The sequence below is a fragment of the Pseudomonas sp. HY7a-MNA-CIBAN-0227 genome (assembly GCF_040310325.1).
Lineage (GTDB): Bacteria > Pseudomonadota > Gammaproteobacteria > Pseudomonadales > Pseudomonadaceae > Aquipseudomonas.
Window position 1 is genome coordinate 55,244 of sequence record NZ_JBEOPT010000017.1, and the last position, 56,297, is coordinate 111,540.

The 56,297-nt window shown below is 59.0% G+C and carries 53 protein-coding genes (2 of these 53 running past the window's edge); 28 read left to right on the top strand and 25 right to left on the bottom strand.

What is annotated here, in order from left to right:
• Positions 1-803, top strand: partial view of a hypothetical protein gene (locus AAEZ06_RS22880; protein ID WP_350616385.1) — the 3' portion only. The gene continues 436 nt to the left of window position 1, outside the view; only the last 803 of its 1,239 coding nucleotides appear in the window; its start codon lies off the left edge, out of view; its stop codon occupies positions 801-803.
• Between the two features lie 126 nt (positions 804-929).
• On the opposite strand, the gene AAEZ06_RS22885 is transcribed toward AAEZ06_RS22880, so the two are convergent.
• From AAEZ06_RS22885 to AAEZ06_RS22895, 3 genes are all read right to left on the bottom strand, one after another.
• Positions 930-1,277 carry a YgaP family membrane protein gene (locus AAEZ06_RS22885; protein ID WP_149412178.1) on the bottom strand — a complete coding sequence of 116 codons (348 nt, stop codon included), beginning with the start codon at positions 1,275-1,277 and terminating at the stop codon, positions 930-932.
• Positions 1,278-1,346: 69 nt separating this feature from the next.
• Positions 1,347-1,814, bottom strand: coding sequence for an RNA methyltransferase (locus AAEZ06_RS22890; RefSeq protein WP_149412177.1), 468 nt, complete (start codon positions 1,812-1,814; stop codon positions 1,347-1,349).
• A gap of 94 nt (positions 1,815-1,908) precedes the next feature.
• A complete protein-coding gene (locus AAEZ06_RS22895) occupies positions 1,909-2,283 on the bottom strand; it encodes a YajD family HNH nuclease (protein ID WP_133101846.1) in 375 nt (124 codons plus the stop codon).
• A gap of 906 nt (positions 2,284-3,189) precedes the next feature.
• On the opposite strand from AAEZ06_RS22895, the gene rarD reads away from it, so the two are divergent.
• A complete protein-coding gene (gene rarD, locus AAEZ06_RS22900) occupies positions 3,190-4,074 on the top strand; it encodes an EamA family transporter RarD (protein ID WP_149412176.1) in 885 nt (294 codons plus the stop codon).
• Positions 4,075-4,107: 33 nt separating this feature from the next.
• Here the strand turns inward: rarD and AAEZ06_RS22905 are convergent, their stop codons facing one another.
• The gene (locus tag AAEZ06_RS22905) at positions 4,108-4,794 is read right to left on the bottom strand and encodes a spermidine synthase (protein ID WP_149412175.1); all 687 of its coding nucleotides are present in this window, start codon (positions 4,792-4,794) and stop codon (positions 4,108-4,110) included.
• A 78-nt stretch (positions 4,795-4,872) separates the two neighbouring features.
• Here AAEZ06_RS22905 and AAEZ06_RS22910 point away from each other — a divergent pair, with 78 nt between their 5' ends.
• Positions 4,873-5,160 carry a hypothetical protein gene (locus AAEZ06_RS22910; RefSeq protein WP_149412174.1) on the top strand — a complete coding sequence of 96 codons (288 nt, stop codon included), beginning with the start codon at positions 4,873-4,875 and terminating at the stop codon, positions 5,158-5,160.
• Positions 5,161-5,251: 91 nt separating this feature from the next.
• On the opposite strand, the gene AAEZ06_RS22915 is transcribed toward AAEZ06_RS22910, so the two are convergent.
• Positions 5,252-7,306, bottom strand: coding sequence for a S9 family peptidase (locus AAEZ06_RS22915; protein ID WP_149412173.1), 2,055 nt, complete (start codon positions 7,304-7,306; stop codon positions 5,252-5,254).
• 91 nt (positions 7,307-7,397) lie between these two features.
• Between AAEZ06_RS22915 and AAEZ06_RS22920 the strand changes: the two genes are divergently transcribed.
• The 3 genes from AAEZ06_RS22920 to AAEZ06_RS22930 are packed head-to-tail and all read left to right on the top strand — an operon-like array spanning position 7,398 to position 9,238.
• Complete coding sequence (locus tag AAEZ06_RS22920) at positions 7,398-7,877, top strand: MFS transporter (protein WP_256666161.1); 480 nt, start codon at positions 7,398-7,400, stop codon at positions 7,875-7,877.
• 30 nt (positions 7,878-7,907) lie between these two features.
• On the top strand, positions 7,908-8,684 hold the full coding sequence (locus AAEZ06_RS22925; protein ID WP_149412171.1) for a class II glutamine amidotransferase: 777 nt from the start codon (positions 7,908-7,910) through the stop codon (positions 8,682-8,684).
• Positions 8,685-8,695: 11 nt separating this feature from the next.
• Entirely contained in the window at positions 8,696-9,238 is a 543-nt protein-coding gene (locus AAEZ06_RS22930) for a DUF2937 family protein (RefSeq protein ID WP_133101838.1), read from the top strand.
• Positions 9,239-9,295: 57 nt separating this feature from the next.
• Here AAEZ06_RS22930 and AAEZ06_RS22935 read toward each other — a convergent pair whose 3' ends face one another.
• Complete coding sequence (locus tag AAEZ06_RS22935) at positions 9,296-10,225, bottom strand: LysR family transcriptional regulator (RefSeq protein ID WP_149412170.1); 930 nt, start codon at positions 10,223-10,225, stop codon at positions 9,296-9,298.
• Positions 10,226-10,403: 178 nt separating this feature from the next.
• On the opposite strand from AAEZ06_RS22935, the gene AAEZ06_RS22940 reads away from it, so the two are divergent.
• Genes AAEZ06_RS22940 through AAEZ06_RS22950 form a run of 3 tightly spaced genes read left to right on the top strand, consistent with a single transcriptional unit; the run spans position 10,404 to position 12,768 of the window.
• Entirely contained in the window at positions 10,404-11,147 is a 744-nt protein-coding gene (locus AAEZ06_RS22940; RefSeq protein ID WP_149412169.1) for a 5-oxoprolinase subunit PxpA, read from the top strand.
• A complete protein-coding gene (pxpB, locus tag AAEZ06_RS22945; protein ID WP_149412168.1) occupies positions 11,144-11,848 on the top strand; it encodes a 5-oxoprolinase subunit PxpB in 705 nt (234 codons plus the stop codon). The genes AAEZ06_RS22940 and pxpB overlap by 4 nt, the downstream gene beginning before the upstream one ends.
• Complete coding sequence (locus AAEZ06_RS22950; RefSeq protein WP_149412167.1) at positions 11,845-12,768, top strand: 5-oxoprolinase subunit C family protein; 924 nt, start codon at positions 11,845-11,847, stop codon at positions 12,766-12,768. The genes pxpB and AAEZ06_RS22950 overlap by 4 nt, the downstream gene beginning before the upstream one ends.
• 27 nt (positions 12,769-12,795) lie before the next feature.
• Here AAEZ06_RS22950 and AAEZ06_RS22955 read toward each other — a convergent pair whose 3' ends face one another.
• From AAEZ06_RS22955 to AAEZ06_RS22965, 3 genes are all read right to left on the bottom strand, one after another.
• The gene (locus tag AAEZ06_RS22955) at positions 12,796-13,974 is read right to left on the bottom strand and encodes a vWA domain-containing protein (RefSeq protein ID WP_133101833.1); all 1,179 of its coding nucleotides are present in this window, start codon (positions 13,972-13,974) and stop codon (positions 12,796-12,798) included.
• 18 nt (positions 13,975-13,992) lie between these two features.
• Positions 13,993-14,838 (bottom strand): AAA family ATPase, encoded by an 846-nt coding sequence (locus AAEZ06_RS22960; protein ID WP_133101832.1) that lies wholly within the window; start codon positions 14,836-14,838, stop codon positions 13,993-13,995.
• Between the two features lie 142 nt (positions 14,839-14,980).
• The gene (locus tag AAEZ06_RS22965; protein WP_149412166.1) at positions 14,981-16,057 is read right to left on the bottom strand and encodes a DUF748 domain-containing protein; all 1,077 of its coding nucleotides are present in this window, start codon (positions 16,055-16,057) and stop codon (positions 14,981-14,983) included.
• Positions 16,058-16,182: 125 nt separating this feature from the next.
• On the opposite strand from AAEZ06_RS22965, the gene cysK reads away from it, so the two are divergent.
• The 3 genes from cysK to AAEZ06_RS22980 all read left to right on the top strand — a co-directional run bounded on the left by cysK (position 16,183) and on the right by AAEZ06_RS22980 (position 19,691).
• The gene (gene cysK / locus AAEZ06_RS22970; RefSeq protein ID WP_149412165.1) at positions 16,183-17,157 is read left to right on the top strand and encodes a cysteine synthase A; all 975 of its coding nucleotides are present in this window, start codon (positions 16,183-16,185) and stop codon (positions 17,155-17,157) included.
• Between the two features lie 227 nt (positions 17,158-17,384).
• The gene (locus AAEZ06_RS22975; RefSeq protein WP_149412164.1) at positions 17,385-18,323 is read left to right on the top strand and encodes an aspartyl/asparaginyl beta-hydroxylase domain-containing protein; all 939 of its coding nucleotides are present in this window, start codon (positions 17,385-17,387) and stop codon (positions 18,321-18,323) included.
• Positions 18,324-18,830: 507 nt separating this feature from the next.
• Entirely contained in the window at positions 18,831-19,691 is an 861-nt protein-coding gene (locus AAEZ06_RS22980; RefSeq protein ID WP_350616393.1) for a DMT family transporter, read from the top strand.
• Positions 19,692-19,722: 31 nt separating this feature from the next.
• Here the strand turns inward: AAEZ06_RS22980 and AAEZ06_RS22985 are convergent, their stop codons facing one another.
• The gene (locus AAEZ06_RS22985) at positions 19,723-20,619 is read right to left on the bottom strand and encodes a DMT family transporter (RefSeq protein WP_149412162.1); all 897 of its coding nucleotides are present in this window, start codon (positions 20,617-20,619) and stop codon (positions 19,723-19,725) included.
• A 182-nt stretch (positions 20,620-20,801) separates the two neighbouring features.
• Here AAEZ06_RS22985 and aceK point away from each other — a divergent pair, with 182 nt between their 5' ends.
• On the top strand, positions 20,802-22,535 hold the full coding sequence (gene aceK, locus AAEZ06_RS22990; protein WP_149412185.1) for a bifunctional isocitrate dehydrogenase kinase/phosphatase: 1,734 nt from the start codon (positions 20,802-20,804) through the stop codon (positions 22,533-22,535).
• A 34-nt stretch (positions 22,536-22,569) separates the two neighbouring features.
• On the opposite strand, the gene AAEZ06_RS22995 is transcribed toward aceK, so the two are convergent.
• A complete protein-coding gene (locus AAEZ06_RS22995) occupies positions 22,570-24,453 on the bottom strand; it encodes an NAD(P)/FAD-dependent oxidoreductase (protein WP_350616395.1) in 1,884 nt (627 codons plus the stop codon).
• A gap of 309 nt (positions 24,454-24,762) precedes the next feature.
• Here AAEZ06_RS22995 and hrpA point away from each other — a divergent pair, with 309 nt between their 5' ends.
• From hrpA to AAEZ06_RS23025, 6 genes are all read left to right on the top strand, one after another.
• A complete protein-coding gene (hrpA, locus tag AAEZ06_RS23000) occupies positions 24,763-28,674 on the top strand; it encodes an ATP-dependent RNA helicase HrpA (RefSeq protein ID WP_350616397.1) in 3,912 nt (1,303 codons plus the stop codon).
• Between the two features lie 225 nt (positions 28,675-28,899).
• The gene (locus tag AAEZ06_RS23005) at positions 28,900-30,021 is read left to right on the top strand and encodes a beta-ketoacyl-ACP synthase III (protein ID WP_149412159.1); all 1,122 of its coding nucleotides are present in this window, start codon (positions 28,900-28,902) and stop codon (positions 30,019-30,021) included.
• Positions 30,022-30,154: 133 nt separating this feature from the next.
• Complete coding sequence (locus tag AAEZ06_RS23010; protein WP_350616399.1) at positions 30,155-30,769, top strand: RNA polymerase sigma factor; 615 nt, start codon at positions 30,155-30,157, stop codon at positions 30,767-30,769.
• Complete coding sequence (locus AAEZ06_RS23015) at positions 30,763-30,996, top strand: anti-sigma factor family protein (protein WP_149412157.1); 234 nt, start codon at positions 30,763-30,765, stop codon at positions 30,994-30,996. The genes AAEZ06_RS23010 and AAEZ06_RS23015 overlap by 7 nt, the downstream gene beginning before the upstream one ends.
• A 337-nt stretch (positions 30,997-31,333) precedes the next feature.
• Positions 31,334-32,668 (top strand): OprO/OprP family phosphate-selective porin, encoded by a 1,335-nt coding sequence (locus AAEZ06_RS23020; protein ID WP_149412156.1) that lies wholly within the window; start codon positions 31,334-31,336, stop codon positions 32,666-32,668.
• Between the two features lie 238 nt (positions 32,669-32,906).
• The gene (locus AAEZ06_RS23025; protein WP_149412155.1) at positions 32,907-34,031 is read left to right on the top strand and encodes a GNAT family N-acetyltransferase; all 1,125 of its coding nucleotides are present in this window, start codon (positions 32,907-32,909) and stop codon (positions 34,029-34,031) included.
• A 184-nt stretch (positions 34,032-34,215) separates the two neighbouring features.
• Here the strand turns inward: AAEZ06_RS23025 and AAEZ06_RS23030 are convergent, their stop codons facing one another.
• From AAEZ06_RS23030 to AAEZ06_RS23045, 4 genes are all read right to left on the bottom strand, one after another.
• Positions 34,216-36,048 carry an ABC transporter ATP-binding protein gene (locus tag AAEZ06_RS23030; protein ID WP_149412154.1) on the bottom strand — a complete coding sequence of 611 codons (1,833 nt, stop codon included), beginning with the start codon at positions 36,046-36,048 and terminating at the stop codon, positions 34,216-34,218.
• 83 nt (positions 36,049-36,131) lie between these two features.
• On the bottom strand, positions 36,132-36,695 hold the full coding sequence (locus AAEZ06_RS23035; protein ID WP_133101818.1) for a peptidylprolyl isomerase: 564 nt from the start codon (positions 36,693-36,695) through the stop codon (positions 36,132-36,134).
• A 3-nt stretch (positions 36,696-36,698) separates the two neighbouring features.
• The gene (locus AAEZ06_RS23040) at positions 36,699-37,502 is read right to left on the bottom strand and encodes an alpha/beta fold hydrolase (protein ID WP_149412153.1); all 804 of its coding nucleotides are present in this window, start codon (positions 37,500-37,502) and stop codon (positions 36,699-36,701) included.
• Positions 37,503-37,516: 14 nt separating this feature from the next.
• Positions 37,517-38,440, bottom strand: coding sequence for a PA3225 family LysR-type transcriptional regulator (locus AAEZ06_RS23045; RefSeq protein WP_133101816.1), 924 nt, complete (start codon positions 38,438-38,440; stop codon positions 37,517-37,519).
• Positions 38,441-38,489: 49 nt separating this feature from the next.
• Here AAEZ06_RS23045 and AAEZ06_RS23050 point away from each other — a divergent pair, with 49 nt between their 5' ends.
• The 3 genes from AAEZ06_RS23050 (at position 38,490) to AAEZ06_RS23060 (ending at position 40,624) form a co-directional block, all read left to right on the top strand.
• Positions 38,490-38,804 (top strand): 3-phosphoglycerate kinase, encoded by a 315-nt coding sequence (locus AAEZ06_RS23050; RefSeq protein ID WP_149412152.1) that lies wholly within the window; start codon positions 38,490-38,492, stop codon positions 38,802-38,804.
• Positions 38,805-38,954: 150 nt separating this feature from the next.
• A complete protein-coding gene (locus AAEZ06_RS23055; protein ID WP_149412151.1) occupies positions 38,955-39,554 on the top strand; it encodes an FMN-dependent NADH-azoreductase in 600 nt (199 codons plus the stop codon).
• 203 nt (positions 39,555-39,757) lie between these two features.
• Complete coding sequence (locus AAEZ06_RS23060; RefSeq protein ID WP_149412150.1) at positions 39,758-40,624, top strand: carboxylate/amino acid/amine transporter; 867 nt, start codon at positions 39,758-39,760, stop codon at positions 40,622-40,624.
• Between the two features lie 15 nt (positions 40,625-40,639).
• On the opposite strand, the gene AAEZ06_RS23065 is transcribed toward AAEZ06_RS23060, so the two are convergent.
• Positions 40,640-41,935: a mechanosensitive ion channel family protein gene (locus AAEZ06_RS23065; RefSeq protein ID WP_149412149.1), complete on the bottom strand. Its 1,296-nt coding sequence runs from the start codon at positions 41,933-41,935 to the stop codon at positions 40,640-40,642.
• 193 nt (positions 41,936-42,128) lie between these two features.
• Between AAEZ06_RS23065 and AAEZ06_RS23070 the strand changes: the two genes are divergently transcribed.
• Positions 42,129-43,475: a DEAD/DEAH box helicase gene (locus tag AAEZ06_RS23070; RefSeq protein ID WP_133101811.1), complete on the top strand. Its 1,347-nt coding sequence runs from the start codon at positions 42,129-42,131 to the stop codon at positions 43,473-43,475.
• A gap of 45 nt (positions 43,476-43,520) precedes the next feature.
• Here AAEZ06_RS23070 and AAEZ06_RS23075 read toward each other — a convergent pair whose 3' ends face one another.
• Positions 43,521-43,796, bottom strand: coding sequence for a hypothetical protein (locus AAEZ06_RS23075; RefSeq protein WP_149412148.1), 276 nt, complete (start codon positions 43,794-43,796; stop codon positions 43,521-43,523).
• 156 nt (positions 43,797-43,952) lie between these two features.
• Here AAEZ06_RS23075 and AAEZ06_RS23080 point away from each other — a divergent pair, with 156 nt between their 5' ends.
• Positions 43,953-44,345, top strand: a complete 393-nt coding sequence (locus AAEZ06_RS23080) for a transcriptional regulator (RefSeq protein ID WP_149412147.1) — start codon at positions 43,953-43,955, stop codon at positions 44,343-44,345.
• Positions 44,346-44,457: 112 nt separating this feature from the next.
• Here the strand turns inward: AAEZ06_RS23080 and AAEZ06_RS23085 are convergent, their stop codons facing one another.
• The 3 genes from AAEZ06_RS23085 to AAEZ06_RS23095 form a co-directional block, all read right to left on the bottom strand.
• Positions 44,458-45,324 carry a DUF6279 family lipoprotein gene (locus tag AAEZ06_RS23085; RefSeq protein WP_149412146.1) on the bottom strand — a complete coding sequence of 289 codons (867 nt, stop codon included), beginning with the start codon at positions 45,322-45,324 and terminating at the stop codon, positions 44,458-44,460.
• 66 nt (positions 45,325-45,390) lie between these two features.
• Entirely contained in the window at positions 45,391-46,116 is a 726-nt protein-coding gene (locus tag AAEZ06_RS23090) for a TorF family putative porin (RefSeq protein WP_149412145.1), read from the bottom strand.
• Between the two features lie 222 nt (positions 46,117-46,338).
• Positions 46,339-46,518, bottom strand: coding sequence for a PFL_1563 family small protein (locus AAEZ06_RS23095; protein ID WP_007946007.1), 180 nt, complete (start codon positions 46,516-46,518; stop codon positions 46,339-46,341).
• A 322-nt stretch (positions 46,519-46,840) separates the two neighbouring features.
• On the opposite strand from AAEZ06_RS23095, the gene AAEZ06_RS23100 reads away from it, so the two are divergent.
• Together AAEZ06_RS23100 and AAEZ06_RS23105 are read left to right on the top strand one after the other, a co-directional pair.
• A complete protein-coding gene (locus AAEZ06_RS23100) occupies positions 46,841-47,677 on the top strand; it encodes a CvfB family protein (RefSeq protein WP_149412144.1) in 837 nt (278 codons plus the stop codon).
• A 358-nt stretch (positions 47,678-48,035) separates the two neighbouring features.
• Entirely contained in the window at positions 48,036-48,158 is a 123-nt protein-coding gene (locus AAEZ06_RS23105) for a PA1414 family protein (RefSeq protein WP_256666160.1), read from the top strand.
• Between the two features lie 244 nt (positions 48,159-48,402).
• Here the strand turns inward: AAEZ06_RS23105 and AAEZ06_RS23110 are convergent, their stop codons facing one another.
• The 3 genes from AAEZ06_RS23110 to speB are packed head-to-tail and all read right to left on the bottom strand — an operon-like array spanning position 48,403 to position 50,922.
• Complete coding sequence (locus AAEZ06_RS23110; protein ID WP_350616408.1) at positions 48,403-49,782, bottom strand: sodium:solute symporter family protein; 1,380 nt, start codon at positions 49,780-49,782, stop codon at positions 48,403-48,405.
• 34 nt (positions 49,783-49,816) lie between these two features.
• Positions 49,817-49,960, bottom strand: coding sequence for a hypothetical protein (locus AAEZ06_RS23115; RefSeq protein ID WP_350616410.1), 144 nt, complete (start codon positions 49,958-49,960; stop codon positions 49,817-49,819).
• 11 nt (positions 49,961-49,971) lie between these two features.
• Positions 49,972-50,922, bottom strand: a complete 951-nt coding sequence (gene speB / locus AAEZ06_RS23120) for an agmatinase (RefSeq protein ID WP_350616412.1) — start codon at positions 50,920-50,922, stop codon at positions 49,972-49,974.
• 198 nt (positions 50,923-51,120) lie between these two features.
• On the opposite strand from speB, the gene AAEZ06_RS23125 reads away from it, so the two are divergent.
• Positions 51,121-52,014: a LysR family transcriptional regulator gene (locus AAEZ06_RS23125; protein WP_149412141.1), complete on the top strand. Its 894-nt coding sequence runs from the start codon at positions 51,121-51,123 to the stop codon at positions 52,012-52,014.
• A gap of 5 nt (positions 52,015-52,019) precedes the next feature.
• Complete coding sequence (locus AAEZ06_RS23130) at positions 52,020-52,622, top strand: tRNA-uridine aminocarboxypropyltransferase (protein WP_350616414.1); 603 nt, start codon at positions 52,020-52,022, stop codon at positions 52,620-52,622.
• A 182-nt stretch (positions 52,623-52,804) separates the two neighbouring features.
• Here AAEZ06_RS23130 and AAEZ06_RS23135 read toward each other — a convergent pair whose 3' ends face one another.
• Together AAEZ06_RS23135 and AAEZ06_RS23140 are read right to left on the bottom strand one after the other, a co-directional pair.
• Positions 52,805-54,160 (bottom strand): HlyD family type I secretion periplasmic adaptor subunit, encoded by a 1,356-nt coding sequence (locus AAEZ06_RS23135; protein WP_350616416.1) that lies wholly within the window; start codon positions 54,158-54,160, stop codon positions 52,805-52,807.
• Positions 54,161-54,170: 10 nt separating this feature from the next.
• A protein-coding gene (locus tag AAEZ06_RS23140) for a type I secretion system permease/ATPase (RefSeq protein ID WP_350616418.1) crosses the window boundary here: on the bottom strand, positions 54,171-56,297 show its 3' portion. The gene runs 33 nt beyond the window's last position; only the last 2,127 of its 2,160 coding nucleotides appear in the window; the start codon falls outside the window, past its right edge — the gene reads right to left on this strand; its stop codon occupies positions 54,171-54,173.

Consider the following 56,297-nt stretch of genomic DNA (forward strand, 5'->3'; position numbering starts at 1 on the left):
CGCGGCTGGTCTTCGAACTGCCAGCGGGCTGGAAAAGTGTCGAGACTGCCTGGCCACGCATCGGCAAGAACAAATTTCGCATCGACAACGTCTCCCGCCTGTTTGACCGGCCCACCGGCTGGATGCTTGCCGGCAGCCTGGGCAGCCGACGCGTGCGCCTGGGGGAGACCGAAATCACCGTGGCCTCGCCCAAGGGCCAGGCCATGCGCCGCATGGACGTGCTGACACTGCTGACCTTTGTCTGGCCCCAGGTGCAAGCAGCGTTCCCGCGTCATCCGGCCAAGTTGTTGGTGGTCGGTGCCAGCGACCCGATGCGCCGTGGTGTGTTCTCTGGGCACGACTCGATCTACCTGAATAGCCGCACGCCACTGGTCAGCGAAAACGGTAGCAGCCCGATGATCCGTGAAGTGGTGCAGGCTATCGGTCGTTTTAACGATCATCAGGGCAGTGACTGGATCAGCGAAGGCCTGGCAGAGTATTACGCCATCGAATTGGTACGCCGCGCGGGAGGCATCAGTGACGAGCGTTATGCGGCGATACAGACTCGCCTGAGCAAGGAAGGCAAGGGCGTGACGACCTTGCGCGGTGAGCATGTCAGCGGCGCAACCGTGGCGCGGGCGGTGGTGGTGTTGCAGGAACTGGATCGGGAGATTCGCCTGAAAACCCACAATAAGCGCTCATTGGATGACCTGACACAAGCAGTGATGCGCTTGAACAGCATCAGCTCCAAGGAGTTTGTGCAGTTGGCCGAGAGCATCATTGGTCAGTCGTCGACGGTGCTCGATAGCAAGCTGTTGCACTGAGTCGACCCCGTTACCTCGTAGCAGCTGTCGAGCTTTAGCGAGGCTGCGTCAGAAACGACTCGGTGCTGATGTCAGGCTTGATGGCAGTGGTGCGGCCAACGTAGCCTCGCTGGAACTCGACAACGGCTACGTGGTTTTTGTGTCTTTGCTGGCAGCAATTTCAGCCTGGGTCTTGAGGTTTTTCAGCTCTTCACCGGCTCGTTCGATCTTCGTGCGCACGGTGTTCATCTCCTGACGACTCTTCTCCAGCAGCGCTTTGGCCGAACTATGACCGCTGATCCCACGGGCCAGCGCCACGCCGCCAATCGCCACTTGAATCAAGCCAAAAAAGCCGCCACGGCGAAGGCCTTTGCCCATCATCACCACGCCGCCAGCCAGTGAGCCAATCCGCTCCCAGCCCTGGACGTTTTGCGTGGGCTGGGTCTGGAACGGTGTGGATTCGATGATAGGTCGCAGGGTTTTGCTGTCGCTCATGGTCTATCTCCAACAAGGGGTCATGGATATGCAGCTGACTGCACGCAGACCGAAGATGTTCCCAAAAAATCAGTATTTAGGCCCCGAGCGGGTGTTATTGCCCTTGGCCATACGGTCGTAGAGCACCACGTTGACCGTGGCGGCAAGGTTCATGCAACCGGTGGTCGGGATGTAGATCACGTCCTCACACCAGTCGCGGATGTCCTTGTCCAGGGAGCCGTCTTCCGGGCCGAAGATGTACAGCGCGCGGTCGGGGTGAGTGTATTCGGGGAGGGGGCGGGCGCCGTCCACCAGTTCAACGGCGACCGGGATGCAGCCCAGGGGCAAGATTTTTTTCAGGTCGTCGATACCGATCAGCGGAATATCGTGGTGGACCTTCTTGGTGTCGGTAATAAAGTCCCGGGCCCTTTCGTAACGCTTGCCGGTGTAGAACACCGACGCCACGCCATAACAGCCGGCGGCGCGCATCACCGAACCGACGTTCTCGGGTGACTTGGGGTTGTACAGACCGATGCAGCTGTAGCGTTTGTTGGCCACGGGAGAGGGTGCCTTCGAAAAAAGACAGCAGTATAGCGGCAAGCTTCAAGGTTCAAGAGCACGGTTTGAACTTGCAGCTTGAAGCTTGCGGTTTTTAGCTGTCTTTCTTCATCAACCCCGCCAACGCCGCAAACGGGTTGTGCGTCGCCTTGGCAATGGTCGGGCTGCTGGTTGAGCCTTCGCTGAAATACTGCTGGTCGGTATAACGCGAGTGTTCATTGTCATGGCAGTACAGGCACAGCAACTCCCAGTTGGAGCCGTCCTGGGGGTTGTCATCATGGTTGTGGTTGCGGTGGTGCACGGTCAGTTCGCTCAGGCGCTTGCCGGCGAATTCACGGGCGCAGCGGCCGCACACGTGGGGGTACATCTTCAAGGCTTTGTCGCGGTAGCCCATTTCCCGGTCGCGCTGGGCATCGGCAAGGATACGGTCCAGCTTGGCGGTGTGGGAGGGCGGGTTGGTCGAGCTCATCATGGCTCCTGTCTTTTAGTGGATCACGGATAGCGTTGATTCTAGCCGCTCATGGGGTAATAAGCCCCTGGCTTTTTTCAGCTGAGGTGCAGGCTGCCGGAGAGAATTGTTTGTAGTATCGGCGATATGAACTCATAGGGATTCGCGCTCATGCGTCTGCATTGGCCCCGGAGTTTCTGGAGTTTTATTGGGGTAACTGGCTGTGGCCTAGTGTCGCTCCTGCAGGGCGACGGTAAAGAGTAACTTTTGCCACTATCTGCTGGGCGTATAGCGGCTAAATATACAGTAATGGCTGAGCAGATATCGAATTAAATACACTTGGGTATTTCACTTTGTGTGGCGCAAATTAAATACCAAAAATTATTAGACTAACTTGTTCGAAGTCTTTAATGTGGCGCCTTCTGGCCCACTGCCGTTAGTTTGGTCTATGGTGGCGTCAGGTGTTAAAATGTTCATTCGTTCCGAGACGGGTCTCTCGGAGAATATGACCTGACAAGGTCATGAAGAACACGAGTGACCGGTGAACGTATCAGGACTCCCCTGAAGACTGTTCACCCCGACCTGTAACAGGCTGTTCCCCGTGAAATCGGGTTTCCCATCCCAGCGCCAACCCTACGAGGGTGAGGCTGTGGCGTTTTAAATCAGAGGCACTCGTCCAGAGTGTACTGCTTCTAATGACCGAAGTCGGGCTAGTTGAAGTGTCTGATGTTCGTCGTGCAAATAATAAAAAACAGACGAAGCCCCCAATTCTTATTGCTGAACAGTTCAGGGTTAATCCTGTGTGTTCGTTATAAAGCTATGGGTGCCTGTTAATAAATACCTGATGTTCATCCCACTAACATTCACGCTGTGTGAATGCAGCTTCCTGCTTCAATTAAATAACTGTGCTTGTTCGTCGAGGCTGTTGTGTCTAAAGGTGTTGTTTTGGCGGTTTCCGCCTCCTTCCTGTTTGGCGTGCTGTATTTTTTTACCTCCCTTCTTGAACCATTGAATGGTCAGCAAATATTTGGCTGGCGAATGCTTATTTCGTTGCCCTTCATGACCCTGCTGCTCTGTCTCTCTGGAGACTGGAAGTGGGTCCCGCTGATCTACAAGCGCTTGCGCGATAGGCCGGCCTTGCTGCCTTGCGTCGTGCTGACCAGTGTGTTGGTCGGTGTCCAGTTGTGGATTTTCATGTGGGCGCCGCTCAATGGCCATGGTCTGGATGTTTCGCTGGGTTATTTTCTGTTGCCGCTGACTATGGTCATCACGGGTCGTATCGTTTACGGCGAACGCCTTTCCTACTTGCAAAAGGTTGCCGCCGCGTTAGCCGCGGTGGGTGTGGCCAATGAGTTGTACCGCACGGGTGGGTTCTCCTGGACGACGCTGGTGGTGTGCGTCGGCTATCCGCTGTATTTCGTACTGCGCCGGCGCTGTGGCACCGATAACCTGGGAGGATTATGGCTGGACATGATGCTGATGATTCCTGTGGCGCTATGGTTCGTCCTTGGCGCTGGGTCAATCAGCGAGATCTTGGCGCAGCGCCCAGCGCTCTATTGGCTGGTACCGCTTATGGGATTGGTCAGCGCGGCGGCGGGTTATTCCTACATCATGGCCAGTCGCCTGTTGCCGTTCAGCCTGTTCGGTTTGCTCAGTTATGCTGAACCGGTGCTGTTGGTGGCAGTGTCGTTAATGCTGGGGGACAGCCTCAAACCGGGCCAATGGATGACCTATCTGCCAATCTGGCTGGCGGTAGCGGTATTGGTGTTGGAAGGCTTGAGGCATTTGAATCGATTGCGCCGGTCGATTTGACCCACGACCCGCGCAGTGAATTCAGGGGCTGTTTCAGCCCTTGAGTTTTTCGGCAATCCAGATGGTATGCCGGGTGCCCTTGTTGCCATGGGCAAACACTTGAACTTCCTCTGCCTTGAAGCCGGCCTTGCGCAGTTTCTCGCTGAACTGCTTGTCGGCGCTGGCTGACCATACGGCCAGCACGCCCTTGGGGCGCAGGGCCTTGGCGCAGGCGCTGAGGCCGCCGGTCGAATACAGCCAGCTGTTGGCTTTTTGCGTCAAGCCTTCGGGGCCGTTGTCGACATCCAGCATGATCGCGTCGAAGCCCTGGGGCTCGGCGTGCAGCACCTTGGCCACGTCTTCCATGCGGATCACCGTGCGCGGGTCCAGCAGCGGTCGTCCGGACTTTTCTCCCAGCGGCCCGCGATTCCACTCAACCACGCCCGGCACCAACTCAGCGACCACCACTTCGGCGGTCTTGCCCAAATGCTTGAGCGCCGAGGCCAGGGTAAAGCCCATGCCCAGGCCGCCAATCAACACCCGCGAACCGGGACGACCGGCTACCTTGCGGCAGGGGATCTCCGCCAGGGCATCTTCGGAGCCGTGCATGCGGGTGTTCATCAGTTGTCCGCCGTCACCGCCCTGGATCTTGATGACAAAATCCTCGCCATATTCGAACAGGCACAAGGCACCGCCATTATCGGGAATCGGGGTGGTGTCCAGCAGAACGAAACGTTTCATGGAAATCTCATTGGGAAGGGCATTCTTGTGCGGTTGGGAGTAGCCTTACGGCATTACCGTCAGGCCATGGAGCCATCGATGAAGTGCAGCATTCTAACGGTCATTGTAGGGAGCGCGCTCGCCCTTGGCAGTGCCGCCCATGCTCAGGAGTTGCAAACCGTGCCGAACACCCCCGCGTCCACCACGGGTTCGCCGGGCACTGCAACGCCCACACCTTATCCGCAAGTCACCCCGCCGACCACGCCAAAAGCTGTCGGTACCGGTGTGCCGCCCTTGGTACCGATCATATTGCCTACACCGCCCAAGGATCAGACGCTCCCAGGCTTGCAGCAGAACGACAGCAAACCCAAGACGCCCGGCGGCTAGAGCGGTTGCGGCAACAGTTGCCCGTCGGCTATACGCAGGGCATTCGCGCCTGGCGGTCATGTGTTCAGGCACGACCGCCGGTTGGCGTTCCTTAAATCAGCCCCAGCACCTTGAAAACAAATCCATATTCGAGTGCTACGTCACGTAATCCCTGGTAACGACCGCTCATGCCGCCGTGGCCGGCGCCCAGTTCGGTCTTGAGCAGCAGCAGGTTGTCGTCGGTCTTAGTGGCGCGCAGCTTGGCCACCCATTTGGCGGCTTCCCAGTACTGCACGCGGCTGTCGTTGTACCCGGCGATCACCAGGGTCGCCGGGTACGCCTGGGCGCTGACGTTTTCGTAAGGCGCGTAGGCCTTGATGCGTTCGTACACCTCGGGCTCCTGGGGATTGCCCCATTCGTCGTATTCGGTGACGGTCAGCGGCAGCTCCGGGTCGAGCATGGTGTTAAGCACATCGACAAATGGCACTTCGGCAATCGCCGCCTGGAACAGCTCCGGGCGCTGATTGAGCACCGCGCCGATCAACAGGCCGCCAGCACTGCCGCCGCTGATGGCCAGTTGCTTGGAAGTGGTCAGGCCTTGGGCGATCAGGTGTTCGGCGCAGGCAATAAAGTCGCTGAAGGTGTTCTGCTTGTGTTCCTGCTTGCCGGCGCGGTACCAGGCTTCCCCCAACTCACCGCCGCCGCGTACGTGGGCAATGGCGAAGGCCACGCCTCGGTCCAATAGACTCAGGCGTGCATGGGAGAACCACGGGTCGAGGCTTTCACCGTAGGCGCCATAGCCGTACAGATACAGTGGCGTTGGCTGACCCAACTGGTCGCGTTTGACCACAAGGCTGATAGGCACCTGGGTGCCATCGGCCGACGTTGCCCACAGCCGTTGGCTGACGTAGTCGTCGGCATTGAACGCGCCCAGTACCGGAGTTTCCTTGAGCACCTGCTGCGCGCCTGTGGCCAACTCCAACTGACGAACCTGGGCGGGACGGTTCAACGCCTCATAGCGCAGGCGGATCTTGTCGCTGACAAATTCCAGGCTGTTTTGCACGTACAGGCTGTAGGCCGCGTCTGGCAGTTCCACGCGGTAGGCAGGCAGGCCCTGGGGATGTACTTCGATGATCGGCAGGCCGCCGATGCGCAGGCTCAAGGTCATGGCTTTGGCATTGAGGCTCAAACCGTCGATCATCACCGTGTCGCTGTGGGGGATCAGGTTCTGCCAGTCGTCCTGGGTCGGCACGCTTGCGTTGTCGGCGGCCTGGAACAGGGCGAAGTTGATGCCGTCGCGGTTGCTGCGAATAAACCAGGTCCACTGGTCATCGAGCTTGCCGTGGTCGACGTCGTACTCATGGCCTTCGACCCGTGGCGCCAGGCAGGTAAAAGCCTGCTGTGGCTGGTTGGCGTCCAGAGCCCAGACTTCGCTGGTGGTCTTGCTGCCCAAAGACAGCAGCAGTTGCCGTTCGGAGCTGGATCGGTAGCAGTGCATGAAGAAACGTCCGTCCGGCTCATGGAACACTTCTTCGGCGGCGGTGCCGTCCAGGCGATAGCGATACAGCTTGTGCGGGCGGTGGGTGTCGTCCAGCTCACCGAAAAACAGCGTCAGGCTGTCGTTGGCCCAGGTCATGCTGCCGTCGCAGTCTTCGAACGCAAGTTCGCTGACTTTACCGGTGGCCAATTCCTTCACGTACAGGGTGTAAATCTCTTCGCCGCTGGTATCCAGGCTGTAGGCCAGGCGCTGGTGGTCCGGGCTGATGCTGAAGGCCCCGAGGGAGAAGAAGCCGCCATTGGCCAGCGCGTTCGGGTCGAGCAGCAGTTCTTCAGTGCTTTCATCCACCTGCTGGCTGTCATCGGTAGGGCGCGGGCAGCGGTAGTGGCGAGCGTATTCGTCGCCGGCCGTAGTGCGTGTGTAATACAGGTACGGGCCCCAGGGCGAGGGCAGGGACAGGTCGGTTTCGAGGATACGGCCCTTGATCTCTTCAAACAGGGTTTCGCGCAAGTCGTGCTGATCGGCCAATTGCGCCTGTTGCCAGGCATTCTCGGCTTTCAGGTAGTCGAGCACCTCGACGCTGTCGCGTTCCTGCAACCAGGCGTACGGGTCGGCGCCTGGGGCCTTGCGGGCGATCGGGGCGGCAGTGACGTGGGTCGATGGAGGCATGGATCACTCTCTGTCAGGCGGTTGGCCGACGGCGGTTGCAGCCGCAGCGCTGAAAAGCCGTTATCATACCGGCCTGTTTGCCTACCTTGCCATGGACACCATGACCGAGAACGACTATCTGACCGCTTGGGGCCTCTACGCCTTCGCCGCTTTGGGCTGCCTGCTGGTGTGGTTTCGCATGACCCGCTGGATCTGGCGCTGGTTGCGCGAACCGTTGCGGTTGCTGATGGTAGTGCTGCTGTTAAGCCCGACCATTGTCGACCCGGTCAAGGAACAGTTTGCCCCAGCCGTGGCCATCACCGCCCTGGACCTGGTGCTCAAGGTCGGCAACAACGCCTGGCGAGCGATCTCAGATTTATTCATGTACACGATGATTGCCTTCGCCGTGTACCTGGTGTTTGTGCTGATCCGCTGGCCCATCGAGCGTGCCGCCAAGGCCCGTCGTGAACAGAAGGCTGCTGTGGCGGCCCAGGTGGCGGCCGAACCCGAGGACGATGAGCCTTTCGGTGGCGATCGTTATGGTCGTCCGGCTGCCCCGGTCAGCGGTATGCGGGTCGAACCGCGTCTTTAACGTCGTCTGCCCTGCATCGAGAATCCTGGCATGTGTGAATTATTGGGCATGAGTGCCAACGTACCGACCGATATTGTCTTCAGCTTCACCGGGCTGATGCAGCGGGGCGGGCGTACCGGGCCCCACCGCGACGGTTGGGGTATCGCCTTCTACGAAGGCCGTGGCCTGCGTTTGTTCCAGGACCCCGCCGCCAGCAGCGAGTCGGAAGTGGCCTTGCTGGTGCAGCGTTACCCCATCAAGAGTGAAGTGGTGATTGGCCATATCCGTCAGGCCAATATCGGCAAGGTGTGCTTGTCCAATACCCATCCGTTTGTCCGTGAGCTATGGGGCCGCAACTGGTGCTTCGCCCATAACGGGCAACTGGCGAACTTCAATCCCCGCGCCACTTTCTACCGTCCGGTCGGCGATACCGACAGCGAAGCGGCGTTTTGCGATTTGCTCAACCGTGTACGTGAGGCCTTTCCTGAGCCGGTGGACATCGAACAGGTGCTGCCGGACTTGATCGCGGCGTGCAGCGAATACCGCAGCAAAGGCGTGTTCAACTGCCTGCTCAGTGACGGTGACTGGCTGTTTTGCTATTGCTCGACCAAACTGGCGCAGATCACCCGTCGCGCGCCCTTTGGTCCTGCGCGGTTGAAAGATGTCGATGTGATCGTCGATTTTCAGGCCGAAACTACCCCTAATGACGTGGTGACGGTGATTGCCACCGAACCCTTGACCGAAAACGAGACCTGGACCCGCTATGAACCGGGCCAGTGGAGCCTGTGGCGGCGCGGCGAATGCGTCAGCCAAGGTAAAACCGAGTAAGGACGTCGATTATGTTGCTCAGTTATCTGCGATTGGTGCTGTTCGCCATTGGCCTGTTGGTCGGTGTGCAAGTGCCTGGGTTTGTCAGCGACTACGCCAAGCGGGTGGAAGCCCATTTGATCGAGGCCCAGACTGGCTTGCGCGGTTTTGAAAGCACCGCGCAACAGTTCTTCAAGGGCGACTTGCAGGCCCTGGTGGCCCATTACCGCGCCAGCGATGACCCGGTGTTTCGCAGCGATGCCAACAGCCTCGGCACCTTGCTCGACCGCCAGTTGGCGTTGGACAAGCAGTTCCAGGCGATGCAAGGGCCCTGGTACATCCGCGTCCTGCAAGTGGCGGTGGCCGCCGACCCGGATATTCGTCGTGAAACCTGGGATGGCTACAGCTACCAGATCCTCCTGACCCCCGAAGCCATGGGCTGGGGCCTGGGCGGGGCGATGCTGCTGTCGTTTGGCCTGGAATGCCTGTTTCGCCTGATCGACTGGGTGGTGCTCGGCGGCAAGCGCCTGCGCCAGAGTCGGCCGATTGAAGAGCGAAATTTGAAGGGATTGTAAGACGGACGTCGCTTGATCTCTGATCACTCCCACGCTCTGCGTGGGAACGATCAAAGGTTATGCGCCGGTCGAAGGCTTGCTGAGTACCATCAATTCTTCTCCAACCTTCTGCGCATACCGCCCCGCCACGGTCTGGCACAGCGCAACCATCTCATCCACCAGCTCCACGCCGACCCGCCATGACACCACCACCTGCAAGTTCGGCGGGCGTTGCGCCATCGGTAGCATGACCAATTCCCCGCGCGCCAGTTCTTCGCTGACCAGTACCGGTGGCAAGGCGCCAATACCGAAGCCGTCCCGCAGCAAGCGGGTGATGGCCGACACCGAGTTCACGCAGTTCATCCGCGGCGCGGCCACGCCGTTGGCCTGCATCAGGCTGAGCACGTCCTGGTGGGGATGGGAGTTTTTCGAATAGGTGATGATCCGTTCCTGGGCCAGCTCGGCGAGGGACGCGTACTCGCGGTTGTAGATTGAGTGACTGGCGACGATCCAGCCCATGGGATGGCTGGCCAGCTCCAGGCTGCGCAGGGTTTCCTGGCGCAGCAGGTCGGTTTGCAGGATCAGGTCGAGAAAGCCTTTTTGCAGCTGATCGCAGAGGTTCAGCGCGGTATCGGCCACCAGCTCGATTTCTACCAGCGGAAAGTGCTCCATCAACTCCGTCATCAGCGGGCTTAGCCAGGTGTGGATCACCGTGTCCATCACCCCGATGCGGATACGTCCGACCTTGCTGCTGGTGGTTTCCAAAGACTGCTTGAGGCCTTGCATGGTGACCATCATTTGCTCGGCATAATCGAGCACCTTCAAGCCTTCAGGGGTTAGGCTCACGCCTCGTGAATCGCGCAGGAACAGCTTCACCCCCAGTTCGCTTTCCAGGACGGCAATGCGGCTGGAAATGGAGGCCTGGGTGGTGAAGAGTTTCTCGGCGGTGAGGCGAAAACTCTTGAGCCGGGCCACCCAGACGAAGGTTTCGAGGAACTTCAAATTCATGGGATCAACTTTTTCTTATGCATGAAGCGGTTTTTATTAGTTGGACGCAGCACAGGGCAAGCGCCAAAAATCGAGCCGTCTCACGATAAGCGTCGTAGGGGCTCAGGACAACAGCGTTGCGAGATCTTGGTAAAAGATCCCACACTACAAAATAATAAAGCCTACAGGAGTCCTCACCGTGAGCCGCCTGCTATTGAACTGCGACATCGGCGAAAGCTTTGGCAACTGGACCTTGGGTCTGGATGCCGAGGTCATGCCGTTCATCGATTGCGCCAACGTTGCCTGCGGCTTTCACGCCGGGGACCCGAGCATCATGCGCAAGACCGTCAGCCTGGCGCTTGAGCATGGCGTGCAAATCGGCGCGCACCCGGCGTACCAGGACCTGGCAGGTTTCGGTCGTCGCTCCATGGCCTACACCCCCCAGGAAATTCAGGACCTGCTGCATTACCAGATCGGCGCCCTCGACGGTATTTGCCGGGCTCAGGGTGGTCGGGTCAGCTACGTCAAACCCCATGGCGCGATGTACAACGACATGATGGCCAAACCGGCCCAACTGCGTGCGGTGATCCAGGCCGTGGCGGCGTACGACGCGAGCTTGCCGCTGATGCTGATGGCCACCCGTGACAACAGCGCGGCCCAGGCCTTGGGCGATGAGTATGGTGTGACCCTTTGGTTTGAAGCCTTCGCCGACCGCGCTTACGACAACGCCGGGCACCTGGTCTCGCGCCAACTGCCGGGGGCGGTGCATCACGACCCTGAAAAAATTATCGAGCAGGCGTTGATCATCGCCCGTGGCCAAGCGCTTGTGGCCAGCGACGGCAGCGCCTTGCACCTGGATGCCAACACCCTGTGTGTGCACGGTGATAACGCCAGTTCGGTGGCGGCGGTCCAGCGCATTCGCGAGGCGTTGAAACCGCGATGAAATTGCGCATTGAAGTGGTTGCCATCGACTGTCTGATGGTGCGCCTGTTTGACTCGATTGCCGAAGACAACATGCCCTGGATGCTCGCCGCCACGCGCCGCTTGCGGGAAGTTTTTGGAGCGGCTTTGGTGGATCTGGTACCGTCCTACACGACGTTGATGGTGCATTACGACCTGACCGAATTGACCCCGGCCCAGGCGCGCGAGCTGATCTCCCACGCATTGACCGACTTGCAGCCTGAACCCAAGGGCAGCGGGCAGTGCCATGTGTTGCCGGTCTGGTACGACCTGAGTGTCGGCCCGGAACTGACGTTGCTGGCCCAGCGCAGCGGTCTGGCGGTGGAAGAGGTGATTCGTCGTCACAGCCAGCATGAGTACCAGGTGTTCGCCCTGGGCTTTGCCCCTGGGTTTGCCTTTATGGGATTAGTGGACGAAATACTCGCGGCGCCACGGCTGAACACTCCACGCAAACGGGTGGCGGCCGGCAGTGTCGGTATCGCCGAGCGACAAACCGCCGCCTACCCGGTGGTTTCACCGGGTGGCTGGAACCTGATCGGCCGCACTCCGGCCAAACTGTTCGACCGCGAGCGCGACGGTTACAGCCTGATGCAGCCGGGGGATACCGTCCGTTTCGAGGCCGTCAGCCATGCCGAGTTCATCAACCAGGGTGGCGATGACACGCCGTTGGAGGCGCAGGTATGAGCCGCTTGTTGATTGAGGCTGGCACTCCGCTGTGCCTGTTGCAGGACGCCGGGCGCTTTGGTGTCAGGCATTTGGGCGTGACCCAGGGCGGCGCGTTGGATTGGGTATCGATGTCGTGGGCCAACTGGCTGCTGGGCAACTCATTGGATGCGCCGGTGGTGGAAGTGACGTTGGGCGGGTTTACCGTGCTGGCAGAGGATTACTGCCTGTTGGCGTTGGCCGGTGCGGACCTGGGGGCTTATGTAGATGAGCGCCTGGTGAGCCCTGGACGCAGCTTTATTCTGCAGAAGGGTCAGCGATTACGTTTTACCCAGCCCTTTAGTGGTGCGCGAGCTTACCTGGCGGCGCCGGGCGGATTTGATGCGCCGAAGGTGCTGGGCAGTTGTGCCAGTGTGGTTCGCGAAGAGCTGGGCGGGTTGGATGGCTTTGGTCGAGCCTTGGCCGAAGGTGCGTACCTGGCCTATTTCGGGACGGGAGGCACTGTGCGGTCGTTGTCCTGCGACCAGCAGCCGAACCTTCAATCCAGGGCGCCGCTGGACGTGATCATCGGTGCACAGATCGGTCAGTTCAGCGGCCAGAGCCTGTTCGACGCATTTAACACCGACTGGACCCTCGATAGCCGTGCCGACCGCATGGGTATGCGTTTACTCGGCACGCCGTTGCAGTATCAAGGCCCGTCGTTGATCTCAGAGGGCATCCCGCTGGGGGCGATCCAGGTACCGCCAGACGGCCAGCCGATCGTGTTGCTCAATGACCGGCAGACCATTGGTGGCTATCCGCGATTGGGGGCGTTGACGCCGTTGGCGCTGGCACGCCTGGCGCAGTGTTTACCGGGTGAGAAGGTGAGGCTGGCGCCGGTGGTGCAGGAGACGGCGCATCGGCAGCAGGTCGAGTATTTGCAGCGGCTTGCTCGGAATTGATCATTCCCACGCTTTGCGTGGGAACGATCATTTAGACAAAAACCGCATCCCCTCTTCCAACCCGCGCAAGGTCAGCGGATACATCTGGTCCTCGATCAAATCCCGAACGATATTGGTCGAGGCCGTATAACCCCAAGTGTCTTTGGGGTACGGATTAATCCAGATCAGCTTCTTGTACTTCGCCATGAAGCGCTGCATCCACACATACCCCGGCTCCTCGTTCCAGTGCTCGACGCTGCCGCCGGCCTGGGTAACTTCATAGGGCGCCATGGACGCATCGCCGATGAAGATCACTTTGTAGTCGGCGCCATACTTGTTCAGCAAATCCTGGGTCGAGGTGCGTTCCGAACCCCGGCGCATGTTGTTCTTCCACACCGATTCATAAATGAAGTTGTGGAAGTAGAAATACTCCAGGTGCTTGAACTCGGTCTTGCAGGCCGAGAACAGCTCTTCGCAGATCTTCACGTGGGCGTCCATCGAGCCGCCGATATCGAACAGCAATAGCAGCTTGATGGTGTTGCGCCGTTCCGGGCGCATCTGGATATTCAGCAACCCGGCATCGCGGGCGGTGTGGTCGATGGTGCCGTCGATATCCAACTCTTCCGCAGCGCCTTGGCGGGCAAACTTGCGCAGGCGACGCAGGGCGATCTTGATGTTGCGGGTGCCCAGTTCCACTGAGTCATCGAGGTTCTTGTACTCGCGCTGATCCCAGACCTTGACCGCCTTGCCCTGGCGCTTGCCGGCATCGCCGACGCGAATGCCTTCGGGGTTGAAACCGCCGGAGCCGAACGGGCTGGTGCCGCCGGTGCCGATCCACTTGTTGCCGCCGGCATGGCGTTCCTTTTGTTCTTCCAGGCGTTTCTTGAACTCTTCGATCAGCTTGTCCAGGCCTCCCAGGGACTGGATCTGCGCCCGTTCTTCATCGCTCAGAGAGCGTTCGAACTCCTTGCGCAACCAGTCCTCGGGAATCAGCGCCTGCAGGTGGTCGTCGAGTTTCTCCAGGCCATTGAAGTAGGCACCGAAAGCCCGGTCGAATTTGTCGAAATGCCGTTCGTCCTTCACCAGGATCGCCCGGGACAAGTAGTAAAACTCGTCCATGTCGGCGAAGGTCACCCGCTGTTTCAGGGCGTTGATCAGGTCCAGCAGCTCGCGCACCGACACTGGTACCTTGGCTGCACGCATTTCATTGAACAGGTTGAGCAACATGGCGATCGCCTCGGATGATCAGCGATTGCCGCGACGGCTCATGAACGCCAGGCGCTCAAGCAGTTGCACGTCTTGCTCGTTCTTCACCAGGGCGCCGGCCAGGGGCGGGATGGCCTTGGTCGGATCGCGCTCGCGCAGTACCGCTTCGCCGATGTTGTCGGCCATCAACAGTTTCAGCCAGTCCACCAGTTCGGAGGTGGAGGGCTTTTTCTTCAGGCCTGGCACCTTGCGTACGTCGAAGAACACGTCCAACGCTTCGCTGACCAGGTCTTTTTTGATGTTGGGGTAGTGCACGTCGACGATTTTTTGCAGGGTGATGCGGTCCGGGAAGGCGATGTAGTGGAAGAAGCAGCGACGCAGGAAGGCGTCCGGCAGCTCTTTCTCGTTGTTGGAGGTAATGATGATGATCGGGCGTTTCTTGGCCTTGATGGTCTCGTCGATCTCGTAGACGTAGAACTCCATCTTGTCGAGTTCTTGCAGTAGGTCGTTGGGGAACTCGATGTCGGCCTTGTCGATTTCATCGATCAGCAGAATCACCCGCTCCTCGGATTCGAACGCTTCCCAGAGCTTGCCCTTTTTCAGGTAGTTGCGTACGTCGTGAACCTTGTCCACACCCAGTTGCGAGTCCCGCAGACGGCTGACCGCATCGTACTCGTACAGGCCCTGGTGGGCCTTGGTGGTGGACTTGATGTGCCAGGTGATCAGCCGGGCTCCGAAGGATTCGGCCAATTGCTCGGCGAGCATGGTCTTGCCGGTGCCGGGTTCGCCCTTGACCAGCAAGGGACGTTCCAGCGTGATGGCGGCGTTGACGGCCAGTTTCAGGTCATCGGTGGCAACGTAGGCCTGGGTGCCTTCGAACTTCATCTATCAATCCTCGAACGTGACGCCGAGCGGCTCCGGGCCGGCCAGCCAAGTATTCAGCATGGCTGCGACTATACCGCGCAGCCCCGGCGACTGTGAACGCAGACGGGCTATTCAGTCTCTGAATGGAGCGTCACATCCTGACTTAGTCCGCGCTGGGTTTGGGCTGTTCATAGCGAGCGTTAAATGCCTGGATAAAGCCGTTGCGTAAAATCTGCCAAAACGCCTGGAACGCGCTGATATCTTGCTGGTGGACGCTGCCATTTAGCTCAACGCGAGTGGCGAACTGGTTCTTGCCTTGGTTTTTCAGCACCGTCTCACTGACGCCGACCAGCGCTTCCCAGATAGAGCGGAAGATGCCCTTGTCTTTGTTTTCCACGTCCTGTTGCCAGTTGAATATTTCGACATCGCGCAGCAATGGCTTTATATAGCCGCTCAACTGGCCTTTTTTGGCCTGGGCTTCGATCACCACGTCGCCGGTGCCTGAGCTGAAGTCGAATCTGCCATAGGCCGAGGCGAAATCATTCATGCGTTTGAGTTGGATGTCTCGGGCACGAAGGCGCAATTCGAAGTCTTCGAAATTGCTTAGCGGGTCGAAGGTGGCCGTGGCTTCGAGCGGCGCATGCCCCAGCAGCAGGGCCTTGCCGTCGAAGCGGGCGTCGCGTTGGCCTTTGACGTCCACCACGTTGGTCAGATTGTAGAAACTGGCGTTGACTTGGGTGGCGTCCATTTTGACCGGCGGCTTGGAATTGAAATTATGGAAGGAAATTTGCCCATCGTTGATGCGCACCTCGTTGAGGGTGATGGGCAACAGTTTTCCCAGTTGCGCCCGCCAGTCAGTGCCTTGACCTGTCTGGGAAGCCTGTTTGTTGGCGCCGCCGTCGACAAAGTTGAGTTCCGGCTTGATGAACTGCACCTCAGCCACCACCGCGTGGTCGTACCACAGCGAATGCCAGCTCACCGACAGGTCGATTACCGGCGCCTTGACGAACGGTACCGGTACCTTGCCGTCGACCTTGACGATCTGCAGGCCGTTGATGCGGTAGGCGCCACGCCACAAGGCCAGGTCGACATCGGTCACCTGTCCACGGTAATCGCCCATGTTGGCGATTTTTTCATTCAGGTAATTGCGTACCAGATAGGGCAGGACGATATCCAGCGCCACCAGTAGCAGCACAAGCCCGGCCACGGTCCAGATTGGCCAACTGTATCGACGTTTCATAGAGGGTTCTCCAGCGGTATAGGTGGTTGACTGCGCCTGGCTCTGGACGTTCGTCTTGACTGGACGCCTTGAGGCACGAGGCATACCCTTGGGGCCTTCCTAAAAGCTGCTTTAAGGACCCCGTTATGAGCCGCATTTTTGCAGACAACGCGCACTCCATCGGTAACACGCCCCTGGTTCAGATCAACCGCCTCGCGCCTCGGGGCGTGACGATTCTGGCCAAGATCGAGGGGCGTAACCCTGGGTACTCGGTGAAATGCCGGATCGGCGCCAACATGATCTGGGACGCCGAAAGCAGCGGCAAACTCAAGCCTGGCATGACCATCGTCGAGCCTACGTCGGGCAATACCGGGATCGGCCTGGCGTTTGTCGCCGCTGCCCGTGGCTACAAGTTGCTGCTGACCATGCCGGCCTCCATGAGCATCGAGCGGCGCAAGGTACTCAAGGCCCTCGGCGCCGAACTGGTGCTGACCGAGCCGGCCAAAGGCATGAAAGGTGCCATCGAAAAGGCTGGCGAGATCCTCGCCAGCGACATGACCAAATACTTTATGCCGGCCCAGTTTGAAAACCCGGCCAACCCGGCAATCCACGAGAAAACCACTGGCCCGGAAATCTGGAACGACACCGATGGCGCTGTTGATGTGTTGGTGGCGGGTGTAGGTACCGGCGGCACAATCACCGGGATTTCCCGCTACATCAAGCTGACCCAGGGCAAACCGATCCTTTCGGTGGCTGTGGAGCCGATCAGTTCGCCGGTGATTACCCAGGCGTTGGCTGGCGAAGAAATCAAACCCAGCCCCCACAAGATCCAGGGGATTGGTGCCGGTTTCGTGCCGAAGAATCTTGATCTGTCGATGGTGGACCGGGTTGAGTTGGTCAGTGACGACGAGTCCAAGGTTATGGCCCGCCGCTTGATGCAGGAGGAGGGGATTCTTTGCGGTATCTCCTGCGGCGCGGCGATGGCGGTGGCGGTGCGTCTGGCAGAGAAGCCGGAGATGCAGGGCAAGACTATCGTGGTGATACTGCCGGACTCCGGTGAGCGTTACCTGTCGAGCATGTTGTTCAGTGATTTGTTTACCGACCAGGAAAACCAGGCTTGAGATGCTAATGAGCAGGGTTGTGCCCGTTGTTTCAGGGTTGACCCGTGTCAGCCCTGTTTTGATGTGCCTTATGCATAATTGACCGCTTTCGCGCGGCCCTTAATACCGATTGTTGGATTGCGCGGGTTTTTCCGAAGGCCTGGAGTGTTTATCATGGCCGTCTGCTATGTCTGGTTTCCCGTCAATGGGAGTCTGTGGACCAGACGCCTATTTCCAGGAGTTGCTGCATGACCTTTTTTTTGGTTGCCAAGCTGTCGGTGTTGCTGCTGTTTATTGGCAGCACGCTTTATGTGCATTTGCGCGGGAAGGCACGTTTGCCGGTGTTGCGTCAGTTCGTCAACCACTCGGCGCTGTTCGCCCCGTATAACGCCTTGATGTACATCTTTTCCGGCGTGCCGTCCAAGCCGTACCTGGATCGCAGCAAGTTCCCGGAACTGGACGTGCTCAAGGACAACTGGGAAGTGATCCGCGACGAGGCCATGCACCTGTTTGACGAGGGCTACATCCGCGCCGCCGACAAGAACAACGACGCTGGGTTTGGCTCGTTCTTCAAGAAAGGCTGGAAGCGTTTCTACCTCAAGTGGTACGACAAGCCGCTGCCATCGGCCGAGTTGCTTTGCCCGAAAACCGTGGCTCTGGTCAGCAGTATCCCCAACGTCAAGGGCGCCATGTTTGCCCTGTTGCCTGGCGGTAGCCACCTCAACCCGCACCGGGACCCGTTTGCTGGTTCCCTGCGTTATCACCTGGGCTTGTCGACGCCCAACTCTGACGATTGCCGCATCTTTGTTGATGGCCAGATCTACGCCTGGCGAGACGGCGAAGACGTGATGTTCGACGAGACCTACGTGCACTGGGTGAAGAACGAAACCGAGAAAACCCGGGTGATTCTGTTCTGCGACATCGAGCGGCCATTGAGCAGCCGACTGATGACGCGCATCAACCGCTGGGTCAGCGCCCAACTGGGTCGCGCCACTGCTCCGCAGAATCTTGACGATGAGCGCGTTGGAGGGATCAATCGGGCCTATGCCTGGAGCAAGCGTTTCAGCGACAGCTTCAGTGGTGTAATCAAACAGTGGAAGCGTCGCCATCCAAAGGCCTACCGTGTCATGCGGCCGGTGCTGGCGGTGGTGGTGTTGACGGCGTTGGGGTATTGGTTGTTTGGTTGAGTGTTTTTCAGGCATAAAAAACCGCTCGGATGAGCGGTTTTTTTATGCTTTTTATTTGTCAGGGCTGCCAGCCAATAGGCTTGGTTCTTCAATGCTTCCTGTCATGGTCGCATTGAGGAAGCGAGGCCTGTCACCCATTGTCCTTACTGGTCTTTTGGCGAAGTCGTTGCAAGGCATGTCGCCGGATGGTTATAGTCGGCACTCGGTGTTTCACAGCACCCTCCACCTCTTCAAAAAAGATCAGCCCATGCCAGCTTCCCAGCGCATAGCGGTAATCGATTCAGCGGTCAACGCTGTGGTCGTGCCGTGCGGGAATCAGCAGCCTGCGCAGATCGGCCAGTATCCCCCACCTGTCAGTAGCACGCCGGTGTACGCAGTCGTATCACCGCCTGGCGTTGGCATTTCGGGCTGATCAGCTACCTGCTGCTCTCCCGCGCCCGCCTGAAAAAAACTACTGAATTTCAGCCTTTGCTGAGTTGGCTTTTTGCCTGATCACAGGTGGTACCCATGTCTGTTCTTTCGAAACAATCCGTGGCCGCGGCGGCCTCGACGAGCCTGTTTGTCCTGCTGTGGAGCAGTGGGGCGATTTTCTCCAAGCTGGGCCTGGCCCATGCTTCAGCCTTTGCCTTTCTACTGATTCGTTTTGCCATTGCCCTGCTGGGGCTGGTGATCCTGGTGTCGATCCTCAAGCTCAAGCTGCCACAGTCGGGCAAGGCGATGCGTTATGCGGTTGCCACCGGCCTGGTGTTGTTGGGGGCCTATCAGATTTTCTATCTGTTGGCCCTGGATCTGAAAGTCACCCCTGGCGTCATGGCGACCATCATGGGCGTGCAGCCGATCCTGACCGTGGTGCTGGTGGAGCGCCAGCGCTCCTGGAGCCGGATGTTCGGCCTGGCGCTGGGGTTGGCGGGGTTGATCATGGTGGTCTACCAGGGCATCGGTTTGTCCGGCATGTCCCTGGCAGGGATGCTCTTTGGCCTGTTGGCCCTGGCGAGCATGACCCTGGGTTCCATCATGCAGAAACGCATCACCGATAACCCATTGGGTACGCTGCCGGTGCAGTACTTGGCAGGTTTGTTGTTGTGCTCGGTGTTTGTGCCGTTCCAGCCCTTTCACTTCGAACACAACGTGGGGTTTTATGGGCCGGTGTTGTGGATGGGGTTGGTAGTCTCGCTGCTGGCGACGCTGCTGCTTTACCGGCTGATCGCCAGGGGCAATCTGGTGAATGTCACCAGCCTGTTCTACCTGGTGCCGGCGGTGACGGCGGTGATGGATTACCTGATCTTTGGCAACCGGCTGGCGATGTTGAGTCTGCTGGGGATGGGGCTGATCATCGTTGGGTTGGTGTTCGTGTTTCGTAAAAGCTGATCGGTAGCTGAAGGGGCGACTGATCTCGCCCCTACAGCTTCTTGGCCAACTTCCCCGGCCTGAGCACCAGCCACAACGCCCCCGCAATCAACACCCCGCCATACAGATGGGCCATGGACAACGGTTCATCCAGCAACAGCGCGCCCCACAACACCCCGAATGGCGGAATCATGAACGTAACAGTCATGGACTTCACCGGCCCGATGGAGGTCAGCAAACGGAAGTACAGAATGTAGGCAAAGGCCGTACACACCAGCCCCAATCCCAGCAAGGACAGCCATACGTTCCAGCCCCCCCAACTGGCTGGCGGCTGGCTGATAGCGCTGTAGGCAAACCATGGCAGCAGAAACAGCGTCGCGCCGAGCATGCTACCCAGGGCGGAAAGTCGACTGTCCAGGCCTCCCTGTTGATCCAGCCAGCGCCGGGCGAGAAACCCTGCGAACCCATAGCAGGTGGTCGCCAGTAGGCAGGCGAGGGCGCCCATCAGCAGTTCCATGTCGAATGCCATCGGTCCTGCGCGGGTCAGGATGCCGACGCCAAACAGACCCAGGCACACCCCGGCAATCTTCGACGGTGTCAGCCGCTCGCTGAAAAACAGCCCGCCAATCAACACGCCCATCAATGGCGTGGTTGCATTGAAGATTGCCGAGTAACCCGCCGGCAATACCTGGGCGGCCACTGAGTACATGGTCGCGGGAATCCCCGAGTTGATCACTCCCAGCAACAGTACGGTCTTGAACTTGCCTTGAAAATCCCAGCGCACCCGCATCATGGCGAGGATCACCAGCAGGCCGGTGGCGGCAATCGAGACCCGAAAGAATGCCGTAGGAATCGTGCCGATTTCCGGGGCGATAATCCGCATGAACAGAAAGCTTGCGCCCCAGATGGCGGCCAGCACCAGCAGGTGCAGGGTGTCGACAGGTCTCACGGACAACTCCTTTTTAACAAGGCCGAGAGTGTTGCCTACCGACCTACCTGACACAATCGCTAATAACTATTTAATGTACGAAATGAACAAAGGTGTACAGGGCGAGCTGCAAGATTGCGCTTCTCCTGCTCCCCTACACTGGCTAAGCTCAGGTCTTCCGAATGCCCGCAGAGGTCTCCGATATGCCGCAGCAAACGCCAGCCATCGACACCGCGCTCTCCATCGCAACAGTGATCCTCGATGGCTTCGACGACTACCGCGAGCATTTTCGCCAGATCACCGACGGCGCCCGGCAGCGCTTTGAAAAAGCCCAGTGGCAACAAGCGCAAGTGGCGTCGGCGGCGCGTATCAACCTCTATGAAGAGAAGGTCGGCGAAGTGACCGCACGGCTGCAGGCAACCTTCGATGATGAGCCGCTGTTCGACGTCAAATCCTGGCCCTTGGTGAAAAGCGCCTACATCAGCCTGATCGACCTGCGCTTTGACGATGAACTGTCGGAGACCTGGTACAACTCGATCTTTTGCGGGCTGTTCAGCCACGACCTGATCAGCGACGGCTGCATGTTCATCCACACCACCCGGCCAAGCCTGCGCCGGGCCCGTGCGGCGCAAACCCGCATCTACAAGCCTCAAGGTAAACTTTCGGGCATGCTGGAGCAGATCTTCGCCGACTACAGCTTTAGTGAGCCCTACGCGGACTTGCCCGCCGACCTGCGCCGACTCGAAGGACAGTTGCGCGAAAACCTGCCGGATTGGGTGTGCAAGGACCCGGACCTTAACGTTGAACTGTTTTCCTCGGTGCTCTACCGCAACAAAGGCGCTTACCTGGTAGGGCGTATCTATACCCGCGACGAGCAATGGCCGCTGGTGATTCCGCTGCTGCACCGAGAGGGGCGCGGTATCCAGATCGATGCGCTGATCACCGACGAAGCCGATGTGTCGATCATCTTCTCGTTCACCCGTTCCTATTTCATGGTGGATGTGCCGGTGCCAGCGGAGTTTATCGGCTTCCTCAAGCGCATCCTTCCGGGCAAGCATATCGCCGAGTTGTACACCTCCATCGGCTTCTACAAACACGGCAAGTCCGAGTTTTACCGGGCACTGATCAACCACCTGGCCACCACCGACGACCAATTCATCATGGCGCCCGGCGTGCGCGGCATGGTCATGAGCGTGTTTACCCTGCCGGGCTTTAACACTGTGTTCAAGATCATCAAGGACCGCTTTTCACCGTCAAAAAACGTCAACCGCGCCACGGTGATCGAGAAGTACCGGTTGGTGAAGAGTGTCGATCGGGTCGGGCGCATGGCCGATACCCAGGAGTTCGCCGACTTCCGCTTCCCCCTGAGCAAGTTCGAACCCGAGTGCCTGGCCGAACTGCTGGAAGTGGCGGCGGGCACCGTCGAGCTTGAAGGCGACACAGTGTTGATCCGCCATTGCTGGACGGAGCGGCGCATGACGCCGCTCAACCTCTACCTGGAAAACGCCAACGACGCCCAGGTGCGCGAAGCCCTGGAAGACTATGGCCTGGCGATCAAGCAACTGGCGGCGGCGAATATCTTTCCTGGCGACATGTTGCTGAAAAACTTTGGCGTGACCCGTCACGGTCGCGTGGTGTTTTATGACTACGACGAAATCTGCTTTCTGACCGAAGCCAACTTCCGCCATATCCCGGCACCGCGTACTCCGGAAGATGAAATGGCCTCGGAGCCGTGGTATTCTATCGGGCCGCTGGACGTGTTTCCCGAGGAGTTTCCACCGTTTCTGTTTGCCGATGCCGGCCAACGCCGGCTGTTCGACGAATTGCACGGCGAGTTATACAACGCCGATTACTGGAAAGGCCTGCAGGAAGCGATTCGAGCCGGGAAGGTGATTGATGTGTTTCCGTATCGGCGCAAGGGGTTGGATAACGAGTAGGGTGGCAGGCGAGCTGCTGCCCTGGGTTGCTTGGTTATGTGGGCTCCCACTGGCGACTCAAAGGCTCGTTGTCGGCGGTGCCGTTGTTCAAGGCTTGCAAATGCGCCTCATAGCCGGCCCTGACGGACGCCGGTACGCCAACCACTGGTGTCTGCACGGGAAGCTTGCTGGCCCCTTCGGTGACTACCTTGTCGATAAAGTTCTGGTGACCAAGGTGGCGGGTGCCTATCACCTCATCAATGAAGCGGCTGGCCTGGGTGTTGTTGATGTTGGGGTATCGATCGGCGATACCGGCTCGCAGCATGGTGCGATCGTCGGCGGTGAAGTTGTTTTCGCCATTAGCGACATAAGCAGGCATCAGTCCTGACAGGGCGGCGGTGGAGGCCTTCACCGTGCCGAGCTGAGGAGAAACAACCACCGACGGCACCTGGTTCAACGTCTGGTTTTCCACTTCTCCCGCGACGCCGCGGGCCCCTTTTTTATCGATGGCTTGCTGCTGGAAATAGTCGCGAGCCGCCAGGTAGTCCGATACTTGATTGTGTAAGACCTGCATCGTTGGGGCAGTGGCCGTGTTTACCGGCCAGGTTTGCAGATGAGCCTGAATGTCTTGCGAGCTTGCACCCTGAAGTATCAGCCGTGACAGCTCTTTGCCGGGTTGGCCTGGAAGCTTTTCCAGTTGCTGGAAAATTCGCTCGGCCGCATGGTCCAGATAGCTGTGCTGAACATTTTCGGCCAACTGCGCTACCGCTGCGCCGACTATGATCAGGCCGTTGCTGCTGTTGCTGCCTCGGCTTTGCAGACCCACCACCGTCTTGAAGGGCTGGTCGCTGTAGACCTGATCGTAGTCGTAAACAGGCTCCAGCTTCCCAAGCAGCTCGCCCAGGATGGCGCCGGCGCTTCCCGATTTTTGGATATCCTGCCCCAGGGCATACACGTAGTAGTCGGCGTTCAGGGTTTTACGGGGTTCTTGAGGCTTGTCGCCGGGTATGCTGTAGCTCAGCCGCAACGGCGGGCCTTTTGTGTCAGCGTTTGGGCGGATGTCCAGTGCATCGACTGAAATCAGGTTGTTTTTTGCTACCACGGGGGCAAATTTCAGTTGATGTCCGTCCAGCAGCACCGGCTTGGTGTTGCGGATCAGCCAATCGACTTTCGCCCCCAACTCTGCGGCGCGCTCGACCGCGTCGATACCGGCGTTGGGGCCGTGCACCACTACCGTCTTGCCGGCGAACTTTTCAGGATTCCTATCGGTGGCCCGCATGAACTCGTCCAGGTCCAATACATTGCTGCGCAAGGCCTCCTGCTGATGCAGGCGTATATTGCCCAGGCGTTTTTCCGCCAGGGTCTGTGGGCCGTCGTTGTTCCATAGGCTGGTGTGTGGGCCGGCGCCCATACCCAGCACTACTTGGCGGCTGTCCAGGGCCTGGCCGTTATCCAAGCGGATTTGATAGGTGCCGTTTTTCAGTTGGCTGATGGATATGACCTGCGCGGGCAGGTGTTCTGCCCCCAGCTCTTTTGCTCGCTCCAGTTGGTGCTGGTTACCGGCTGCAAACTCGCCCCGATCAGCGTAGCCGGGGTCGTAGGTGGGTGCCTGCTGACCCCATTGGCTGATGATTTCATGTTGGTGATTGATGTAACCCTGGCCACGAACATTCGCCGACCATGGTTCTTCCTGGCCGATAATGCTGACCTTACCCCGCAAGGGCGATGTCTGGCCGTCTGCGGCAAATCGGCTATTCAGTTCATTGGCCAGATAAGCCACGCTGCTGCCAACGCCGACAAAGGTCAGGTCACGCAATCGATGAGGATCAAGGGGCTTGTCGACGTTGACAATAGCTTGGCTTGTTGTCGTGGTTGGCGTGAGGTGTGCAGCGCCTGCCCCTGAGGGCTGTGGGTCATGCAGTGTCTTTCCGAGTAGCATCAGGACAATCCTTTTAAAAGACCTCATCCACAGGAATAAAAAACTCTTCCCCGGTGTTGCCTATCGCAAGTGCTGCGAATATCAACGCCTCATTAGAGCGGTTCTCTCAATGGGAGCCGTAAGGATTGTTCTGAGTAAGTCCTGCTATATGTTCCCAACTTGAGTAGGAAGGCTCCTCAAAGGCGAAACGGACACCGGTGACAGACTCGTCTTTGCACGCCAAAGTCTGCGACAATCGCCCCCCTGAATTTTGCCGATCATGTCACCGCAGGCTTCCCCTGCCTTACTAAAAAGACCTTTGCGTACCTGATGACTGACCAAGCGCCCGCTATCGACCAACTGCTGAAAAACCTTGATCACGCCATGCTCGCTGACCGCCAGCGCTTGCGTCGGCAGTTGCTTGAGCTGCGCAAGAAGCCCGATGAGGACAAGCTTGCCCAGTGGGTGACACGCATGCAGGCTTCCTGCGCCCAGGTAGAGGCGCGGCGCGCGAGTCTGCCGCTGATTCGCTATGACGACAGCCTGCCCATCGCCGCCAAGCGCGACGAGATCAAGGAAGCGCTGCTCAAGCATCAAGTGCTGATCATCGCCGGTGAAACCGGCTCGGGTAAAACCACGCAATTGCCGAAGATTTGCCTGGAGATCGGCCGTGGCCAATACGGCTTGATCGGTCATACCCAGCCCCGACGAATTGCCGCGCGCAGCGTGGCGAGCCGGGTCGCTGAAGAGTTGGCTACACCGTTGGGCTCATTGGTCGGCTATCAGGTGCGGTTCGAGGACCAAAGCGATTCCAACACCCTGATCAAACTGATGACCGACGGCATACTGCTGGCGGAAACCCAGAACGACCGCTACCTCGAACGCTACGACACCATCATCGTCGACGAAGCCCACGAACGCAGCCTGAACATCGACTTTCTGCTGGGCTATCTGAAAATCTTGCTGCCGCGTCGCCCGGACCTGAAAGTCATCATCACCTCGGCCACCATCGACCTGGAGCGCTTTTCCAAGCATTTCAACGATGCGCCGATTGTCGAGGTTTCTGGCCGTACCTTCCCGGTAGAAACCTGGTACCGCCCGCTGACCCTGGAACAGGACGAAGAGGGCAACCGTATCGAGGACGACTTGACGGTGGACCAGGCGATTCTGGCCACCCTCGATGAAATCGCTGCTTTTGAGCGCAGCGAGCGCAAGAGCCCTGGCGATGTGCTGGTGTTCCTGCCCGGCGAGCGAGAGATTCGCGATGCCGCCGACATGCTGCGCAAGGCCCAGCTCAAACACACCGAAATCTTGCCGCTGTATGCGCGCCTGTCCCCGGCTGAACAGCAGCGGATTTTCCAGTCCCATCCAGGCCGGCGCGTGGTGCTGGCGACCAACGTCGCTGAAACCTCATTGACGGTGCCGGGCATTCGCTACGTGATCGACAGCGGTACCGCGCGCATCAGCCGCTACAGCTATCGCGCCAAGGTCCAGCGCCTGCCCATCGAAGCTGTGTCCCAGGCCAGCGCCAACCAGCGTAAAGGTCGTTGCGGACGGGTCGAGCCGGGCATCTGCGTGCGGTTGTACAGCGAAGAAGATTTTATCGGGCGCCCGGAGTTCACTGACCCGGAAATCCTGCGTACTAACCTCGCAGCGGTGATCCTGCAGATGCTGCACCTGCGCCTGGGCGAGATCACCGATTTCCCGTTTATCGAGCCACCCGATGGCAAGGCCATTAGCGACGGTTTCAACCTGCTGCAAGAGCTGTCGGCGGTGGACCGCAACAGCCAGCTGACGCCGATGGGCCGGCAACTGGCGCGCCTGCCGGTGGACCCGCGCATGGGCCGCATGTTGCTGGAAGCGGCCAAGCTTGGCAGCTTGCAGGAGGTATTGATCGTGGCCAGCGCCATGTCGATCCAGGACCCGCGCGAGCGCCCGCCGGAGCGCCAGCAAGCGGCTGATCAGGCCCACGCGCAATGGAAGGACATCGATTCCGACTTCGCCGGGCTGGTCAATCTGTGGCGTGGCTTTGAAGAGCAGCGCCAGGCATTGACCGCCAGCCCACTGCGCAACTGGTGTCGCAAGAATTTCCTGAATTACCTGCGTTTGCGCGAATGGCGCGACTCCCATCGCCAATTGAGCCTGATCTGCCGTGACATGCAGTTGACCCTCAATAAAGAGCCCGCCGACTACCCGAAATTGCACAAGGCGGTGCTGTCTGGCCTGCTCAGCCAGATCGGCCAGAAGACCGAAGACGGCGACTATCTCGGCGCCCGTCAGCGGCGCTTCTGGATTCATCCGTCCTCGGGGCTGGGCAAGAAACGCCCGCAATGGCTGATGGCCGCCGAACTGGTGGAAACCACCAAGCTGTATGCGCGGATGGTGGCCAAGATCGATGCCGACTGGATCGAGCCTTTGGCCGGTCACCTGATCAAGAAAAACCACTTCGAACCTCATTGGGAGAAGAAGCGCGGGCAGGTGGTGGCTTTTGAACAGATCACCCTGTTCGGGCTGATTGTGGTGGGCCGCCGGCCGGTGCATTACGGGCCGATCGATCCGGTCACTTCCCGCGAGCTGTTTATCCGCGACGGCCTGGTGCGTGGTGAGATCCTGTCCCGGGCCAAGTGCCTGACCGCCAATACGCTGCTGCTGGAGCAGCTCGACGAACTGGAAGCCAAGGCTCGTCGCCGTGACATTCTGGCGGACGAAGAAACCCTGTTTGCCTTTTATGACGCGCGCTTGCCGGCGGAGATTCACCAGACCGCGACGTTCGACAGTTGGTACAAGGTCAACAGCCAGAAAGACCCGCAACTGCTGATCATGCGCGAAGAAGACGTGCTGGCCCGCGAAGCCAGCGAAGTCACTGCCGCCCATTACCCAGACACCCTACACCTGGGCGACCTCGCCCTGGCCTTGAGCTATCACTTCGAACCCAACCATCCCCGGGATGGTGTGACCTTGCGTGTGCCGGCGCCGCTACTGCCGGCCTTGCCCGCCGAGCGCCTGGAATGGCTGGTGCCCGGCGTGATCGAAGCCAAGTGCATCGCCTTGGTGCGCAACCTGCCCAAGGCCCTGCGCAAAAACTTCGTGCCGGTGCCGGACTTCGTCAAGGCGGCGCTGCAACGCATCGAATTTGCCAACGGTTCGCTGCCACAGGCCCTGGGGCGCGAGTTGTTACGCATGACCGGCGCCCGGGTCAGCGATGAAGCCTGGGCCGAGGCTGCGCAGCAGGTGGAAAACCACCTGAAGATGAACCTGGAGGTGGTCGACGGCCAGGGCAAGTTCCTTGGCGAGGGCCGCGACCTGGCTGAGTTGACCGCGCGATTTGCCGAGGCCAGCCAGGCCGCCTTGGCGGTACCGCAGACCGCGAAAAGCCAGCAGCCGGTGGAGGCCAAGGTGTTCGCCGCCGTCGCGGAGAAAACTCAAGCGAAGATCGCCGGGCTGTCGATGACGGTCTATCCGGCGCTAGTGGAAGAAAACGGCACGGTCAAGGAAGGACGTTTCTCCACCGCCGTCGAAGCCGAGTTCCAGCATCGCCGCGCTTTGCAGCGTTTGCTGATGCAGCAATTGGCCGAACCGGCGAAATTCCTGCGGGGCAAGTTGCCCGGCCTGACCGAGCTGGGGCTGATGTACCGCGAATTGGGGCGTATCGATGCGCTGGTGGAAGACATTCTGCTGGCCAGCCTCGACAGCTGCGTACTGGAAGGGGAAGCGAGCCTGCCCCGCGATGGCGCCGGTTTGGCGGCCTTGGCCGAACGCAAACGGGGCGCTTGGACCGAGCACGCCGAGCGTCTGGCGCGCTTGACCCTTGAGGTGCTGAAGCTGTGGCACGCTCTGCAAAAACGCTTCAAGGGCAAGATCGATTTGGCCCAGGCGGTGGCGCTCAATGATATCAAGCAACAGTTGAGTCACTTGGTGTACCCAGGCTTTGTGCGGGAAACACCGGCGCAATGGTTCAAGGAGTTGCCGCGCTTCCTCAAGGCTATCGAGTTGCGCCTGGAGAAACTCCCAAGCCAGGTGCAGAAGGACCGGGTCTGGAGTTCTGAACTGAGCGGTTTATGGAGTCAGTACCAGACGCGCCTGAACAAGCACACCCAGGAAGGCAAGCGCGACCCGCAGTTGGAGCTATACCGATGGTGGCTGGAGGAATATCGAGTGTCGTTGTTTGCCCAACAATTGGGAACAAAGGTGCCGATTTCTGATAAGCGCTTGAGTAAACAATGGAGCCTGGTGGAGGCGTGACCTGAATTTCGGGGGCGGGGCGCTATCGCAAAAGGCGCCAAAGCCCCCGGTTTATGGCAAACTTCGCCGCTATAAATGCCAGGTTCGTCTAGATGGGTTGTTACAGCCACGACGCGATGGACTAAAGCGATTCCCGTTTGATGTCCGCGGGGCGGACTAGAACGACTTACGGTTTGGTACGACGGTACCAATACCTTCTGCCTGAACAGATTTAGAGGAACGACCGTGCATAACGTCGTCATCAGTGGCACAGGCTTGTACACCCCGGCCAACAGCATCTCCAACGAAGAGCTGGTGCAGTCTTTCAATGCTTACGTCCAACAGTTCAATGCCGACCATGCCGCCGCCATCGAGCAGGGCGACGTCCAGGCGCTGACCGAATCCAATGCCGCCTTTATCGAAAAGGCCTCGGGTATCAAGAGCCGTTTTGTCATGGACAAGGAAGGCATTCTTGACCCAAAACGCATGGCGCCACGCTTGCCCGAGCGCACCAATGACGAGTGGTCGATTCTTTGCCAAATGGCCATTGGTGCTGCCGAGCAAGCCTTGCAGCGGGCTGGCAAGACCGCCGCCGACATCGACGCAGTGATCGTTGCCTGTTCCAACCTGCAACGGGCTTACCCGGCCATCGCCATCGAAGTCCAGGAAGCCCTGGGGATTCAGGGTTTTGGTTTTGACATGAACGTGGCCTGCTCTTCAGCCACCTTCGGCATCCAGAACGCCTGCAACAGCATCAAACTGGGCCAGGCGCGGGCGATCCTGATGGTCAACCCGGAAATCTGCACCGGCCATCTGAACTTCCGCGACCGTGACAGCCACTTCATCTTTGGCGACGCGGCCACGGCGGTGATTCTTGAGCGGGCTGACCTGGCTACCTCCGAGCATCAATTCGAGGTGGTAAGCACCAAATTACTGACCAAGTTCTCCAACAACATCCGCAACAACTTCGGCTTCCTCAACCGCGCTGCGGAAGAAGGCGTCGGTGCGCCGGACAAGCTGTTCGTGCAAGAAGGCCGCAAAGTTTTCCGGGATGTCTGTCCGATGGTTGCAGAATTGATTGGCCAGCACTTGACTGAAAACCAGTTGAGCGTGACTGATGTCAAGCGTTTCTGGCTGCATCAGGCCAACCTGAGCATGAACCACCTGATCGTCAAGAGGCTGCTGGGTCGTGAAGCCACGGAGGAAGAAGCTCCGGTAATCCTCGATACTTATGCCAACACCAGTTCGGCCGGTTCGGTGATCGCGTTTCATACTTACCAGGATGACTTGCCCAAGGGCGCTGTGGCGGTACTCAGCTCCTTTGGTGCCGGTTATTCGATTGGTAGTGTGATCCTGCGCAAGCGCTGATTCACCGGACGGACGCGGTCAGTGGGAGCGGGCTTGTCGGATCGCTGCATCGCAGCGATGCGACGATGCGACAAGCCCAGCTCCCACATTGACCGTATGTTTACCTGGAAATGTCTTTGTACCGAGGTCTTGAATGGCAGCAGCGGACGACGCGCACCTGCTCGAACGCTTGCTCAAGGGTGAGCAGCGGGCGTACAAGGAATTGGTCAGCACCTACCAGAGCGCCATGCGCGCTGTGGCTTATGCCATCGTTGGCCAGCGACATGCCGATGAGGTGGTGCAGGACGCCTGGTTCTCGGTGGTGCGCAACCTGGCGAAGTTCGAGGGGCGTTCGAGCCTCAAGACGTGGTTGCTGACTATCACAGCCAATTCGGCCAAGGGCCTCTACAAGCAAAACCGTCGGGAGGTGCTGCTCGATGACCTGCCGTCGCCGCACGGCACCGTCGGCGACGAGCGTTTTGCCGCCGGTGACGGCCACTGGCTGGTTGCCCCGTTTGCCTGGCACGAAGACACCCCCGAGGCGCTACTGACTGAAAACGAGCTGCGCGAATGCCTTGAGCACACGCTGCTGAGTCTTTCCCAATTGCAAAGCAGTGTGCTGCTGTTGCGTGAACGTCAGGGCCTGGAGTTGGAGGAGATTTGTAATCTTCTGGAAATTTCGCTCTCCAATGTCCGAGTGCTGCTGCATCGAGCACGGCTTAAGGTCTTCGCCACGGTGGAGCATTTTGAGGAAACCGGCGAATGTTGACCTGTAAAGAACAAGTGGCGCGCTCCAGTGACTATCTCGATGGGCAGTTGACCTTTCGTGAGCGCTTGCTGGTACGTCACCACTTGATGTTCTGCCCCAATTGCCGGCGCTTTATCCGCCAGATGCGCTTGATGCAGGCCACGCTACGGGTCATGCCCGAGCCACCGGTGGCGGGCATCGATGAGTTGGCCGAGCGCCTGGCTGCCGAGCGTTCCGGCAAGCCTTAGATACTGACATTGTTCACCGTCACACCGAGCCTGCGACGACCCTGGTCGCGGGTTTTTCTTCGCCCTTCAAAAACATCCGGGAAAAAATATTTCATTCCTGTCAGTTTTTTTCATGATTTTTTATCTGCCATTTCCGACACTTTTTTCAATAAGACGCTTGCTGGCCGTGGCTTTGCGCTTATTTCCTTTGGTTGTAAGAAAGTTCCCCTGTAACAAAATCTTTATGTTGCAGCAACTCAGCTGAAATATCCCCTCGCCAAGATCCCCTCCCAACACCAGCGGGCCAGAGCCCGCGTGTTTTCCAATGCAAAAGACCACCAATTAGGGGAATTCTTCGATGATCCGTAAGCACTTCGCCGGTTTAGCGGCCAGCGCCCTGGCCCTGGCCGTTACCGCCCAGGCTTTCGCTGGTACTGTCACTACTGACGGCGCCGATATCGTTGTCAAAACCAAGGGCGGCCTTGAGGTTGCTACTACCGACCAGAACTTCAGCTTCAAGCTGGGTGGTCGCCTGCAAGCCGATTACGGCACATTTGACGGTTTCTACACCAAGAACGGTGACTCGGCCGACGCCACTTACTTCCGCCGTGCTTACCTGGAACTGGGCGGCACCGTCTACAAGGACTTCAAATACCAGCTCAGCTACGACTTTTCCCACAACTCGGGCAGCTCCGACGACGGTTACTTCGACGAAGCGTCCATGTCCTACGTGGGCTTCAAGCCGGTCACCATCCGCGTCGGCCGTTTTGACCAAGACTTCGGTCTGGAAAAAGCCACCAGCTCCAAGTGGGTGACGGGCATCGAGCGTAACTCTGCGTACGAAATGGCCGACTGGGTCAACTCCCACGAAAACGGCATGGGTATCCAGGTCAGCTCTGTGGTTGCCGACATGGCTTACCTGTCCGCCAGCGTTGCGTCCAAGGACATCAACGACAAGGACGGCAACGGCGTGAAGCAATTTAACGGCCGTGCCGTATTCGCGCCGCTGCATGAAACCGGCAACGTCTTGCACGTCGGCCTGGACGTCGCGGTACGTGACCTGAAAGACACCGCTTTTGACTCCCGCATCCGTCCTCGTCTCGGCGTACGTGGCGTGGCAACCACTGGCGGCAACGATGCCGGCGCCAACGGTAACCGTGCCACCTTCGGCGGCGGCGTGGGCCTGGATTCCGGCAACTTGACCAGCACCGACGCTTACGACACCGACACTGTGTTCGGCGGCGAATTCGCCTTTGCTACCGGCCCGCTGTCGCTGCAGGCTGAATACCTGAGCCGCAAGATGAAGGCTGACAGCAGCGCCTATCAGGACGTCAAGTCCAGCGGCTTCTACGGTCAACTGGCCTACACCCTGACCGGCGAATCGCGCATTTACAAACTCGACGGCGCCAAGTTCGACACCATCAAGCCCCAGAACAAGCAGTTCGGCGCGTGGGAAGTGTTCTATCGCTACGACAACATCAAGGTTGATGACAAAAACGTTGTTCGCAACAGTGCTACCCGTGAAGTGGGCGATGCCAAGGCCAACCTGAACACCATCGGTGTCAACTGGTACGCCAACGAAGCGGTCCGGGTCTCGGCCAACTACATCAAAGTCAGCACCGACAAGATCGTCAACGCCAATGGCGATGACAGCGGTGATGCCATCGTAGCCCGCGTGCAATACGTGTTCTAAGCAGCCTGCAACACCGTTTCATCGCGCTCTTTCTTCATCCGTTAAAGCGCTTCTCTTTTTTCACCCCGCCGATTGGCGGGGTTTTTTTTGCTCTGAAAACTCACTGCTTTGTGTAGGAGCGAGCTTGCTCGCGAAAAAACCTGCGGGAGACGGGTTCTGTCAGAATGAGCGCGTTATTGTTGACAGCCATCGCGAGCAAGCTCGCTCCTACATAAAGTAGTTGTCGCCGGGGAATGGGATGCCGTTACAACGATTGAATAGCCTGCGCGCGATTGCACCTGATGAGTGGAACGCACTGGTCCCCGTCGATCAGCCTTTTTTGCGTCATGCCTTCCTCAGTGCGCTTGAGGACAGTGCCAGCCTTGGCCCGCAGTCCGGCTGGCAGCCCGAGCATTTACTGCATTATGAAGGCGAGCGCTTGATCGCTGCGCTGCCCAGTTATCGCAAGTGGCATTCTTACGGCGAATACGTGTTTGACCATGGCTGGGCCGACGCTTGCGAGCGTGCGGGCATCGACTACTACCCGAAATTGCTCACCGCCGTGCCCTTCAGCCCGGTCAGCGGCCCGCGCCTGCTGGCGGCCAGCCCCGAGGACGGTTTTGAGTTACTCAAGAGCCTGCCCGGTTACCTGGAGATCGAAGGCCTTTCCAGCGCCCATATCAACTTTACCGACGCACTGGCCGACGTCGCACTGGCGCAGCAGCCGGGTTGGCTGCAGCGCCTGGGTTGCCAGTTTCATTGGCAGAACCGCGGTTATCGGGACTTCCAGGACTTCCTCGACGCCTTGAGTTCACGCAAACGCAAACAAATGCGCAAAGAGCGCGAACAGGTAGCGGGGCAGGGCATTGAGTTCGAGTGGTTACAAGGCCATGAGTTGAGCGAGGCACAATGGGATTTTGTCTACGCTTGTTACGCCAATACCTACGCCGTGCGCCGGCAGTCGCCTTACCTGACCCGGGCGTTTTTCAGCTTATTGGCTGAGCGCATGCCGGAGGCGATTCGGGTGGTGCTGGCCAAGCAAGGCTCGCGGCCAGTGGCCATGGCCTTTAGCTTGATCGGAGGCGACAGCCTTTACGGGCGATACTGGGGCTGCCTGGCGGAATTCGACCGCCTGCATTTCGAGACCTGTTTCTATCAGGGCATGGATTACGCGATTGCCCACGGCCTGCAACGTTTCGACGCCGGTGCCCAAGGCGAGCACAAGTTGATTCGCGGGTTTGAGCCGGTGATTACCCATTCCTGGCATTACCTGCGCCATCCCGGATTGAAATCGGCTGTGGCGGACTTCCTGGAGCGCGAGCGCAGTGAAATCCTCGCCTATGCCGAGGAGGCGCGCTCAGCCTTGCCTTACCGGCAGGGCTGAACGCGCTTGGCTCAGGCAGTCTCTTCCTTGCCCAGCCATCGATAGGTCACACCGCCCACTACCAACCACACCGATACTGCCGTGGCCTTGATGACAGCACCGATGTGGCACAAATCCAGTGCATGAAAAAGCGCCAGAGCCCTTTGGATTCGGGCGCTGGCGCTATGGGTGGTGGCAATGTATGTCAGTCGATCCCGACAAACCCTCCAGTCTGGTGCTGCCACAACCGCGCATACAACCCACCATGAGCCAACAACTCGGCATGACTGCCACTCTCGGCAATCTGGCCCTTCTCCAGCACCACCAAGCGGTCCATCCGTGCAATGGTGGAAAGCCTGTGGGCGATGGCGATCACCGTCTTGCCCTGCATGAGGGTTTCCAGGCTTTCCTGAATCGCTGCTTCCACTTCCGAGTCCAGCGCCGAGGTGGCTTCATCCATGATCAGGACCGGCGCGTCCTTGAGCAGCACTCGGGCGATGGCGATGCGCTGGCGTTGCCCGCCGGAGAGCTTCACCCCGCGTTCACCGACGTGGGCATCCAGGCCCGTGCGGCCTTCGGCGTCCGAGAGCAGCGGGATGAACTCGTCGGCACGGGCCTTGCGAACGGCTTCCCACAGTTCGTCGTCGGTGGCGTCGGGCTTGCCGTACAGCAAGTTGTCGCGGATCGAACGGTGCAGCAGCGAGGTGTCCTGGGTGATCATGCCGATGCGCTCGCGCAGGCTTTCCTGGGCCACTTCGGCAATGTTCTGGCCGTCGATCAGGATGCGCCCGCCTTGCAGGTCATACAGGCGCAGCAGCAGGTTGACCAACGTCGACTTGCCGGCGCCGGACGGGCCGATCAGGCCGATTTTTTCACCCGGCTTGATGTCCAGGTTCAGGCCGCCGATGATTCCGCTTTTCTTGCCATAGTGGAAATCCACCTGCTCGAAACGCACTTCGCCGTGGGGCACGCTTAGGCGTGGGGCGTTTTCCCGGTCGGTCACGGCCACCGGTTGCGCGATGGTTTTCAGGCCGTCTTGAACCATACCGATGTTCTCGAAAATGCCGTTGACCACCCACATGATCCAGCCGGACATGTTGACGATGCGAATCACCAGGCCAGTGGCCAGTGCGATAGCGCCCACCGAGATCAACGACTGGGTCCACAGCCATAGGGCAAGGCCCGTGGTGGTGACGATCAACAGGCCGTTCATGCTGGTGACAGCGATGTCCATGCTGGTCACCACGCGGCCGGCCAACTGGCTTTTTTGCGTTTGTTCGACGATGGCTTCCTTGGCGTAGTTTTGCTCGAAGTTGGTATGGGCAAACAGTTTCAAGGTGGTGATGTTGGTGTAGCCGTCGACGATCCGTCCCATGAGCTTGGAGCGCGCTTCGGAGGAGTTCACTGAGCGCTGTTTGACCCGTGGCACGAAGTAGGTAAGGGCCAGGCCGTAGCAGACGATCCAACTGATCAGCGGGATCATCAGCCGCCAGTCAGCCTCGGCGAACAGCACCAGGGCGCTGATGGCGTAGATCAGCACATGCCAGATGGCATCCACTGCCGACACTGCTGAATCCCGCAGGGAAGTGCCGGTTTGCATGATGCGCTGGGCAATACGTCCGGCGAAGTCATTCTGGAAGAAGTTCAGGCTCTGTTTGAGCACGTAGCTGTGGTTCTGCCAGCGGATCAGGCTGGTCATGCCGGGGTTGATGGTCTGGTGCACCAGAAAATCGTGCAGGGCGCCGAAGATCGGGCGCAGTAGCAAGGCAACCACGGCCATCCAGATCAGCTCGGTGCTGTGGATCTGGAAGAAGTTGGCGGGCGGCGTGCCCTGGGCCAGGTCGATGATGCGGCTCAGGTAGCTGAACAGCGCCACTTCGATCAACGCGCCAATCAGCCCCACCACCAGCAGCGCGGCAAAGCACGGCCATACCTGGCGCAGGTAATAGAGGTAGAAGGGCAGGACTTTATCGGGAGGGGCCGCGCTGGGAGGCTCGCGGAAAATATCGATCAGTTGTTCAAAACGACGATAGAGCATTAGGTCTGACGCCCGCCTGGCGGGCTCTCCTGTTCAAATACGCGCGGTGCCTTGTGGGCACCGCGCGAAACTCCCTGTAGACCTCAGTCGATGCGCTTGGCCGACTTGATCAGGACAGGATCGATTGGCACGTTTTGCATGCCGCTTTTGGTGGCGGTCTGCGAGTTGACGATGACGTCAACCACGTCCATGCCTTTGACCACTTTGGCAAACACGGCGTAACCGGCATCGCGACCCGGATCGAGGAAGGCATTGTCGGCGACGTTGATAAAGAACTGGCTGGTGGCCGAGTTCGGATTCGAAGTGCGCGCCATCGACAAGGTGCCGCGTACGTTATGTAGGCCGTTGCTGGCTTCGTTAGTGATCGGTGGCTGGGTGTCTTTCTGCTGCATCTGCGTGGTGAAACCACCGCCCTGAACCATGAATCCAGGGATCACACGGTGAAAAATGGTGTTGGTGTAGAAACCCTTGTCGACGTACTCAAGGAAGTTCTTGGTGCTGATTGGCGCCTTTACCGGGTCCAGTTCGATTTCGATTTCGCCGTTGGTGGTAACGAGCAATACATGGGGTGCCTTGGCCGGCGTGGCCGCCATCAGGTTGGCAGCAAACAGAACAGAACCGGCGAAGAGGGCGATTTTTTTCAGCATGGGTCAGTGATCCTGAGTAGTGGTTTCGACTGTCTTTAGAAAATCGAGCAAGGTGGCATTAAAGACTTCGGGTTGGTCCAAGGGCGTGGCATGGCGAGAATCCTTGATCACCACCAGCCGCGCATCGGGCAGCAGTTTTACATAGATTTCTTTCTGCGCCACCGGGGTGTAGTCGTGGTCGGCGCTGACGACCAGCGTTGGACAGGAAATTCGCGAAAGTCGTTCCTGAACGCCCCAGCCGACGATTGCATCGAAGCTAGCGAGATAAGCACGTTTGTCGTTTTTTGCCCAGCGCTCGGTCATTTTGCGCCGCAGCTCGGCCTGCTCCGGTTTGGGGAAGAGCATGCTGCCCAAGGCCTTGCCGATGCTGTTCAAGCTGAGGATTCGCGCCAGGCTCCAGCGCTTGGCCCATTGCCAATAATCGTTGGCGGTGCGGACCTTGACCTGGGGCGCGCTGTTGACGATGCACAGGCTCTTGAGCAAATGGGGCTGATCCACCGCCAATTGAAAGGCGATCATGCCGCCCATGGACAAACCGACCACGTGAGCCGGTGTCAGCTGCAGATGTTCGATCAGTGCCACCAAATCGGCGGTAAACCCGGCGATGCTGTAGCGTTCACGGGGTTTGTCGGAGCGGCCGTGACCGCGTGCATCCACCACGATCAACCGGTAGTGCTTGGACAGCACAGGCACCTGCAACTCCCAATCCAGGCTGCTGGAGCCCAGGCCGTGGATCAGGATCAGCGGCGCGCCGTGGCCATATTCCTCGTAATGCAGGGTGCAACCTTCATGTTCGAAATAGGCCATCGGTGAACTCCGTTTCAGGCTTGCTGTGGTGCAGCAAAGGGCGCATCCAGCGGCGCGGTGTCAAAGGTGCGCAGCAGTTCGACGAGAATCTGCGTGGCCGGGCCCAAGGGTTTGTCTTTGTTGGCGTACAGGAAAAACGTCGGATGGCGACTGCCGCCCTGTTCCAAGGGTAGCTGCTTGAGCACGCCTTCCTTGAGTTCGCGTTCGATCATGTGCCGGGGCAGCCAGGCAAACCCCAGGCCGCTGCCGACGAAGGCGGCGGCGGTGGCCAGGCTGCCGACAGTCCAGCGCTGCTCGGCGCCGAGCCAGCCGACATCCCGCGGTTGCTGGCGACCGGAGTCGCGGATCACCACTTGCATTTGGCTTTCCAGGTCCTGGAAGCTCAGTTCGCGGTTCAGTCGGTGCAGCGGATGCTCGGGATGGGCAACGGCGACAAATTCCACGTCGCTCATCTCAGTGCCCAGGTAACCCGCAATGCTGAAGCCGCAGATGGCCAGGTCGGCCACGCCTTCCATCAGCAACTCTTCGACGCCGGAGAGCACTTCTTCGCGCAGGCGCACCCGGCAGCCCCGGCTTTGCGGCATAAAGGCGGTGAGGGCGCGCACCAGGCGGGCATTGGGATAGGCAGCATCGACCACCAGTCGCACTTCGGCTTCCCAGCCCTGTTCCATATGGTGGGCGAGGTCTTCCAGTTGGCTGGCGCTTTTCACCAGTTGCCGGGAGCGGCGCAGCAGCACTTCGCCGGCGTCGGTCAGGACCGCCTTGCGCCCGTCGATGCGCAGCAGCGGCACGCCCAGCTGGTCTTGCATGCGTGCAACGGTGTAACTCACGGAGGATTGCGAACGGTGTAGCGCTTCAGCCGCCTGGGCGAAGCCACCATGGTCGACCACGGCCTGCAGCGTGCGCCATTGATCAAGGGTAACGCGGGGCGCTTTCAAAATGGGCTCCTCTTGTCCTAAGCTGGCGGTCTTTATTGGAGACTGCCGAATGAGAAAATTCTGTTGTGTGCTGCTGGCGCTGCTGCCTTTGAGCGCGTTTGCCTATCCGATCGATGTGGAGAAAAGCATCTCCGGGGTCAGTATTGATTACACCGCCGATGACACGGATGCCGACATTAGTTCGATCCAGCTAAACAATTACGGCACGATCGACGCGGTGTGCAAGGTAGCCTTTCGCAATGGTCCGGAAACGCCGCGTCTGCGGACGGTCACGGTGCCTGCCGGTAAAAGCACCCATGCAACCGCCAAGTTCACGCGCTCGATTATCAAGATGCGCATCAAGCTGACCTGCGCCGCGAAATAAGGCAAAGCTGCGCGTGCCCACAGCGATACTGCGCTTATAAACAAATTTATAGATGGGTTATAGCAGTTTTTTACGCTTTTTTATCGAATCGGTTCTGTTTAGCCTTCACTCCATCGACTTACAGCATTCACCGATGGAGGCTACCGAGCCATGTCACGCGTTCTGATCATTGAAAGCAGCGCCCGCCAGCAGGATTCAATCTCCCGCCAACTGACTCAACAGTTCATCAGCCAATGGCAGGTTGCCCATCCGGCTGATCAGATCACCGTGCGTGACTTGGCCATCAACCCGGTGCCTCACTTGGACGCCAACCTGCTGGGCGGCTGGATGAAGCCCGCCCAGCAACGCAACGCCATCGAGCAGGTGGCTCTGGACCGCTCCAACGAACTGACCGACGAACTGCTGGCCGCCGACGTCCTGGTGATGGCCGCGCCGATGTACAACTTTGCCATTCCCAGCACCCTCAAGGCCTGGCTCGACCATGTGCTGCGCGCCGGCGTGACCTTCAAGTACACCGCCACCGGGCCTCAAGGGCTGCTCAATGAAAAGCGTGCTTTCGTCCTGACTGCTCGCGGCGGCATCCATGCCGGCGGCGCCAGCGATCATCAGGAACCCTACCTGCGCCAGGTCATGGGCTTTATCGGCATCCATGACGTCACCTTCATTCATGCCGAAGGGGTGAACCTGGGTGGAGATTTCCAGGAGAAAGGCTTGAATCAAGCCAAGGCGTTATTGGCGCAGGTTGCCTGATCCTTTAATCGCCAGATAATCGCCTGATGTTTGAATAGCTCCACGCAAACCCTTCAAGTACGCGTATCGAACCTCCCTTTGCACTTGTTGCTCCTGAGTGCTCCGACCCGATTGACGCTTTAGCGAGATCGGGTTTTTTTTGCCTTGAGTTTCGCAAGTGCTGGAAAACCGCTAAGGTCGCCGCCATTCGATACGAGGCGAGCATGGGCTATCTACTGATTGTCACCCTGATTCAGGCGTTTTCCTTCAGCCTGATCGGCGAATACCTTGCCGGTCACGTCGACAGCTACTTCGCTGTGCTGGTGCGGGTATTGCTGGCGGGGCTGGTGTTTATCCCGCTGACCCGCTGGCGTTCAGTGGAGCCGGCCTTCATGCGCGGTATGTTACTGATCGGCGCCCTGCAATTTGGCGTGACTTACGTTTGCCTGTACTTGAGCTTCCGGGTGTTGACGGTGCCGGAGGTATTGCTGTTCACCATCCTCACACCCTTGCATGTGACCTTGATCGAGGATGCCCTGAACCGGCGCTTCAATCCGTGGGCGCTGATCGCCGCGCTGGTGGCGGTAGCGGGTGCGGCGGTGATTCGTTTCGATCAGATCAACCCCGACTTCTTCATGGGCTTTTTGCTGCTGCAACTGGCCAACTTCACCTATGCGGCCGGGCAGGTGCTTTACAGGCGCCTGGTGGCCCGCCACCCCAGCGATCTGCCGCACTATCGGCGTTTCGGTTATTTCTATCTTGGGGCGTTGGCGGTGGTTTTGCCGGCGTTCCTGCTGTTCGGCAAGGCCAACTTCCTGCCGGAAGCGCCGTTGCAATGGGGCGTGCTGGTGTTCCTTGGCCTGGTCAGCACTGCACTGGGCTTGTACTGGTGGAACAAGGGCGCTTGCCAGGTCAACGGTGGCACGCTGGCGGTGATGAATAACCTGCATGTGCCAGTGGGGTTGCTGCTGAACCTGTTGATCTGGAATCAGCATGAGCCTTTAGGGCGGTTGTTTCTGGGCGGCCTGGTGATTCTGGGGGCGGTGTGGATCAGCCGATTGGGCATCAAACGCACCGCCAGCGCCCTGTAGGCGCTGGCGTAGCAGCTATAGCGAGGCGCTCTTTTCGGGCAGGTGGCTGGCGCCGAGCACCGCTGGCAACATCCCCGCCCGCAAGTCGTTACCACTGGGCTGCTGATACAGGCTCAAGCCAAATTCCGGTAGCAACGCCAGCAGGTAATCGAAGATGTCTCCCTGGATACGCTCGTAATCGACCCACGCCGTGGTGCGGGTGAAGCAGTAGATTTCCAGTGGCACGCCCTGGGCGGTGGCCTGCATCTGGCGGACCATGCAGGTCATGTTCGGCTGGATGTCCGGGTTGCTTTTCAGGTAGGCCAGGGCGTAGGCCCGGAAGGTGCCCAGGTTGGTCATCCGCCGGCGGTTGGCCGACAGCTGCGCGCTTTGCTCCTGGGTTTCGTTCCATGCCTTCAATTCCGCCTGTTTGCGGCCGATGTAGTCGGTCAGCAGGTGGACCTGGGTCATGCGCACTTCTTCATCATCGCGCAGGAATCGCACGCCGCTGGCGTCGATAAACAGGCTGCGCTTGATCCGTCGCCCGCCCGAGGCCTGCATGCCGCGCCAGTTCTTGAAGGATTCGGACATCAGGCGCCAGGTGGGGATGGAGACGATGGTCTTGTCGAAATTCTGCACCTTGACCGTGTGCAGGGTGATGTCCACCACATCGCCATCGGCGCCGACCTGAGGCATCTCGATCCAGTCGCCGACCCGCAGCATGTCGTTGCTGGTCAGTTGTACGCTGGCGACGAATGACAGCATGGTGTCCTTGTAGACCAACAGGATCACCGCCGACATGGCACCAAGACCGGAGAGCAGCAACAGTGGCGAGCGGTCGATCAGGGTGGCAACAATGATGATCGCGCCAAACACGAACAGCACCATTTTCGCCAACTGCACGTAGCCCTTGATGGAGCGGGTGCGGGCGTGTTCGGTACGGGCGTAGATGTCCAGCAAGGCGTTGAGCAGGGCGCTCATGGCCAGGATCTGGAACAAAATGGTGAATGCCAGGGCGACATTGCCGATAAATACCGCGCTGGTCTTGCTCAGTTCTGGCACCAGGTGCAGGCCGAACTGGATCACCAGCGATGGCGTCATTTGCGCCAAGCGATGGAAGACTTTGTTGTGCCGCAGGTCATTGAGCCAGTGCAGTGCCGGCTGGCGGCCCAGCAATTTGACGGCATGGAGGATCAGGTAGCGTGCCACCCGTCCGAGAAGAAGGGCCACCACCAGCAAGATCACCAGGGCCAGGCTTGAATGCAGCAGCGGATGTTGATCGAGGGCGCCCCAAACGTCTTGGACGTTGAGCCAGAGCTGTTTGATATCCATGGGTAAACGCGATTCTTCTGTAGGACGTGATGGGGCGATTAGAGCATTTAAGTGCTTCAAAGTTATCGTTGCGGACAAACCCCCTGACAAAAAAGCACCTGATTAGCGTTGTTCGCGTAAAGAAACTCGGCCTCGGCGCCCGAAACCGTTACCCTATGCAGCTGTTTTTTTGTATTTCTTCGAGGTAACACCCGTGTTTTCCCAATTCGCCCTGCACGAACGCCTGCTCAAAGCCGTGGCCGAGCTTAAATTTGTCGAGCCAACGCCTGTGCAAGCAGCGGCCATCCCGCTCGCGCTCGAAGGGCGTGACCTGCGGGTGACAGCTCAAACCGGGAGCGGCAAAACCGCTGCTTTCGTTCTGCCGATCCTCAACCGTCTGATTGGCCCGGCGAAAGTCCGGGTCAGCATCAAGACCCTGATTCTGCTGCCGACTCGTGAGCTGGCCCAGCAGACCCTGAAGGAAGTCGAGCGTTTTGCGCAGTTCACCTTCATCAAGTCCGGCCTGATTACCGGTGGTGAAGACTTCAAGGTCCAGGCCGCCATGCTGCGCAAGGTGCCTGACATCCTGATCGGTACGCCGGGCCGGATGATCGAGCAACTGAACGCCGGCAACCTGGACCTCAAGGAAGTCGAAGTGCTGGTCCTCGATGAAGCCGACCGCATGCTTGACATGGGTTTCTCCGACGATGTGCAGCGCCTGGTGGAAGAGTGCACCAACCGCCAGCAGACCATGCTGTTCTCCGCCACCACCGGTGGTTCGACCCTGCGCGACATGGTCGCCAAGGTCCTGAACAACCCCGAGCACCTGCAACTCAACGCCGTCAGCCAACTGAACTCGACCACCCGTCAGCAAGTTATCACCGCTGACCACAACGTGCATAAAGAGCAGATCCTTAACTGGTTGTTGGCCAACGAGACCTACCAGAAGGCCATCGTTTTCACCAATACCCGGGCCATGGCCGACCGCATTTACGGTCGTCTGGTGGCGCAGGAGTACAAGGCATTTGTCTTGCACGGTGAGAAGGACCAGAAGGATCGCAAGCTGGCTATTGACCGCCTGAAACAGGGCGGCGTGAAGATCCTGGTGGCAACTGACGTCGCCGCACGTGGCCTGGACGTCGACGGCCTGGACATGGTGATCAACTTCGATATGCCCCGCAGTGGCGACGAATACGTACACCGTATCGGTCGTACCGGTCGTGCCGGCAACGATGGCCTGGCCATCTCGCTGATTTGTCATGGCGACTGGAACCTGATGTCGAGCGTCGAGCGCTACTTGAAGCAGTCGTTCGAGCGCCGCACCATCAAGGAAGTCAAAGGCACCTACGGCGGGCCGAAGAAGGTCAAGGCTTCGGGCAAGGCTGTTGGCGTGAAAAAGAAAAAGGTCGACGCCAAGGGCGAGAAGAAGAAAACCGGCGCCAAGTCGCCGACCAAACGCAAGATAGCCAACCGACCGAAGACCGACGCACTGTCGCTGGTCAGCAAGGACGGCATGGCGCCACTCAAGCGCCGCAAGCCAGAAGCGCCAGCCGCTGAATAAAGCGTTGGTGTAAAAAAACCGGACGATGTCCGGTTTTTTTTGGCCTCAACTATCGGCTTTGGCCGCCGCTTCTTTCAACTCCTTGAGTCGAGCGTCGATCAATTGGCACTTGTCCGGGAACTTTGAACTTTCGGTGTCCAGGTCCATTTTCTGCAGCTCATCGTTGATTTCATTGGCTTTTTTTGGATTTTGTTCGGTGAGCCTTGTCACTTCCAGGGCCAGTTGCTCACGCTTGACCGTGGCTTCTTCCGGGGTGCAGGCCCAGACGGGCAGGGCGGCCAGCAACGTAGCAGCGATAGCCATATTCAGTAGGGTTTTCATTGTTCAGACCTCCATGGCGGTGATGTTTGGTTGAGGGCCCAGGCGGGTGAAAAGTTCAGTGCAATGACGCCTGTCCACTAGGCTGAACGGCCAGTGATGTCGCATGTCACAACCTTTGAAGGGCATCTTTTTCGTGTGCCTGCAGGAGGAATCAGGATGACGACTTACAATTGGGATTTGATCGAGCGTCTGCTTCATGAAGTGCAGAACAGCGCCGGTCACAGCTTTACACCACGCCCCTACGCCGAACAGGAAGCGGCGGCCAAGGCGGCGGACGGTGAGCCGACGGGTAACCTGGATGATCTGAAAGTGACTGCCACCGAGTACGAAAAGCTCTTGTTGGACCGTGGCTTTATCGAGTCGCGTCCTGAAGATGAAGGTGGCAATGGCGAAAACTTCATCCTGACCCCTCGCGGCTCACAGTTGTTGAGCCTGATCGACAGCTCGATCCCCGGCAACGATCACCCGCGCCAGGTGCTGGATGAGCAGGCGGATGCGCTGGATACGGCGACGTTTGATGAGGTAGCGTCCAAGGCGCAGATTGCCTGATTAAATGTTGAGCAAGCTTGCTCCGGGCGGCGATCTGACGATGGTCGTGTACGTTAACGCGTGCTTTTTGGATAAGCGCGCGGTTCTTGAACTCATCGCGAGCAAGCTCGCTCTACAGAGGGGCGGCCTTCAGGCATTTTAATGCCTTGAAATCACTGCGCACCTTGTCGATCTTCAGCGCCAGTTTCTGCCGTTGCTGCACGGTGCTTTCGGCCATCAGGTCGACAATCAGGCTGCGGGCCGCAGCTTCAGTCTGGGCGTAGGCTTGTCGATAGTCCGGGGTCCACAGGCTTTCCCGGTCCACCAGTAACTGTTCCATTTTTTGCGGAAAATCGCTGCTGGCGCGTTGCCCCACGGCTGCGATGAATTGCGCCTGCCAGTGAGCCCGGTTGCCGATCCACTGTTTGTTCTGCTCGCCCAGTGCGATCGACCAGGCGGTCACTCGATTCTGCTGGCTGGCGCTTAATGGTCCCAGCCATGCATCCAGGCGTTTGCTCATGCGCTCGCCGCGCTCCTTGATCTGCTGTTCCAGGGACGGTTTCAGGTATTCGTCCTGGCGCTTGCGCAGGTCCTTGGCCAGCGCCTCGTTCATTTCCTCGACCTGCTGGTCGTCCAATCCCTGCAGCAACTCGATGGCCGATGGCGTGACTTCGCGCGCGACCTCGGCAATAGCCTGTTTGGCTTGCGTGGTACGGGTTTGCAGAGCGGCGTCGGTCACCTGATTGCTGTCGACCATCTGTTGCAAACGGTCCAGCCAGCCCAGGTAGCCCGGCAGTTGCGTGGTGCAATGCCAGGCCAAGTGTTCCTTGAGTTTGTCGTTGAACCAACTCTTTTGCCCGGCGTTCATGTCCAGGTAGTCGTTGAGGGTCCAGGGGATGATCACATCGAGGTTGCGGTAGGCCAGGCCGACGCGGTTGCAGCCTGCAAGCACCAGGCTCAGGGTCAGCAATATCACCAGGAGTTTTAACCGACGCAGCATGGGCGAGTCCTTGCGCAGACGAGAGTAATGCATCTGAACTCGCCATGGGCGCGACAGTTCAGCACATCAATAAAACGATCGTTCCGCCTTCAAGGTCAACAGGCCATCACATTGCGAATTGCGCCCAGAGTAGGCCGAGCAATCGCCGCCGCTGAGGCTGGAGTCGCTGTAGATCAGGTCAAGGTCAATGCCCATCCAGGGGCGAGAGAACTTCACCGACCAGTCGCTGAAGTTACTGATGGAGCCGCCATCGGCCACTGAAACCGGGGCGCCCAACTGGTGAGTGGTGTACTTCATGCTGACGCCGATGCCGAAGGGCTGAGTGCCTCCCAGGTCGGCAAACAAGGTGCTGTCACGGCGGTCTGGGTCGTTGCTGAAAGACGCGCCGAAGCGATTGCCCAGCAAGTTGAGACCTCCGTAGAGTTCCTGGCTATCGAGGGGGCTTAGCTTGGGGTAGCTGTAATGAATCATCCCCAACTCATAGCCCAGGGTCTGGTCGAAAGGGCGCTTGAAACCCATATAGGAATCGACTTCCAGATTGCTGGTCGGCGAAATGCCCATGCTGGGTGAGAATTGTCCGAAGTACAGGCCGCTGTTGTGGGCCAGGTCCAGTCCGCCATGGAAGGAGTCGCTGCCCGCAGACGTGGGTTTGACCAGGCCCTGGGCCATGCTGCGGCTGGGGCTGGTGCCTAACTTGAGGTCGAAATCGCCCAATTCACGCTGGAAGACCTGCGCTTGGGCAACGGGGCAAGCCAACAGGGCGCTGACCAGGAGGATGCATATTTTGAGCACGCTTCACTCCGTAAAAAGCGAGGAGCAGTAACCGGAAATATCAGGAAAGTGCCTGATCTAGACGTGTGCAAGCATACCGGCGAAAGCCTGGCGATGAGGCCCGTTCGTCGATTAGTTAAGCAAGGGGTGTATCAAGATGGGTGTTGCGGGCTCTAGTCCTAGCGCCTTGGAAGGCAAAGCGCATAGGGACCAGGTGTGATGCGCAAGCTGCTTTTTTTAAGCTTACTTCTTGCCCAGCGTAATCTGCTTGGACGGACCGAAAGTCTGACCGCTCACGCCTTTGGCAATCTGCTGGATCTCGCCACCGGATTTGAGGAAGGCAGCAATTTGGTTGTTGATCGATTCGCTGGTTTCAACGGCCGGAGCTGGCTTTGCTTTGCTGTTGGATGCTTTTACGCGCATGGCGGCCACTAACCTGTAGAAAATTAACTTGGCCAAACATCGTACATGAAAAGCTTGACAATTGCTTGGTAAATATCCTCCTGAAATAAGCGGTGCTGTTGGAAATTGGCTAAGTTGACGTTTGAAAAAATACCTAACTCGCTGTTTTAACTACGAACCCTCGAGGAAGCGTGCCTGGATCATCGGTGAAGTCGAGGGTGTTGATCAGACGAGCGGGACCGCCCGCACTCAGGACATGATTTTTCGGGGTTGCGCGCCTGGACGCGGCACCGCCGCCGCCAAACTCGGGTAGAATGCCGCCCACGCAATGAGGGTATTGGAAATGGCTTTAGTCGGGCGCTACAACAGCTTGCAAGTGGTTAAACACACTAACTTTGGTTTGTACCTGGACGGTGATCAAGAGGGAGAAATCCTCTTGCCCAATCGGTATATCCCCAAAGATATTCCCAGTGAAGATGAAGACTGGCTTAACGTTTTTATTTATCTGGACAGCGATGACAAGCTCATTGCCACCACGGAAAAACCGAAAGTTCAGGTGGGCGAGTTTGCCAGTCTGAAAGTTGTTGAAGTGAATAGTATCGGCGTCTTCCTGGATTGGGGCCTGCCCAAAGACTTGCTGCTGCCGTACTCCGAAGAAAAACGCCAGATGACGGCGGGTGAATATTGCGTCGTGCATGTCTATCTCGATAAACACACCAAGCGCATCACCGCCACCGCTCGCCTTGATCGCTATCTGGACAAGACCCCGGCTAACTACCAGGTCGGTCAGGAAGTTGACTTGCTGGTAGCCGAAGCGACCGATATGGGCTTCAAGGCCATCATCAATAACAAACACTGGGGTTTGATTCACAAGAACGAAGTGTTCAAGTTCCTGCGTCCGGGCAAGGAAGAGAAAGGCTTTATCAAGGAGATTCGTGCCGACGGCAACATCAGCCTGAGCCTGCAGCCGGTGGGCGAAGAAGCCGCTTCGAGCCTGAACTCGAAGATCCTCGCCAAGTTGCGTGACAACAACGGCACCTTGCCGGTTAGCGACAAAAGCGACCCGGCGGTGATCAGCAGCTTGTTCGGTGTCAGCAAGGGCAACTTCAAGAAGGCCATTGGGGCGCTCTACAAGCAAGGGCACATTGTGATTCACTCGGATCGTATTGAGCTGAGCTGACCATCCGAGAGTGCGCGGGCAGCAGGACGTGGCTGGCCGCTTGGTGTTCACCTTCCGACGCAGCTGTTCCTATCGGGCGCGGCTGGCCCGCCTGGTTTTCCCACGCGTGCGTGGTTGATGTGGCGCAAAGCCATGCTCGGGGCTAATCTCAATGCGTGGATTGACCTGCAATAAGAGAGCAGGACGGTACCGCTGCAGGGCACACGAGCGATTGCTTGAACGATCAGTCAAAATCGTGATCAATTCAGTAATAGTTCGTTGTGGTTTCAGGCGAGCATTACGTAGGACTTAGGGCTACTATCTGTAGGAAGCGGTTACAGAATTCCAGCCGCTCGGCACTACCCTCAAAGGGGGCACCATGAAAGATAAACTGCAAAACTGGCTGCACGACCTCGGCGTCGCACTCGGCTTGATCGAGCCACCGCTGCAACCGGTGCCAATTCGCACCGATGATGAGCAGCGTCGCCCACGTCGCAGGTAAGTCCTGAAAAGCGCTCGAACGATTGTTGCTGGTATCGGGCGAGCGCTGCCGGGTGAGTTATTTGGGGCCATTCCCTGTCCCTAAAGGTCGCGCTCGCGGGCTAAATCCTTCCGAAACTCCCTCCCACGGTGTATTCGTCTGATTATGGAGATTTCCTGGTCGGATATTTCCCATCGTGTTAAGCGTCAGCTTTTTCGTTATTTGAATTTCCCATACTCCTTTTCCCTCAAGGCAAAGGCAGCACTCAGGCCGCCTCGGCCACCGGCTCCGGCCGACGGGACAGCAAACTCACCAACACAAAGCTCACCAGGCCAACCCCCAGGCTGTAATAGATCGGCGTATTGGCATCCAACCCATCCTTGATCATGAACACCAACGCGGTGACAAAGCCTAGCGTCATGGACGTAATGGCACCCGAGGTGGTCGCCCGCTTCCAGTAGATTGCGCCAATCAACGGAATCAACATACCGCCCACCAACAGGTTGTAGGCCAGGGTTAGAGCGCTGATCACGTCGTTCACCACCAGGGCGATACCCAATACGGCGATGCCGGTCAGTGCTGTGAACAGGCGGTTGATCTTCAGGCTCGACTGTTTGCCACCGCGCAGACGCGGCAGCAGGTCTTCGGTCAGTACGGTGGAAGCGGCGAGCAAGCCGGCGCTGGCAGTGGACATCATCGCGGCCAATGCGGCGGCGATCACCAGGCCACGAATACCCTCGGGCAACGACACTTTGACGATTGCGGCAAAGGCGTTGTTGACGTTGTCCAGGTCCGGGATCAGCACATGGGCGGCCATGCCGATCAGCGCACAGGCCAAGCCGTAGAGAATGCAGTAGACGCCAGCGAAGGTGCCAGCGTACTTGGCGACTTTTTCGTCACGAGCAGTGAACACCCGTTGCCAGATGTCCTGGCCGATCAGGATGCCGAAGAAGTAGATCATGAAGTAGGTGATGATGGTGTCCCAGCCGATGCTGGTGAAGCTGAAGCTCGATGCCGGCAGCTTGGCCACCAGTTCATCCCAACCGCCGACGCGGTACAGGCAGATCGGCAGCAGGATAAACATCAGGCCGACGGTCTTGATCACGAACTGCACGATGTCGGTCAGGGTCAGCGACCACATGCCGCCGATGGTCGAGTAAACCACCACCACGCCACCGCCCACCAACACCGAGATCCAGAACGGCAGGTCGAACAGCACTTGCAGCACGGTGCCGATGGCCAGGATCGAAGTCACGCCGATCATTAGCGCGTAGGCCAGCATGATCACCGCGCTGGCCTGGCGGGCCATTGGGTTATAGCGTTTTTCCAGCACCTGGGTGACGGTAAAGATCTTCAGCTTCAGCAACGGTTTGGCCAGGAACAGGTTCAGCGCGATGATCCCCATGCCCAGTGCGGCGCACAGCCAGAACCCGGAAATCCCGTGGACATAACCCAGGCGCACGGTGCCTACCGTGGACGCACCGCCCAGCACGGTGGCGGCCATGGTGCCCATGTAGAGCGTCGGGCCGAGGTTGCGGCCGGCGACCAGGTAGTCTTCGTGAGTCTTGGCCCGACGCATGCCATAGTAGCCGAGCACGAGCATGCCGGCGGCGTAGATGAGTACGACGAATAAATCCAAAGCCATGATGAGAGTCTCCGATTATCTTTTTTATGGGCTATCAGGCGGCTTGACGCATCGCCGGTTTATCGAACGCATCCATGCGCTTGCTGCGAGGATTTTTCGGCCCATAAACAGAGGCCGATTCCGGAAAAAGACTGAGCAAACTCAGGTGAACCACCGAAGCCAGGCCCAGGGTCACCACCAGGCCGATCCTCAGCGATGGACCACGCCGGGCAGTACACAGAGCATCTCGTACAGCAAGTTAGCGCCCAGCAGCGAGGTGTTGCCGGTGGTGTCGTAGGGCGGCGAAACCTCTACCAGATCGCAACCAACCAGGTCTAGGCCCTGGCAGCCACGGATGATTTCCATGGCCTGGATAGTGGTCAGCCCGCCAATTTCTGGCGTACCGGTGCCAGGTGCCCACGCCGGGTCGATGCCGTCGATATCAAAGCTGAGGTACACCGGGCCGCCGCCGACTTTTTCCCGCACTTCAGCCATCAAGGGTGCGAGGGAGTGATGCCAGCATTCCTCGGCCTGGATCACGCGAAAGCCCTGTTTACGGCTCCAGTTGAAGTCTTCGGCGGTGTAGCCCTGGGCCCGCAGGCCGATCTGTACCACGCGATCGCAATCGAGCAGGCCTTCTTCCACGGCGCGACGGAAGGTAGTGCCGTGGGCGATTTTCTCGCCAAACATATGATCGTTGACGTCGGCGTGGGCATCGATGTGCACCAAGCCAACCTTGCCGTGTTTTTTGTGGATCGCTCGCAGGATCGGCAGGGTGATGGTGTGGTCGCCGCCCAGGGTCAGGGGGATGACCTTGTGCTCAAGGATCTCATCGTAGGCTTCTTCGATGATGCGCACGGCGTCCAGCAGGTTGAAGGTGTTGATGGCGACGTCGCCGATGTCGGCAACCGATAGCGAGTCAAACGGCGCGGCACCGGTGGCCATATTGTAGGGGCGGATCATCACCGATTCGGCGCGAATTTCCCGGGGGCCGAAGCGGGTGCCGGGACGCAGTGAGGTACCAATGTCCAGAGGCACGCCGATAAAGGCAGCGTCCAGGCCTTCGGCCGATTGCAGATGGGGAAGACGCATCATGGTGGCGATGCCGGCGAAGCGCGGCATTTCATTGCCGCCCAGTGGTTGGTGGAAAATCTTGTCCACGGGATTACCTCATCGTTATTTTGTTTATTAGAGGCCGATTCTGCGAAATGCCGAGGGTGGAAAGAATCGCTGTGGGCAAATACTTAGTTCATATTTTTCTAAACTAAAGCCTGAGGTAGACTGCGCAGTGATCATTCTCACGCTCCACGTGGGAATGCCGCCCTGGACGCTCTGCGTCCGCTCTTAAGCGGAGAACCCATGGCCAGCGCCTTGCCCGACCTCAAACTCTTGCGCATCTTTGTCAGCGTCGTGCGGCACCAGGGGTTTGCCAACGCCCAGCACGAACTCAACCTGTCGACGTCGGCCATCAGCACTTACATGAGCCAACTGGAAGGCGCGTTGGGTCTGGTGCTGTGCCACCGTGGCCGAGGCGGTTTCAGCCTGACCAGCAAGGGCGAGTTGTTCCACCAGGAAACCCTGCGCCTGTTGGGCGAGCTGGAAGGCTTCGAACAATACGCCGCCGCACTCAAAGGCGAACTGCGCGGCACTCTCAAGCTGGGCGTGCTGGACTCCACCGTCAGCGACAAGGCACTGCCGTTTGCCGAAGTGATCGGCGCCTACAGCCTTGAGCATCCGGCGGTGCATTTGCACCTGTCGGTGATGAGCCCTTACGAATTGCAGTTGGGCGTACAGGACAATCGCCTGGACTTGGCCATCGGTGCCTTTTCCACACGCATGAGCGGGTTGATGTATATGCCGCTGTATCGCGAACAGCACTGGCTGTATTGCAGCTCCCGCCATCCGTTGTTCAACGAGCGGCGCATTCCCGAACAGGTGATCACCCAGCAGCGCATGGTCGGCCGTGGTTACTGGAGCCAGGCGGAACTGGCGCGCCACGGCTTCAAGCACAGCGCCGCCACTGTGGAAAGTATGGAGGCACAGTTGATTCTGGTGCTGTCCGGCGCTTACATCGGCTACTTGCCGGAGCACTATGCCCAGGCCTGGGCCGACAAGGGCGACTTGCGGGTATTACTGCCGGCAACCTTCGGTTATCAGGCGCCGTTCTCGATGATTATGCGCCGGGGCCGCAGCCGCGAGCCGCTGATCCAGACTTTCCGCGATTTGCTTAAAGCCCAGCTCAACCAGGCCTGATTCCCATGTCCAGACCCCAATGCCCACGCTGTATGCGCCCCGCCAGCCATTGTTTATGCGCGCTGATCCCCAGCCTCGACAGCCGTACTCGCGTATTGCTATTGCAGCATCCCAGTGAGGTCAACCATGCCTTGAATACGGCGCGGCTGGCGGCGTTGGGGTTGGAGAATGCGCAGTTGGTGGTGGGGGAGGTGTTTGACGATTTACCGGCGCTGTTGAACCCGCCGGGGTATCAGGCGCGGTTGTTGTTTCCCGCTGAGGGTGCGCAGCCATTGCAGCCTTACACGCCGTCCGACGAACCGTTGTTGCTGGTGGTCCCCGATGGCACCTGGCGCAAGGCGCGCAAGTTGCTGCACCTCAATCCACTGCTGGCGGCACTGCCTCGGGTGACGTTGGCCGAGGGCGCTGTTTCCCGCTATCGGCTGCGCAAGGCACCGGGGCCTGGGGCATTGTCGACGGTAGAGGCGATTGTGCAGGCGTTGCAGGTGCTGGAAGCTCCGGCCTCATTTGAGCCGTTATTAAGGCCGTTTGAAGCGTTGATCGAAGGGCAGATTGCGGCTATGGGCGAAGAGGTTTTTCAGAGAAATCATGGCGAACCATCGCCGTAAGTGCTGAACCTGTGGCGAGCGGGCTTGCCCGCGTTGGGCCGCGTAGCGGCCCCAATAGAGCCACTGCGATCTGTCAGGAAGACTGCAGTTGTTGGTTTTAGGGCTGCTTCGCAGCCCAACGCGGGCAAGCCCGCTCGCCACAACAAGCCCGCTCGCTACAAGTTCTTTGTCAGCCACCCAGTCTACCGTTCGCGCATTGCCTCCGTCCGTGCCTTCAACACTGGCTTGAGTAAGTAATCCAGCACACTCTTCTCCCCGGTAATAATGTCTACCGTTGCCACCATCCCCGGAATGATCAGCAGCGGTTTGGCATCCCCGCCCAGATGGTTTTTATCGGTGCGTACCTGGATCAGATAGAAACTGTTGCCCTTGTCATCGGTAATCGTATCGGCGCTGATCAACTCCAGCTTCGCCGCCAGCCCACCGTAGATGGTGTAGTCGTAGGCACTGAACTTGACCATCGCCTTCTGTCCCGGATGCAGGAACGCCACATCCTGCGGGCGCACTTTGGCCTCGATCAGCAAGTTGTCTTCCAGGGGCACGATTTCCACCATATCGCTGCCCGGCTGGACCACGCCACCGATGGTGTTGACCTTCAATTGCTTGATCACCCCATGCACCGGCGAGACCACGGTGGTGCGGCTGACCCGGTCGTCGATGGCGATGCTCGTGGCGGTGATTTTCGACAGGTCGGTGCGTTTTTCATTGAGTTCCTTGGCCGCGTCCGAACGAAAGCCCTGCACCGATTCGTCGATCTTGCTCTTGATCTCATTGATCGCCGACTCCGCCCTTGGGATCGCCAGGGTGGTCGCGTTCAATGAGCCACGAATCTCCACAGCGCTGCGTTTGAGCCTCAGGATTTCTACCGGCGACACCGCGCCGGTGCCCACCAGCGGCGCCGACATGTTCATCTCTTGCTGCAGCAACGCCAGGCTGGAACTGAACTGGCCCTGCTTGGAGCGAAACTCCGCCAGTTCCTGGGTTTTCTGCCGCAGTTGTTCGGTCAACGTCCGTTGTTCGCTGTTCAGGCGTCGCTGGCGTTGTTCATATAAAGAGCGCTCGTCCTCGGCCACCTGCGGCGCCTTGGCGATCACTTCGTCTGACAGCTTGAACGGCCGGCCTTCAGCCTCAGCGGACAGTCGCTCGACCTGGGCGATCAGCGCAAAACGGTCGACCTCGCTTTCGCCCTTGTTGGAACGAAAACGCGTGTCGTCCAGTTGCAGCAAGGTGTCGCCTTTATCGACCATTTGTCCTTCGCGCACGAAAATCTGCGTGACGATACCGCCCTCCAGGTTCTGGATCACTTGCACCTTGCTCGATGGGATGGCCTTGCCTTCGCCCATGGTTACTTCATCGAGCACGGCGAAATTGGCCCAGACCAGGGCGCTGATGATCAGGGCGGCGGTGAGCCACACGGTGATGCGCGAGCCTCGTGGCGAATCCTGCAGCGAGGCACCGGCCACTTCGGGCATGAATTCGCTTTCGGCGCTTTTGCCAAAGCTTGAAAAATAGCCCCGTGAATCGGTAGACGCTGACATGGTAGGGCTCCTAGACCGCCGCCGAGCCGACACGGCCCTTGCGCAGTGCATCGATGACGCTTTCTTTCGGGCCATCGGCAACGATCCGGCCGTTGTCCAGAACGATCAGACGATCCACCAGGCTGAGCATCGAGGTGCGATGGGTCACCAGCAGCAAGGTCTTGCCCTTGATCCAGTGTTCCAGGCGCTGGCGCAGGAGTTCTTCGCTGCTGTTGTCCATGGCGCTGGTGGGTTCGTCCAGCAGCAGGATAGGCGGGTCGAGTAGCAGCGACCGCGCCAGCAGCACCGCCTGGCGCTGGCCGCCGGAAAGCAGTTGGCCGCGCTCACCCACTGGGCGGTCGAAGCCCTGCGGGTGTTGGCGGGCCAGTTCGCTGACGCCGGTCAGTTCGGCTACTTCGAGCATCCGCGCGTCGCTGATGTAGCGGGCGCCGAGGGTCAGGTTATCGCGCAAGCTACCGGCCAGCAGCGGCAGGTCATGGGCGACGTAACCCACTTGCTGACGCAGGTCGGCCACATCCAGTTGCCGCAGGTCGAGGCCGTCCAGCAGCAATTGGCCTTCATCGGGCGCATAAAAACCCATCACCAGTCGCCCGAGTGTGCTTTTGCCCGAGCCGCTACGGCCGATGATGCCGACGCGTTCGCCGGCCTTGAGGCTGAAACTGATAGTGGCCAGGGCCGGGGCGTTTTGCCCGGCGTAGCGGAAGGTCACTTGGTTAACCTCCAGCGCTCCGGTCAATTGTGTGCGCTCCAGCGGGCGCTGGTGCGGGTCGCGCTCCTGGGGCAAGGACATCAGCGCGTCGGTGCTGCGCATGGTCAGTTGCGCCTGTTGGTAGCGGGTGATCAGCCCGGCGATCTGCCCCAGCGGTGCCAATACCCGGCTGCCGAGCATGTAAGTCGCCACCAGCGCACCGACGCTGAGGTTGCCGGCAATGATGCTGTAGACCCCGGCGACGATGGTTGCCATCCCGGAAAACTGCTGGATAAACAGCGTGCCGTTGGTTGCCAGCGCCGACAGGGTGCGCGCGTGGCTGTCGAGGCGGGTGAGCGCGCCGTGGGTACTTTCCCACTGGTGCTGGCGTTCGCTTTCGGCGCTGCAGGCCTTGAGGGTTTCCAGGCCGCCGAGGGTTTCGATCAGCAGGGCCTGGCGTTCAGCCCCCAGGACCAGGCTTTTTTGCACGGTATCGCGCAGGCGAGTCTGGATGATCAGGGCGAAGAGGATGGTCAGTGGAAACGCGCACAGCGGGATGATCACCAGCCAGCCACCCAACAGGCCAATCACCACCAACATCAGTACGGCGAAGGGCAAGTCGATCAGGCTGGTAAGGGTCACGGCGGTGAGGAATTCCCGCAGGCCCTGGAAGTCATGGATGCTCTGGGCGAAGCCGCCGATGGTCGCGGGTCGGGCCTTCATCGACATACCGGTGATGCGCTCGAACAAGGTGGCGGAAAGAATTACGTCGGTTTTCTTGCCGGCAGTGTCCAGCAAATGGGCGCGTACCACCCGCAGCACCAACTCAAAACTGGTGCCGATCAACAACCCGATGGCCAGCACCCACAAGGTCGAGACCGCCTGGTTGGGCACCACGCGGTCGTAGGTTTGCATGACGAACAGCGGCACCATCAGCCCCAGCAGGTTGATCAGGAAACTGGCGAGAATCGCATCGCTGTAGAGCCAGCGGGACAGTTTTAGGGTGTCGCGAAACCAGGCTTCAACCCGAGGCACCAGAGGCGCGCGCAGGTCTTCGATTTCGTGACGGGGGCGGGCGAACAGGGCCTGGCCGCTGTAGGCCTCGGCCAGCTCTTCGCGGCTGACCCATTGCTCGCCACCTTCGGCTTCGCTGGGTAAAATCAGCGCCTGGCCATCTTCGCTCCAGCGTCTGAGGACGGCGCAACGGCCGTCCTTGAATATCAACAAGACCGGTAGGTTTAACGCTGAAATCGCTCCCAATTCGCGACGCAGTAACCGCGCCTGCAAACTGGCCCGCGCCGCTGCCCGTGGCAACAACTCCAGGCTCAGGCGCTGTTGCGCCAACGGCAAACCGGCACTCAGGCTGGAACGGCTGACGGTGCAGCCGTGCAGTTTGCAGAGGATCAGCAGACCGTCGAGCAGCGGGTCATCAAAGCTCTGGCGCGGGTC

Bases quoted from the DNA above. Each gene is read 5' to 3' on its own strand.
- AAEZ06_RS22965 (WP_149412166.1), bottom strand. From the start codon at position 16,057: ATGAAACGTCGATACAGTTGGCCAATCTGGACCGTGGCCGGGCTTGTG.
- AAEZ06_RS22930 (WP_133101838.1), top strand. From the start codon at position 8,696: ATGTTGCTCAGTTATCTGCGATTGGTGCTGTTCGCCATTGGCCTGTTG.
- AAEZ06_RS23050 (WP_149412152.1), top strand. From the start codon at position 38,490: ATGAGAAAATTCTGTTGTGTGCTGCTGGCGCTGCTGCCTTTGAGCGCG.
- AAEZ06_RS23110 (WP_350616408.1), bottom strand. From the start codon at position 49,782: ATGGCTTTGGATTTATTCGTCGTACTCATCTACGCCGCCGGCATGCTC.
- AAEZ06_RS23125 (WP_149412141.1), top strand. From the start codon at position 51,121: ATGGCCAGCGCCTTGCCCGACCTCAAACTCTTGCGCATCTTTGTCAGC.
- pxpB (WP_149412168.1), top strand. From the start codon at position 11,144: ATGAAATTGCGCATTGAAGTGGTTGCCATCGACTGTCTGATGGTGCGC.
- hrpA (WP_350616397.1), top strand. From the start codon at position 24,763: ATGACTGACCAAGCGCCCGCTATCGACCAACTGCTGAAAAACCTTGAT.
- AAEZ06_RS23105 (WP_256666160.1), top strand. From the start codon at position 48,036: ATGAAAGATAAACTGCAAAACTGGCTGCACGACCTCGGCGTCGCACTC.
- AAEZ06_RS23010 (WP_350616399.1), top strand. From the start codon at position 30,155: ATGGCAGCAGCGGACGACGCGCACCTGCTCGAACGCTTGCTCAAGGGT.
- AAEZ06_RS22980 (WP_350616393.1), top strand. From the start codon at position 18,831: ATGTCTGTTCTTTCGAAACAATCCGTGGCCGCGGCGGCCTCGACGAGC.
- cysK (WP_149412165.1), top strand. From the start codon at position 16,183: ATGAGCCGCATTTTTGCAGACAACGCGCACTCCATCGGTAACACGCCC.
- AAEZ06_RS23095 (WP_007946007.1), bottom strand. From the start codon at position 46,518: ATGCGCGTAAAAGCATCCAACAGCAAAGCAAAGCCAGCTCCGGCCGTT.
- AAEZ06_RS23025 (WP_149412155.1), top strand. From the start codon at position 32,907: ATGCCGTTACAACGATTGAATAGCCTGCGCGCGATTGCACCTGATGAG.
- AAEZ06_RS22885 (WP_149412178.1), bottom strand. From the start codon at position 1,277: ATGAGCGACAGCAAAACCCTGCGACCTATCATCGAATCCACACCGTTC.
- AAEZ06_RS23020 (WP_149412156.1), top strand. From the start codon at position 31,334: ATGATCCGTAAGCACTTCGCCGGTTTAGCGGCCAGCGCCCTGGCCCTG.
- AAEZ06_RS23040 (WP_149412153.1), bottom strand. From the start codon at position 37,502: ATGGCCTATTTCGAACATGAAGGTTGCACCCTGCATTACGAGGAATAT.
- AAEZ06_RS22925 (WP_149412171.1), top strand. From the start codon at position 7,908: ATGTGTGAATTATTGGGCATGAGTGCCAACGTACCGACCGATATTGTC.
- AAEZ06_RS23100 (WP_149412144.1), top strand. From the start codon at position 46,841: ATGGCTTTAGTCGGGCGCTACAACAGCTTGCAAGTGGTTAAACACACT.
- AAEZ06_RS22915 (WP_149412173.1), bottom strand. From the start codon at position 7,306: ATGCCTCCATCGACCCACGTCACTGCCGCCCCGATCGCCCGCAAGGCC.
- AAEZ06_RS23130 (WP_350616414.1), top strand. From the start codon at position 52,020: ATGTCCAGACCCCAATGCCCACGCTGTATGCGCCCCGCCAGCCATTGT.
- AAEZ06_RS22950 (WP_149412167.1), top strand. From the start codon at position 11,845: ATGAGCCGCTTGTTGATTGAGGCTGGCACTCCGCTGTGCCTGTTGCAG.
- AAEZ06_RS23065 (WP_149412149.1), bottom strand. From the start codon at position 41,935: ATGGATATCAAACAGCTCTGGCTCAACGTCCAAGACGTTTGGGGCGCC.
- AAEZ06_RS23080 (WP_149412147.1), top strand. From the start codon at position 43,953: ATGACGACTTACAATTGGGATTTGATCGAGCGTCTGCTTCATGAAGTG.
- AAEZ06_RS23035 (WP_133101818.1), bottom strand. From the start codon at position 36,695: ATGCTGAAAAAAATCGCCCTCTTCGCCGGTTCTGTTCTGTTTGCTGCC.
- AAEZ06_RS22960 (WP_133101832.1), bottom strand. From the start codon at position 14,838: ATGAAGTTCGAAGGCACCCAGGCCTACGTTGCCACCGATGACCTGAAA.
- AAEZ06_RS23085 (WP_149412146.1), bottom strand. From the start codon at position 45,324: ATGCTGCGTCGGTTAAAACTCCTGGTGATATTGCTGACCCTGAGCCTG.
- AAEZ06_RS22935 (WP_149412170.1), bottom strand. From the start codon at position 10,225: ATGAATTTGAAGTTCCTCGAAACCTTCGTCTGGGTGGCCCGGCTCAAG.
- AAEZ06_RS22910 (WP_149412174.1), top strand. From the start codon at position 4,873: ATGAAGTGCAGCATTCTAACGGTCATTGTAGGGAGCGCGCTCGCCCTT.
- AAEZ06_RS23015 (WP_149412157.1), top strand. From the start codon at position 30,763: ATGTTGACCTGTAAAGAACAAGTGGCGCGCTCCAGTGACTATCTCGAT.
- AAEZ06_RS23060 (WP_149412150.1), top strand. From the start codon at position 39,758: ATGGGCTATCTACTGATTGTCACCCTGATTCAGGCGTTTTCCTTCAGC.
- AAEZ06_RS22905 (WP_149412175.1), bottom strand. From the start codon at position 4,794: ATGAAACGTTTCGTTCTGCTGGACACCACCCCGATTCCCGATAATGGC.
- AAEZ06_RS22920 (WP_256666161.1), top strand. From the start codon at position 7,398: ATGGACACCATGACCGAGAACGACTATCTGACCGCTTGGGGCCTCTAC.
- AAEZ06_RS23135 (WP_350616416.1), bottom strand. From the start codon at position 54,160: ATGTCAGCGTCTACCGATTCACGGGGCTATTTTTCAAGCTTTGGCAAA.
- AAEZ06_RS22955 (WP_133101833.1), bottom strand. From the start codon at position 13,974: ATGTTGCTCAACCTGTTCAATGAAATGCGTGCAGCCAAGGTACCAGTG.
- AAEZ06_RS22975 (WP_149412164.1), top strand. From the start codon at position 17,385: ATGACCTTTTTTTTGGTTGCCAAGCTGTCGGTGTTGCTGCTGTTTATT.
- aceK (WP_149412185.1), top strand. From the start codon at position 20,802: ATGCCGCAGCAAACGCCAGCCATCGACACCGCGCTCTCCATCGCAACA.
- AAEZ06_RS22995 (WP_350616395.1), bottom strand. From the start codon at position 24,453: ATGCTACTCGGAAAGACACTGCATGACCCACAGCCCTCAGGGGCAGGC.
- AAEZ06_RS23055 (WP_149412151.1), top strand. From the start codon at position 38,955: ATGTCACGCGTTCTGATCATTGAAAGCAGCGCCCGCCAGCAGGATTCA.
- AAEZ06_RS23030 (WP_149412154.1), bottom strand. From the start codon at position 36,048: ATGCTCTATCGTCGTTTTGAACAACTGATCGATATTTTCCGCGAGCCT.
- AAEZ06_RS23075 (WP_149412148.1), bottom strand. From the start codon at position 43,796: ATGAAAACCCTACTGAATATGGCTATCGCTGCTACGTTGCTGGCCGCC.
- AAEZ06_RS22895 (WP_133101846.1), bottom strand. From the start codon at position 2,283: ATGAGCTCGACCAACCCGCCCTCCCACACCGCCAAGCTGGACCGTATC.